This window comes from Streptobacillus notomytis (genome assembly GCF_001902585.1).
Classification (GTDB): Bacteria; Fusobacteriota; Fusobacteriia; order Fusobacteriales; family Leptotrichiaceae; genus Streptobacillus; species Streptobacillus notomytis.
In genome coordinates this window covers 1-57671 of record NZ_LKKV01000082.1, presented here as the reverse complement: position 1 = coordinate 57671, position 57671 = coordinate 1, and the positions used below count along the sequence as shown (strand labels likewise).

Below are 57671 nucleotides of genomic sequence, written 5' to 3'. Positions count from 1 at the left end.
CGCCCTTTTTATTCTTTTGAAAAAATTTATTTATAAAAATTTAATTTTCAAAGATATCTACAAGATTTCTTATTTTTGTTAATACTATTTCTTTCTTTTTCCATCTTTCTCCACCTATTCTAGATATTGAAGTTATCATACTATCTAACTCATCTCCTGCATATTCTACAAATCCTTTTTTGAAAGATTTTTGTATAAATAATAATAACTTATCTTCTTTTAATTTCTCTTCTTCAGCTAATTTAGCAATTTGTTTATTTTTTTCTTCCTTTGCAAAGTTATAAAACAACTCAAGAACATCATCCATTTTTTTAAGATTAGATATTTCTGTATTATTTATAAAATCTATAATCAAAGCTTCTTTTGATCTTGTCCCAAGACTTGATCTAATAACTCTAAGAACCTCAGACTTTAAACTTTCTACATCATTATTTTCTTTTGATTTTTCAAATATCAAAGCTAAAATATAGTCTAAATTTATTTCATCTATTTTAAGTAAATCAATTTGTAATCCATCAACTTTATTTTCTTTATCTACCATACTTTCTTTAATATCAACATAGATACTTTTCATGTCTTGCATCAATCTTTCTGAAATTATATCTTCAAATTTTTCAAACTCATCAAAATTTTTTAAGATATTTTCTGCTTTTAATAATTCTCCAAAAAGCTCTACAAATTCTTTCTTCTCTTTGTCTAATTTAATCTCTGTTGGTTCAGGAAATTTAGATGATATTTCATTACAAATTTCTATATAACCTTTATAAACATCACCTGTTTCCTCATATTTAAATCCATTTATATAATCTTTATAACTCTTTTCTAAAATAATATTTACACTATTTTCATCTCCAAAAGTCTTTATAGCATCTTTTGTTGCTTTTTCTAAATCTCTTTTCAATTTATTTTTATCAAATTGTTCTCCAGAGTTTTTTCTCCAGATGCCTTCAAGTGGAAATACAGAAAAGTCTTTGTAAGAAGAATTATTTTTGTCTATATTCGTCTTTTTAAATAAAATTTTTATACCATCATGCTAATGTAAACAATGCCGAAACTCTATCTGAAAAATCAGTTAAATTGGGATTGCCTTCTCCATTTATCATAATGAATTTCTGATTAGGAACATCTATTATTTCCGCTTTTTGCTTCGCTCCATATAAATATTTTTCCTCTTTTTTCCATTCATATTTCATAGCAACATTCTCCTTTGTACTGATAAATATATTATATAAAAGTTAACTTGACATCATATGTCATATTTATATTTTTTATCCATAAAGTTTATTATGTTTTTAATTTTATCTCGAATTTCTTTCGGTTCTAACACCTCTGCCGCATCTCCATAGGAAAATATATAGTTATATAAATTGTAATCGTTGGAAAGTTCTACTGTAGCATATAAATTTCCATCTTCATCTTCTTAAATAGCACTGGAAACTTCATCATATACTCTAAAAACCATTTTTCTATCAAATTTTACTTTGACAAACACAATTTCAGCATACTCCATTTATTTTTTTAAAACGATATTATAAAAATCATCTTCAAAGGTATTTTGTGAAATTTCAAATTCTTTTATGCGTGATAGCTTAAAATATCTAAAATCATTTTTCGACAAACAAAATGCATACACATACCAATCCCATCCTTAAAAAAGGAGTCTTATTGGCTTTACTTCTCTGCTAGTTTCTTTTTTATTGATAGAAAAATATGTAAAACTAACAATATTTTTATTGATGATTGCTAATTTTATATCTTTAAATAATTCATCATAGGATTTACTTCGTTGCTAATTTGTAAAATCGACTTCTATACAGTTAGTATTTTTCGTTTTAAATAAAGTGGTCAATTTTGTTAACAGTTCATTTTTGTACTCTTTATTTGTCAGTTCCAAACCTTTTAAGGCCATCAAAATCTGTTCTTGATCGTTCTCAGAAAGAAATGAATTTTTCAACACAAAATCATCCGCTATTTCTTCCACCACCTTTCAATTGGGTAGCATAGATGGGAATTACGGCACTGCTAAGGACATCAATATCTCTATAGATTGTCTTTATTGATACTTCATATTTTTTCGCAAGTTCATTTGCAGTTACTTTTCCTTTTTCCAGTACATAATACAAAATTTTAAACAATCTATTCTTTTTCATTATTTAACCACTCCTAGTAATTACTATTATACCACAAATATGACATTTTTGGTCATGTTATAAATGTGTTTTAGATAAAATGCTGACATTAACTTCTATACTTGGTATAATTAAAATACAAACTCATATCTCGCTTAATGCTCGTTTTACAAATCATTCTTATGTAGCAAGCACAGTAAGTGTGTACACACTTACGAAAAATCGATGAAGCAGCCCCTCGTAGAGTTGCTTCTTTTTTTATCAATTTTAGTTTGTTAGGGAGTACCCTAAGACTCCAAAGTTTATTAAAGGAAGTAACAGACATGGCAAATAGAATTAGAAATGTTCAAATTAAAATAAACTTAACAGAAGAAGAAAAATCACTTTTTGAAAAGAAAATGAAGATTGAAAAGTGTAAAATGATGAACCATTTTCTAAGAAAAGTAGTATCTGAATCAGATATTTATGTTGTCGATTTATAGCCATTTATGGAAATAAAGGGATTACTTTTTAGGTATGCAAGTAGTGTCAACCAAATTGCTAAACGAGTTAATTCGACTGGTTTTATTTTATACAATTCCAAATTGAACATATATCAAAAAAAATATTGCAAATACATTCCATACTACTTGATAAAACTACCGATAAAAGAGATAAACTATAAGTGGTAATCACAAAAATACATCCTATAAAATCAACTCTTAATCTTGCTATTGCCTATATAACAAATGAAGAAAAGACAGATGAAAAAATATTGATAAGCACAAATAAGTGCTTTGCTTCTACTACCCATATAGATAAAGGTCATATCTATAATCATATCATCTTCAACAATATAAATATAATTAAAGACAAGTGATAACAAGCTATCATCAAATTAGGTATCAAAGCTATAAATTTTGCAAAGAAAATAATCTATCTGTTATTGATGAGTTCTACGAAACTTATAGAAAGAAATATAAAACTAATGGTAAGTCATGGTATGAAAATGATCAATTTAAAAAAGGAATTTATTGGAAAAGCAGGCTTCAATTCGATATAGATAGAGCTATTCAACAATCCAAAGATTGGTATAATTTTCTAAAGAAAATGGCTACCCTTGATTATGAAATCAAATATGAAAAGCACATTGCATTTAAGTACAAGGAAAAAGAAAGATTTACAAGAGCTAAGACTATCTGAGAAGATTATACTGAGGATAGATTAAAAAAACGTATCTTAAATAATGCTAATCAAAGAATCTATACTGTTAAAAAGTGTGTTGGAAATATTATAGATATTTCAAATAATGAAAAGGTAAAATCAAGCAAAGGCTATGAGTATTGGGCTACAAAACATAATTTGAAAACTGCAACCGATACTGTTCTTATGATGCAGTCTATATCCCAGCTTGATGAATACATTAAAGAAAGTGCATTAAAAAGACAAAATTTACAGAACAAAATCAAAGTTATTGATAACAAAATTTCAACTCTATCAAATACAATAGAACAAGTTCATACCGTAAAAATGTATCATCAAATCTATTTGGAATATAAAAAAGATCCATCAGATAAGACTTTTTTTGAAGAACATAAATCAGAAACAACACTCTATGAAAATGCTCTTTAAGACCTTAAAAAAATCTTACTCAAAACTTCCAAACTCCAAGGATATTTTGAAAGAGCTTGATTCATTGTATGAAAAAAAGAATACCCTAATGCAAGAGTATTCTTCTGTAAAATCTGACATGAAAGAACTGTATCAAATCAGAAAAAACTATGAAAAATATATGGGTAAGGAGATGGAGAGATAGCTTGACTATGACTGTATTGAATCATACCAGTTTGTATAAATTAGCTTTCTCCTTTCAAACGCCTCTTTTCCTCCTTCCATAATATCAACAATTTTTTGATGAGTGCTAATGCAATCAATATTTCCGCAATCTACATTTATTTTTTCATCATATTCTGTGGAAATAACACTTTCTGAATCTCCCAATACAGGAATATTAGCATTGTGTGTTGCGAATATAAATTGAATAGAGCTCTTCTTTTTCTTAATAGTACTTATCACTTCTTGATAGATAATCTGATTATCTAAATCGTCTTCTGGCTGATCAATAATAATTAAATCATTTTCTTCCTGAGTCAAAATAAACAATATCAGTGCGGATGCTCTTTGCCCAATCGAATGTTTCTCAAGTAATTTATCATGATAAATTATTTCCACTAAATCAGGACATTCTTCACGGATAAGATTACTATAATTTTCCTTAATTTTATTGTATACTTTGACAACTTCATTATCGGTCAAAATTCCACGAAGTCTTTTACTGTCCTCTAAAACGCAATCAATAATAATATCCGTAAAATCTGAATATTGCTTTGAAATCTCAGTAATTTTGTTATCAGTAAGACCTGTTCCTTTAAATTTAGTTTTAATATCTTGTTTGAATTTTTCTTTATCACCTCTAAAAAGAATTTTAATTTTAAGCTCTCCCTGGCTCTCATTTATCTTTCTTATTTCATTTTCATATTTATTAAAAACATAATTAAGCATTTCATTTCGCTTTCGAGCTAAGTCTCTTATTTCTGTAATTAAACTATTTCTCGAATTGTTTCGTTTAGTAAACTTGTCAATATCAGCCAAAATTTTTTCGAGCTCAGAATTATATTTAACATAGCTATCAGGGTCTAACTCTTCATCATTTATTTCACGCTTAATATTTGCAAATTCTTCTTTTAGAGAATCAATTTCATTTTCCAGTTCAATCCTCAGTTCTTTTAACTTCAATTCTTTTGTCGGAATATTTTCGATTTCACAATTAATTTTTTCAAAGGATTCAAAAATATCTTTTAAAATCAACTCAATCTTTTGAAATAACTCTGTATTATATTCACTTTTATAGTCAGATATACCGAATTCAGTCTTATCTATTTCTTTATATGTCGCTGATAACTTTTCATACATAGTTTTTACATTATCAAGTAATGTTTTAATCGTTGATGCATCTTTAGTATATGATGTTTGTTTTTTAAGTTTTTCAGCAATTCCTTTTTCTTCAAAAACCTTAAGTCTATGCTCCAAATCTTGTTGAGTGGTCTTAAGTTCTTTTATTTTTTCAGGTATAGTTTCCAGTTGCAAGAATTCTTTTATTGAATTTTCAAGACTATTTAAATTTTCCTCTTTTAAGTCTAGATCATATTTTATTTTTCCACCTACTAATTTCTGCAATAACTCAAAAGCATATCCACTTTTTGTAAAAGATAAATCCTTTTGACCAAAGTATAATGGATTATTTATTAAAGAATTTATTGATATTCCTACATGCTTTCTATAACTGTCTATAACATAAGGTTGTTCTCCCATAAGCCTTTTTACTTCATACTTTTCCCCATATTCGTCAATAACTTCTAAAGATATTTCTCCACCAGAACCTAATGTGTTTTTTACCAAATCGTTTTTATAATCACTATCTATATCTGCATTAAGATTCAATGCATATCTAATTGTCTCTAAAATCGATGATTTTCCACTCCCTCTAATCCCAATTAAAGAATTCAGTCCATTTGAAAATGGTATTTTAACGGAATCCAATCTACCACCCTTAAATGATGCCGACTTAATATATCCATGATTACAAATAGGCAAGTCCACCATTTTTCTCTCACTAGCGATATCATTTGACTTAATATATCCATGATTACAAATAGGCAAGTCCCTCAAAACTCTACTCTCATAATCTTGTAAAGCAAACTTTACCGCTGCGAATGAATATTCGCCAATCTTAATAAAAGAAGTTTCTCCTTTTCCTATCTCATCAATATTTTTAGGATCTGATCCTTCTACAAATGCAACTTCATAACCAAACCAATTTTTTATTTTGGATTTATTGTCAAAAGTTCTAAGTTTCTGTAATCCAAGCACTCTTTTTTTAAATTTATGATTTTTTGCTAAAGAACTTAATCTACCACCACCACATTCTTCAATGAGTCCACTTCTCTGTTCAATATGTGCAAATACAATAAAATAGTCTTTGTTAAGCTTTTCCAGTTCTACTAGTAGGGTATTTATATCAAAATTACAGCATGTGTTTTCATTTTCACGATTACTAATTCCTTGAAAAGCGGCAGTCAAAAAACTGTCAATATGGTTTTCTCCATTTTTAATCCAGTCTTCCGGATTAAATACTATAAGTGTATGAACACCATTTTTACCATCTTTAACTGATAACTCCACTCCTGGCAAAATGAAAATATCTTTTTTATTTGCTGCTTTTTTCAAAGCTTTATATTCTTGCAAGTCAAATTTATTATGATTAGTTATTACTCCAATCTTTATCTTTTCACTTTCCAGTTTATTTACATAATCGCTAATAAATGAGTTGTCTTTACCTGTATATTTAAATTCTTTGTCTTTCCTTGTATGCAGATGAAAATCACATCTTATCCATTCACAACCATTATCAAACATAATTCAAATCACCTCTTTTTCAAAAATAATAAATTCTAAATTTTAGGCACAACAGAATGGTTATCTATCACATCTTTAGTTATATTCCATCTGGCAACCTTAATTTTTTTAATTCTTTTTCCGCTTCCATAGTCAAGAAGATCTTCCCTATTTAAATTATTTAAAACTTTTTTCAAGCTACCTAAACCACCAGAAGATAATAAATACGCTTCCTCAGGATTGCAAAGTTTACAATATATCAATAATTGCTCTAAATTTTGAAGATTTAAAGCTGTCTTTTTCGCTTCAATAAGATAGATTTAAGCTCTATCTTTCCATCTTACAATTCCTAAAACATCAATTTCAATTTTCAATCCAACGACTTGCGGATAATATTGTACTACATCATATTTATCTAAAATTGAATCCAAATATACAGAATGACAATCTAACACAAATACTTCGCATCTTTTATTTTTAAACTTGTCTTTAAGGTATGTATCTAACCATCTGCACATACTAGGATATAGCTCAAATTCACTTCTTACACTATTTGCCATATCCCAACTCATTTGCTAATTGAGTCCATGAATCAAAATGCTTACCTCTTATTTTTTCAGGCAAGCTATCATCATTTTCCATAGGATGAATAGGCTTATTTCTTAATCTAACAGGTTTTTCCCAGTAAAATTGATAAGTTTTATTTTCGTCTAAATAGTCAAGCAGTTCTTCGGCATATCTTTCTAACGCCCTTTGCTTATGAACAATATTAAATCCAATAGGTAAAAATTCATTTGCCCATATCTTTACTTGATGTTCCTTTTTCCAATAATTAGGTTTTCCTTCGTTATATTTTTTTAAATTAGAATCTCTAAAATTCGGATGTCCAAAATCTATTATTTGCACTGGTATATATAATGTTTTCAACATATTAGCTCTATCTATAACAAATTGCCAATTACCTGGAATCTCAATATATACTCTATGGCAACCATCTTGTACAAATGCAATATTACTTTTCCTAATGTATTCTATTAAATCTGCCATTTCTCTAAGTAACTCTTTCTTTTCGTCAGTAGACATATTAAATAGTTCATCATTCATTGTCATTATTGAGTGATGAATTCCATTTCCAATAAATCTTAAAATTTCCCTCATTGTATAATCTTAATTAGGCTTTGTAAAAGACACACTTGTTACACTTTTTGTTTGTGAAATAGGCAAGGAATGTCCTAAAAGTGGTTCGATAACATTTCTAATATCAGCTAAACTACTTTTTACATATACCGAAACTTCTAGCCCTTCATCATCTCTTAAATTCTTGTGTGGTATTTCTATCGTAATCGTAGTACTATTCACATCTCTTTGCACTTCTCCGTTTCCTAATATCATACCTACTAAATAAGCCATTTGATTATTCATTTTCAATTACCTCACTCTCATTATTGACTAAATTTTCATATAGTATGATCAGCAATAGCTTTTGCAATACATAGTGGCACTGCATTACCAATTTGTGTTCTAATATCAACTCTATTACCATAGAAAATAAATCTATCATCAAATGACTGAATTCGGGCAGCTTCTCTAGATGTAATAGAACAATTTAAAAACGGATGATTATTCGTACCATTTGATGTAGCATCAAATCTTGTGTCTATAGTCGGAGATGGCTCATCCCAATTCAATCTCTCCCATGTTGAATTAAATTTTTGCTTTCCTAAAAGATTTTCGGGCAAATATTCTTTACCTTTTTCTGGTGGTATCATGCTAAGCTTATGAATTGCAATTTCAGAATGGTTAGAAGCCTTATGATTGTATAACTTAGCACTATCTTTTCTCATGAGCTTTTGATACTCTGTTTTTGCTTCAGTAATATAATTTTTTCAAAATCGCCTTCATTTGAATTTAAATATGATAAATCTTCGATAGCATCTCAAACTGTTGGCTCTGGCAAATAAATTACTTTATTTTTGCTACACAGAAATATAACTCTCTCCCTATTTTGTGGAACTCCATAGTCACTTGCTCTAACTATACCTACACTAACTTCATAACCTAATTTTTTTATCTCACTTATAATGATGTAGACATTAAACTCTTTACATTTTCTATTACAAAAACTAGAGGCTTAAGTTCCTGAACCAAATACAGATATTCTATAAACAAAAAATTTCTAGGCTCATCTAAACCCAATTTTTTGCCCTTTAAAGAAAATCTCTGGCATGGAGGTCCGCCAATGATAATATTTACTTTATTCTTCTTGGAGAAATTTATTATCTTTTACTTAATTTCCTTATCTTGTATATCTCCAATAATCAATTCTGACTCATGAATATTTTGTCCGAATGTCTGTGCTAACTTATCATTAATATCTAGTGCCACCTTTGTTATGAAATGACTATTTTTATGTATTCCATAAGACATTCCTCCTGCACCACAAAATAAGTATTCTAAATTCCATTTTTTCGTCTCGCTTTCGTCTTTTAATCAATATATGTAAGAGGTAACACCCATTATTCCATAATAATCCATTGGTATTTCTAAAACTCTACATACATAAACTGCATCAAAATTATCATACTTTGGATAGTTTTATTCTTTGAAGTTATGAGTTAAAACTAGTTTTTAGCCTCTATCATTGAAAACCTCTAAATTCGTCAGCCACATTGCATTTCCTAAGATTCTCCATTTTTATCCAAATTCATCTACCCAAAATCTTGTTTTCCTAGGTTCTGTATCATCTGAAACTCTAAATGCCATATCTCCAAAATGATATCCCGCACGAGCCTTATTATTCTTTATATAAGGAAAAATTTCTTTATATGTTATTGCGTTCTGATTAATAATCAGTAAATATTGTTTGTCATATTTTGTGATTAATGAAAATAATTCTGTAAACTTCGAAAAAGGTGGATTAGTTACAACGATATCAAATTCGATTAAATAATCTGTACATTCTTTACTTTTAAAATCACCATCTCCAATTAACTTTTTAATATTCCCATTACTATTTAAAGTTTCAAATATCTTGTCATTATTTAAATCACCATCAGTAAAATATGGCATTTTATCAAAAGCATTATCAAGTCTTGTCCTTCTCTAAAAATTTATTTGCTTCTTCATCTGTTATATTTGTATAGTCAAATTCTTTATTCCCTGCTTCATGTTCTGCTATATTAAAAAATTCTGTTATATTTTCAGATATAAATCTATAAAATAATATTCCTAGGATATATTGTTTAAAATCCCAGCCATCTACTGCCCCTCTTATCTCATCTGCTATTGACCATATCTTTCTATGTAGTTATACTCTTTGGATCGTTTCATTATTTATAGACATATATTTATCTCTCTTTTTTATGTTTTATTTATAATCTAAATAATTATATCACACAAATATTTCTAATAACAAGATTTAGTAGATTTGTTAATTAAAAATCAGAGGCATTTGCCTCTGGTATAAAAACTTATATTATTTAAATATCCTTTTCACTTCAAGTAATCCCTCAATCAATCTATCTATATCCTTTTCATCATTATATATTCCCAAACTAAGTCTACAACATGAATTTATTCCCATAAATGAAAGTAATGGTGCAGTGCAATGTTGCCCAGACCTAACTGCAACTCCTTTACTATCAAGTATAAAAGCTGTATCATGTGAATGAACACCTTTAACATTAAATGCAATTATCCCTACTTTTTCAACATTTTCTGCATAATATGTTTCTATAAAATCTAATGTACTAATAGCAAATGTAGCGTACATAGTAAGTTTTTCTTCTTCTTTTTGTATTCTTTCATATCCTATTTTTTCTATATATTCTATAGCTTTAGATAAACTTAAGATTGCTCCTATATTTTGAGTACCTCCTTCAAATTTATATGGACTATCTTTGTAACTTGAAGTATTTTCTGTTACATATTCAACCATATCTCCACCATAAATAAAAGGATTAGTATTCTTTAATAATTCAGTTTTACCATAAAGCACTCCAACACCTTGAGCTGAAAACATTTTATGACCTGAAAACACTGCAAAATCTACATTCCATTTTTCAAATTCATGTTTAAAATGAACTATAGATTGGGCACAATCAAGCACTACTTTCACATCATATCTATTAGCTATTTCTATAACTTCCTTAAATTTCTGTATAACACCCGTTGTATTTACAACACTTGAAATACTTATTATCCTAGTTTTAGGATTAAATAAATATATAAGCTGTTTAATATCTAAATTTCCAAATTCATCTAAATAAAGATACCTTATTTTTAATTTCTTAATTTTAGCAACTTCTTGCCAAGGTACTATATTAGAATGATGATTAGACACAGCAAGAACTATTTCATCACCTTCATTTAAATTATGCATTGCATAACCAAAAGCTATAATATTTAATCCCTCTGTACTACCTTTTGTAAAAATAATATTTTGTTCATTACTTACACCAACAAAAGTTGCTACTTTTTCTCTAGTAGATTCCATTATAGCCTGATTTATCATGGAAAGTTCATGCGAACCCCTACCAGCATTACCATTGGTTTCTAAATAATAATTATATATTTCATCTATAACTTCTTGTGGTTTTTGTACAGTTGAAGCATTATCTAAATATGCTATATCCCTTTTTTTTAATATAGGGAAATCTTTTTTTATTTCATCCATTATAATCTTCTTTCTAAAGTTTCCTTTAATTCTATTATTATATCTTCATTTTCTATAGCATTAAATATTGGACCAAAAGATGATTCTACCACAAGTTTTTTAGCACTTTTAGCATCAAATCCTCTACTCATTAAATAAAATAGTTTATCTTGGTCTATTTTACCTATATTTGCAGAATGTGCTCCTATTACATCATCTTCATCACAAAATAGGGTAGGTATAGAATGAGCATTGACTGTTTTATCTAAAAGTATAGAAAACTCAGACTCTGAACCAGCAGATTTTGAAGAAAATCTTTCAAAAACTAAATTACCCCTAAAAACTTTTATTGCCCTATCTTTAGTTACTCCTCTTGCATCTATGTCTGCAACACATTCTCTACCATAAAAATTTAATGTATATTCATAATCTGTTTTTCTTTCCATATCAGATAAATATACTGGTAAAAGAAGTGATTTTGCTCTATTTTCTAGTAGATTAGAAGATACTGAAACTACATTTGCTCTTCCACCGAATTCTACACTATAGTGTTTAACATCAGCATCTTCTTTAACATCTATATCTATTCCTAAAAAATTTTCAGAATTAGTATTTAATGTTTGTATAGTTATTAATTCCAAATTAGAGCCCTTATTAGCCTTAACATTAATGTAACCATTATGGTAAGTATAATTATCATCAATACCTTTATAAATAATATATATTTTAGCCTTAGAGTTTTCTTCAAGTTCTATATTAAAAACATCAACTAAGTGTGGATTTTCTTTACTTAATTCCATAGTTATATATATATCTTCTTTAATTTCTCCATTAATCAGTATTCTTTTCTTTAAATTTGCCTTATTTTCTGATTCATGTTTAAAATAATTTGCTATTCTTAATTTTGTGAATACATTATCACTTATTTCTATATTTACATTATCTAAATTTTTTGTCTTTAAACCATTAAAATCTTTTATTTTTTCTACACCTTCAACAGAATATTTCATTCTATTCCATACAGGCTTATTAAGTGACATATCCACTTCTTTTTTACTTGCTTTCTTAGATTCTTCTGCAACAGCTGACTTTAGTAGATCTATAGTTTCTTGTAATCTTGCTGAATATTTTTTTTCTTTCATTTATATCACCTACCCTATAGTTCCTTCTAATTCTAATTCTATTAACTTATTAAGTTCAACTGCATATTCAAGAGGTAATTCCTTAGATATTGGTTCAACAAACCCTCTTATTATCATTAATTTAGCTTCATCTTCTGAAAGTCCTCTACTCATTAAATAAAATATTGCCTCATCACTTATTCTCCCTATACTTGCCTCATGTCCTATATCTATATCATCAGTATTTACCTCTATTATTGGCATAGTGTGAGATGCTGAACCATTATTATCAAGCATTAATGATTCACATTCTGCAGTTGCCTTACAATGATGAGCTCCGGGAACTACTTTAAGAAGTGATCTATAAAAGGCTCCTCCACCATTTTTTGAAATAGATTTTGATGAAACATTTGAGGTAGTATAAGGTGCTGCATGTATTATTTTACATCCTGTATCTAAAAATTGACCCGCAGCAGCAAAGGTAACTCCTGTAAATTCACAAGCTGCCCCAATACCATTTAATATACTCATAGGGTATAAATTAGTAACACGTGAACCAAAAGAACCTGATATCCATTCTATAGTTCCATATTCTTCTACTATAGCTCTTTTTGTATTTAAGTTGTATAAATTTTTTGACCAATTTTCTATAGTTGAATAACGTAATTTAGCATTTTTAGCAACAAATAGCTCTACTGCCCCTGCATGTAATGCATTTTTATAATACTTAGGTGCTGAACAACCCTCTATAAAATGAAGTTGTGCTCCTTCTTCAACTATAATTAAAGTATGTTCAAATTGTCCTGATTCTGAAGCATTTAATCTAAAATATGATTGTAATGGTTTTTCAACTTTTACACCTTTAGGTACATAAACAAACGATCCTCCTGACCAAACAGCACCATGTAATGCAGCAAATTTATGATCTTCTGGTTTAATTAAAGTCATAAAATATTTTTTTATTAACTGCTCATGTTCTACCAACGCAGTTTCTATATCTGTATATATAACTCCTTTCGATTTTAGTTCCTCATTTAAACTATGATAAACTACATTTGAATCATATTGTGCTCCAACTCCTGCAAGAGATTTTTTTTCTGCTTCAGGTATACCTAATCTATCAAAAGTTTTCTTAATATATTCTGGAACATCATCCCAAGAAGAATTCATATTTTCTGATTCAGTTTCCAAATAGTGAACTATTTCATTTATATCTAAATCTGAAAGGTCAGTACTCCAATTTGGCATAGGTTTTTCAAAGAATATTTTTAAAGCATGTAATCTTTTTTCAAGCATCCATTCAGGCTCATTTTTCTTTTCAGATATTCTTTTAACTACAGCCTCATCTAATCCTTTTCCTGTAGTGAATTTATGCTTCATTTCATCTTTTATATCATATACTCCACGTTCAATATCAGCAATATATGTTTTCTTTGTAGTTTCCATTAATTATCCCCCAAAAACTCTTTTCTTAATTTTTCATAACCATGAGTTTCTATAAGTTCAACTAACTCTTTTCCACCAGTTTTAACTATTTTACCATCCATTAATATATGAACAAAATCAGGCTCTAAATATTCTAATACCTTGTTATAGTGTGTAATTATCAACATAGATCTCTCAGTGGATTTTAATGTTTTTACGCCTTCAAATACAATTTTTGTAGCGTCTCTATCAAGTCCTGAATCAGTTTCATCAAGTATAGCAAGTTTGGGTTCTAATATTGCCATTTGTAATATTTCATTTTTTTTCTTTTCTCCACCTGAAAACCCTACATTTAAATATCTGTTTGCATAACTTTCATCCATTTTTAATTGTGCCATTTTTTCTTTTAATAACTTATTAAATCTTAATATATATTGTTTTTCTCCACTTACAGCCTCTTTAGCAGATCTTAAAAAATCCTCAACTGTAAGTCCTGGTATTTCTTCAGGATATTGAAATGATAAAAACATTCCTTTTCTTGCTCTTTCATCAACTGCGTCTTCTTGTATTTCTTCACCTTCTAATATTATTTTACCATTTTCAACTTCATATTTAGGATGACCTATTAATATAGAGGCAAGTGTTGATTTACCTGCACCATTAGGTCCCATAATAACATGTATTTCTCCTTTATTAATTACTAAGTCTAATCCTTTTATTATTTTTTTATCTTCTATTCCAGCATGTAGATTTTCTATTTTTAATAATTCCACATTTCCTCCCTACTTTTCTTATCAAATATTTTGATAATACAAATTAATATATCACCAATATTATATATTATTTTAGCTTTAAAATCAAAAAAAAGTAATACTCTTAATGTTTATTTTTTTATCAATTTATGTTAATATATTTGGAGAAATTAAGGAGGTATTTATATGAAAAAATTAGGAATTATCATGGCATTTGTTGCTGCTTTTTTATGGGGAATATCAGGAAGTTTGGCTGAGTATATATTTAGCAACTCAAATTTCAATATAAATACCTATACTTCTTTAAGGATGTTTTTAACTGGAATCATTTTAATTAGTTATGGAATTTATACTAAAGGTTATAAAGAGATAAATAAAATACTTTTTTCAAAAACTTATTTAAAAAGAATTATAATTTATGGAATTTTTGCAATTGCATTATTACAATACTCTTTTGCTCAAACTATTAATTATTCTAATGCTGCATTTGCGACATTAATGCAATATGTAACTCCTACTATAGTATTAATTTATTTAAGTTATGTAACTAGAACTTTCCCTAGTTTTAAGAAAATAGCTTTAGTTGCCGTTGCACTATATGGAATGTTTTTAATGATAACTAATGGAAGCATTACTAATCTAAATGTTAGTCTAATTTCGCTTATTTATGGTTTAATTGCAGCATTTACTTTTGCTTTTTATATACTATATATTAATAAATTTAAAAAAATAGATAATACTGTAGTTATAGGTTGCGGTATGATAATAGGATCATTAATATTTATTCCTTTTATGGATTATAGTAATTTTAAAGAACTTTTAAAATTAGATATATTCATTACTTTTTTATCTAATGTTGTTTTAGGTAATGCTATACCATTTTATCTTTTCCTAGAAAGCACTAGATATATTCACCCTACAACTACTTCTTTACTAGGAGCTGTAGAACCTATAGTAGCAATACTTATAGGGATAATATTTTTAGGAACACACTTAACTTTAATACAATTAATTGGTGCTATTTTATTAATAAGTTCTATAACTATTATTTCTATATTTGAAAATTAAAAATAGAGGTTAAAAATAGTAATAACTATTTTAAACCTCTTTTATATTTAAATATTATCTTTTATAGCTTTATAAATATCATCTGGTGTTAATTCATATTCTTTTTCTAAAAATTCAAGCGTTCCAACCTGACCATATCTTTCTTTAATACCTATTCTAACAAGTTTAGTAGGACAATTTTCTGAAAGAACTTCTGCAACAGCTGATCCAAGACCATTAGTTATACTATGATTTTCAGCAGTTACTACAAGCTTTACATCTTTACAATATTTAATAATAGCATCCTTATCTATAGGCTTTAATGTAAACATATCAAGTATATTTACATATATTCCTTCTTTTTCTAATTTTTTAGCTGCAATTCTTGCATTATGAACCATCATACCATTAGCTATAATAGTAATGTCTTTTCCACTTTGTATTAAATTTGCTTTTCCTATCTCAATTTTAGCATTTTCTTCATATACCTTAAATACATTTTTTCTTGTAAGTCTTATCCAATAAAATTTATCATTTTTATTATATACTTCATCAAGCACTACTTTAAGAACTGTAGAATCTGTTGGTTCTATAATAGTAGTCCCAGCAAGTCCTCTTATTAATCCCATATCTTCAAATGACATATGTGTTCCACCATTATGAACAGCTTGAATCCCAGAATCTGAAGCTATAATTGTTATAGGATTATCTTGATAAAGAGAAGATATGAAAATTTGATCTAAACATCTTCTACTTGCAAATGCTGTAAATGTATGAACAAAAGGTTTTAATCCTACTCTTCTCATTCCAGCTGCGCAAGATATTTCTTGAGCTTCCATAATTCCACAGTTAATTATTCTATCTCCATATTCTTTTTGAAGTGAATAAGAACCTAAAGACCCCATTAAATCTGCATCTAAAATCACTACATCTTCATCTTTTTCTAGAAATTCATGAAATTTATCAATACAAACTTTTCTTAATTCTATTGTTTCTTTCATAGCTTCTCCATTATATACCTGTGTCATTATTTCACCCCACTTTGCAAGTCATTTATTGCTTTTTCTAATTCTTTTTTAACCTCTTCATTAGCTCTTATATGATGATTTCCCTTAAAGTTTTCTATATAATCAACTCCTTGACCTTTTATACTATCAAGAACTATAACTAAAGGTTTTTCTCTCTTTGAAAGTATCGCTACTTTAATAGCCTCTATATCATCGCCCTTAACTGTTAAAGAATCTAATCCAAATGATTTAACTTTTTCTTCAAATGAATATGGTTTACATATATCTTCTAAATATCCATCTAATTGTTGTTTATTATAGTCTATGAATGTTATAAGGTTATTAAGTTTGTTATGTGCTATAAATTGTATAGCTTCCCAAACCTGTCCTTCTTGTGCTTCTCCATCTCCAATTATAGTAAACACTCTATTTTCTTTTTTCTTTATTTTTAAAGCTTTTGCTATACCTGTAGCTATAGATATTCCTTGTCCTAAAGATCCCGTAGTTATATCCACTCCACTTGTTTTTAATCTATCTGGATGAGATGGTAATTTAGTTCCATTAATATTTAATGTCAATAAATCTTCAACTGGGAAAAATCCTTTAAGTGCCAATGCTGAATAAAGTGCAGGCCCTGCATGACCTTTTGATAATACAAAATAATCTCTTTCTTCCCAATTAGGATTTTTAGGATCATATTTCATTATATCGTTATATAATACTGCAAGTGTTTCAACAACTGATAATGAACCTCCATAATGACCAAATCCTAAATTATTTAACATTTTCAAAACATTTATTCTTATTTCTTTTGCAAACTCTTTTGTCGTAATCATAACTATCTCTCTATTTCTCATTTTCTTTAGTAAATAAATTATATCCAATTAACATTAATAAAATTAATAATATTAATGAGGTAATTACTGTAGGATTTAATACCTTAGATGCATACCCTAATATTATACCAAGAGTTGCAAAATCTGCATCAGAGAAAGTAGTCCCTACATAGCCTAAACTTCCTAATAATGGGTATAAAATAGCTGGTAAGAATGTTAATAATAATCCATTTGCAAAAGCTCCTATCATAGCTCCACGTCTTCCACCTGTTGAATTTCCAAATACTCCTGCTGTTGCTCCACAGAAGAAATGAGGTACTACTCCTGGTAATATTAATACTGCATTAAATACTCCTAGAATAAATAATCCTACTAATCCTCCTAAGAATGAGAATATAAATCCTATTAAAACTGCATTTGGTGCATAAGGAAATACTATTGGACAATCTAATGCTGGTTTAGCATTAGGAACTAATTTTTCAGAAATTCCTTTAAATGCTGGAATTATTTCATTTAATATTAATCTAACACCTTGAAGTATGATATATACTCCTCCTGCAAATCCTATACCTTTAAGTAATGCATAGATTATATAATTATCTCCTGATGAAAGATTTGTTGTAACAAAATCTTTACCTGCAAATATTGCTAAAATCACATAAATAACCATCATAGTTAATGAAATAGAAATTGATGAATCTCTTAAAAATGATAAATTTTTAGGTAATTTCATTTCTTCTGTTGATTTAGATCCTTTACCAACTAATTTACCTATATATCCTGATAAAATATATCCTAAAGTTGAAAAATGACCAAATGCAACTGAATCATCTCCAGTAATACCTTTCATAAAAGGCTGTGCAAATGCAGGGAATATAGCCATAGTTAAACCTAATAAAATAGAACCTACTATTACTAATAAAACACCATTAAATCCTGCAATGTGTAACATAATAGCTATCATAGCAGCCATATATAAAGTATGATGTCCTGTTAGGAAAATATATTTTAATCTAGTAAAACGTGCTATAAATATATTAGCTAACATTCCTAAAGCCATAATTAAAGCTGTTGTTGTTCCAAAATCTTTTGTAGCAACCGAAATTATTGCTTCATTATTTGGGATAACACCTTGAATAGAGAATGCTTTTTCAAACATTGAAGTCATAGGAGCTAACTGTTCTATTAAAAAACTTGCTCCAGCCCCTAATACCAAGAATCCTAAAATAGTTTTAATTGTACCTTTAACAACATCAGCTATAGGTTTTTTTTGTAATAATAGTCCTACTAACGCTATAAAACCAACTAATATTGCTGGTGTTTTTAAAATATCAACAATAAAATTTAATATTGATTTCATATTTACCTCCTAAATATTATTTTAATTTTTTTATCAATTTTTCTTCTAATTCTGAAATAGATATTATACTATCAAGTACCACAACTTTATCAAATGGTATAGATGAACTTTCAGCAATATCTGTTCCCATAACAAATAAATCTGCACTATTAATAGTAACTGATGCTAAATCAGAATGTTCTACTTCAGCTTCAAATCCAATTTTATTCAAAATCTTTTTTATATTCATTTCTAACATAAAACTTGAACCAAGACCTGAACCACAAACTGCCATAATTTTCATTTATTTACCTCCATTAATTATTTCTAATAATTCTTCTAATTTAATAGCTTCTTTAAGTTTTGATATTTTATCATTATCCTGAAATATCTCAAGTAATTCAGATATTACATCTATATGAACATTTTTATCCTTTGCTGCAAGTACAAAAATTAAATGTAATTTATTATTTCCAAATTCTACTGCTTCATTTACCTTTAAAAAAGATACTCCTGTTTCTAGCACTCCATCTTCTGGTCTTGCATGTGGCATAGCTATATCATCAGTAATTACAATATAGAAACCTAACTTTTTAACTGATTCTATCATTTTATTAATATATTCTTCTTCAATATTATTATTCTTTAACAAAGGTATTGCAGCAACTTTTATTGCTTCTTCCCAATTTTCTACTCTTTCTTTTATAACTACATTATTCTCGTTGAATAACATTTTTCCTCCTTTCTTATATTTTTTCTTTAAAGTATGATATTAATTTTTCATAAGTTTTTATCTTACTTATATCTTCTAAAAACTCTTTGTTTAATATTAATTTATAGAAATCACTTAAAAATCCTAGATGAGATTTATTATCCTTACTTGAAAAACATAATAAAACTTTAGCTTTTTTATCATCACCAAAATCTACTGGTTCTTCTAATATTAATAAACTTACATCTGTTTGCATTACTAAACTTTCAGCTTTAGCATGTGGCAAAGCTATTCCATAATCAATTACAACATAAGGTCCTAATTTTTTAACCATTTTTTTCATTTCATCTATATATTCACTAGTTACTGAGGATTTAGAAAATAAATTATTTCCTAATATTTCAATTGCTTCTTCCCAACTACTAATACTTTTTTTAAATATAACACTATCCTTATTTAAAATTTTAACCAGTTCACTTTCTCCTCTAAAACTATCAATTAATATATTTGAAAACTTATTTAAAAGAGAAGTTTTAAGTTTATTTCTATCAAAACTTATACCATTATCTTCTATTTCATCTAATAACTCATCTACTAAAATTTTGTCTTGTCTTCTTTTTATTCCTAATTTATCTAATTTTTCATAATCTTCAACTTTAAGCAACGGATTAATTTTAATAAACTCAAGATTTTCTAAATCTACAGTTGAAATTATATAATCTACTGAATTTAAATTAAAATTTATTTTATCTATCATATATGCAGGCAATACATCAACTATATCTATATCAAATTTTTCCTTTAAATTATATTCAAGTATTCTTGAAGTTCCATAACCTAATCCACAAACTAGTATAACTTTTTTTCTATTAAAAGTTTTCATTCTTTCTATAGAAGCCTTAAAATGATATACTATAAGTGAAATCTCAATTTCTGTAAATTTGATTTGAAATATTTCTTCCATTTCAGTTATAGAATCTTTAATAACGGTAAATAAAAAATCATTTTCTAAAACTAATTTTTGGTAAATAGAATTTTTTAATTTAATACCTTTTTTTAATCTATATATAGATACCTTTATATGACTTAATAAAAAATCATATAAGACATTATCTTCTGTAAGATCTATTCTTATTTTATCTCCTACATTCTTTATCATCTTCTTTATTAAAAATGATTCATCTAACCACGATTCAAGATTTGGGTTAATAGATAGTCCTATAAGCATCTCAGATATTTTTTCAAAACTTGTATGCTCTCCAAAATATTTAACAAATATCTCTTTTATATTATTCCCTTCTTCTTCTAACATAAATTTATTAACCAAATTATTTTTTTCAGGAAACTTTATCATAGTGTATATTGTTATCATTAATTTTTGATACACTTCTTCATTAATATTAAATTCTATATTCTCAGAAACTTTTTTAAAAAAATCTTCAACTTTTTTCATGATTTCAAAATCTATAACCTCTTTTATATGTCTTTGTAATGATTTTTTATCATATATTTGATCTAAAAATTCTATTTTTTTATTATTATTCCAATCTAAAAAATATCCTTTTGAATGAACATACTCAAATTTTTCACCATCAAGTAATTTCATATCTAATTTAAGTGTATTTCTTGAAATATCTATTTTCTTTGATAAACTTGAAATATTTAAACCCTTTTTATTATACAAAGCATAAAGATATATTAAACTAATTCTATCATCTCTATTAATATATTCCTTATCTTTAATATCATCTAAAAATTGTTGCAATTCAAGCTTTGAACTAAGTAATATATTCCCATTTTTTATCCCTATTTTTGAAAATCCTTTTTTGGATAAAAAATAATTAATATTATTGAGATTATACTGTATAGTTCTTTTAGATACTCTAAAATACTCACAAATAGTTTCAAGATTTAAAATATTCTCTTCTAAAAGTCTTTCAAGTATTCTTATTTCTCTTTCATTTATCATAGTTATCTCCTTGCATTATAAATATACCTTGATTTGTTTTAAATACCAAGATGTAAATAATTTCATAAAAATGAAAAAAAATGATACTTTTATTACTAAAATACCTCTCATTAATAGATGTAAATATATATCCAATCTTATTAATTGTCAATATGTTATATATTGCTTTTTTATATTTTCAAGGTATAATATATACACATAATTTACCAAAGGAAGTGAAAAAATGAAAAAAATATTATTATTAACTGCGTTAATGACTATAAGTACTTTTGCAGCAGGTCCTAAAGTTCCATATACTCATGAAGGTTTTTATTCAACTGAAAATGTTCAAAAAGCTGTTCATTTTGTTTCAGTAGAACAAATTGAAAAAAGTTTAGAAGGAAAAGGTCCTATAAATGTAAGTTTTGATATAGATGATACATTACTACATTCAAGTGGATATTTTAGATACGGTATGGATCATTTCCAAATACCGGGACATCCTAGAGGAAAATCAAGCTACCTTGATAATCAAAAATATTGGGATTATCTAGCAGAAATGGGAGATGAACATTCTATTCCTAAAATTTCAGCTCAAGCACTTATAGATATGCATATAAAAAGAGGAGATAAAATATTTTTCATAACTGGAAGAACTAAACATTCTAAAGATAAAAACTATAGTTCAACTAAAACTTCTAAAACTTTAAAAAGATTTTTTAATTTACCTTATGAAGTATATATAGAATATGCTGGAGAAAAACAAGTTGGTGGATATAAATATGATAAGTCATTTTACATAAAAAAACATAATGTTTCTATACATTATGGAGATAGTGATGATGATATACTAGCAGCTAGAGAATTAAATATTCGTGGAATAAGAGTTCAAAGAGCTTACAATTCTACTAATCCACAAAAATTAAATGGTGGATATGGAGAAGAAGTTTTAATTAATTCTGCATGGTAAAATATATAGGGCATTAGATACTTTAATGCCCTTTTTTAGTTTTTCATAAAACTAAAGTAACTAACTCCATTTTAACAAAAAAGACAAAAATTAATCTATCTTACTTTTAGTATTTATTTTCTATTAAAATAGGTGTTGCAAAATTATTGAAGTTAAATAAGTCTTAAATTCCATTTAGTCCCCATTCATTTTTTAATTTCAAACGTTATACCCTATTTTCATATTTTTTAAATGCTTTTCTTCTTTTTTAAATATTTCTAATGAAAATTTTAAATATTTACCTAAATAAAACCCTTTCGTTTTTTTCATGTATTGGTCTAATTTTAGAATTTCTATTAGGTTCTGATACACCCTTTTCTTTACACATCTCACAATAAATTTTAAACTCTTCTTCAGTTTTTCTTATATTGGGAATATGTCTTAAATAAAAAAATAATTCATTTTTTGTTATTTCTTGATTATTTATAACTCTATCAATTATTTCTTTAATTTTCATTATTTCTCCACTCCTAAATTTTATTCGATAATAATAATTTTCCTCTTTATAGTCTGTATTTTTAGATACCCTGATCTCTAATAAAACTCCTTTATTACCTTATCAATCATACAAAGTTATATCAATACTATTCATAATCTATACTTATAGAATAAAAAATATTACCTTTAAATACATCACCAACTTTATATTATGAATAATATTTTCATACTGAGTTTTTTCACCTCGACCTAACTTGCCATTTATATCTAAATATTCACTTAATGCGTTTCTTTCTTCTTCCTTGAATTTTTTATAAATATTATCACTTTATCTTTGTAATTCTTTCTCTAGTTTTTCATTTATAATTTTATATTCTATATTTATTTCTATTATACATCTTTTTACCTTTAAACGATACGTTTTTATCATTTTATATTCTTACAATTCTCTTAAAATTTTCACAGTTTTATTTTTTCCTGTATATAAAACATTCATAATTTCATTTACTGAATAAATTAAATATACTTCATTATTATCATCTATCCAATTATTTTTTATTGATATTTTAAGACGATCCATTAACAAAATATACATTATTTTTGCGTCAGAACTTAAATCATTAAACATTTCATTATAAATTAAAGCTTTAGGAAACATAAAAAATATTTGATATTCTATATCTTGTACACTAAAATTTCTAAATGCATCATTATTAAAATTTAAGTTCATTCTTTTCTCTTCATTTTTTCAACAAATTTCTTAAATATTACATTTACACTTTATCTCAATTTCTCCTCTTAAACAATTTTTATTTCACACAAATCTACACTCAATTTTTAAACTAAGTCTTTAATCTAATTAAATCACTACAATCTACTATAAACGATCTATACATTCTATTTATGTTCAATTTTATATAGCTTCACTCTATAAACCTTTTACACTCTATATACTATTCTATAAAATGTATATATAATATAATAATATATTTTTTTACTAATATTATAATTATTATTACTAGAGTTTACTTTTCAAACTTCAGGAAAATTTGCGATTTAAAGCCCATAGAGAGGTTTTTGTGTTTTAGATTATCAGAAAAACATTTTTGATTAATCTAGGGTCTTTAAAACGCAAATTAAGAGTGTTCTAAATTTAAATGTTTCATAAGAATCTTTTATTTTTAACTTCATTCAATTTTTCATTTCTTAATTTTTCTTCTTTATAATCATTTATATATTTCATAACTTTCAAAATATCATAATGATACTTCTTCTTCCCATTCTTTAAAATTTCTATTTTAACAAAATCATAAAGACCTAACTGAACTAAAGATAAAAATTTTTTAGCTGACATATTAAGTTCTTTAACAATTTTAGTACTAGAATATTTAAATTCAATTTTTTCTTCCATTTTAAACCTTTTCCTCTCTAGAAAAAATAAGACTAAAAAGAAAAGAATTTAAATACTCTTTTAAAGAATTATCAGAATTAACTAATATACCTATTTCTACTCTTAGTTCATATGAAAAGGGAACAATTAAAAACATTTCTCATGAGAATTTAAAAATTCTTGCTAATGTATTCTTTACTGATATAAATTATTTTTTATTAGATGATAGTACATTATCTTCTTTAGATAAACCAATAAAAGAAGAATTAGCTGATATTATTATTAATTCTCAAAAAGAAATTTTAAAAACTTTATATGTCTTAGATATTTTAGAAAAAGATAATTTAGATAAATTATTTATAATCATAAAAAATTTCATAAAAGAAAATAAAAAATAAAAAAATTGTCCATAATATATCAGACCAAAATATAGGAGGACAATTTATGAAAAAAAATTATAAAAAATTAGTAGTATGTAAAAAAAATAAAAGAAAGGAGATAAAAATGAATTTTTTACAGAAAATAGAAAAAATACATACTATTAAAAATCTTTATTACCCTGCAAAAACAACAAAAATTGCAAACAGCTATTTTATATTCATTTCTTCAAACAATACAATCGAAGAAAATAAATTTATTCTATACTACAGCATTTTTCATTTTTCAGATTATGAAAATGATGTAATAATATATTTTAAAATAACAAAAGAAAATGTTGAAACTTACAGAAAAACTATTAACTCATTTAAAAATAAGAACTTTACTTCTTATAATATTAAAAAGTTACTAGGTGATATAAATGAAAAATTCTAATGGAACTGGAAGTATATATAAATTACCAGGTAAAAGAAGATGTCCATATATCATAAGAAGTGGAGCTATTAAAATTGACAATAAATATAAAAGAAAAATTATAGGTTCGGCTTCAACATTAAAAAAAGCCCTTGAAATACTTCAAGAATATAATTCAAGATTAGGTAAACTATCAAATGAAAAAATAACTCTAAAAAATTTATTTGAAAAATGGAAAGATTCAAAACATGCTAAATCAATAAAAACTGAAGAAACATTAAATAGATATATTAATACATTTGAAAATACATTTAAAAGTCTTTTTAGCTTAAATTTTGCACAATTAAAATATAAAGATTATCAACCCTTATTGGATAATATTCCAAAAACAAATGGAAAAGTTTCATTAACAGTTTTAAAATCAATATATTTAAATGCAATGAAAAATGAAATAATCAAAACTGATATAACAGTACTTTTAGAAGCATCAAATATTTTAACAAGAAAAGTAAAAAGAGTTATTTTCAAAAATGAATTTGTACAATATTTATGGATTAAATATAATGAAACAAATGAAAGTAAATATGCAATAATTCTAATACTATTTTATACAGGAATGAGATCTATTGATTTAGTTAGAATTCAAAATAAAAATATAAATTTAGAAGAAAGATATTTAATTACAGGTTCAAAAACAAAAGCAGGTATGAATAGAAAAGTTCCCTTACATCATTTAATATTCCCTTTAGTAAAAAAATATAAAAATAAAAATATATATTTATTTAATATTACAAGTACTAATAATCTAAATAAAATTTTTAGTAAAATAATACAAGAGTATGATATTATATGAAAGGAAACTTACATTCAATAAGACACACATTCATAACAAAGATGCAGCAATTACAAATAAAAGTATCAATAATAAAAAATATAGTTGGTCATGAAGAAAAAAATGTTACTGATGGAGTGTATACCCATTGGAGCATAAAAGACCTAAGAGATGCAATTAATCAATTAAAATATTAATGTAGCCAACAAGTAGCCTTTTAGTAGCTTAAATGTAGCCACTAATTTGGAAAAGGTTGGAAACACTAGGGAAAATAACCGTGTTTTTGGAAAATGATAAAAATATTGGATAATAAAAAAAATCTGCAAAGCCTTTATTCATCATACTTGCAGACATTTAAAATATACTTTTTCACTTTTTAAAAATCATGGTGCCCAAACGCGGAATCGAACCACGGACACAGGGATTTTCAGTCCCTTGCTCTACCGACTGAGCTATCTGGGCATAATGTGGCGGGTGGACAGAGATTCGAACTCTGACAGCTTTCGCTTTCGCCGGTTTTCAAGACCGGTCCCTTAGCCATTCGGACATCCACCCAAACTCAGATTATTTTCAAAAAAAAATGGTAGGCCCTAGGAGAATCGAACTCCTGTTTTTAGGATGAAAACCTAATGTCCTGACCACTAGACGAAGGGCCCAAAATAACTGGTGGATCCAGCTGGACTTGAACCAGCGACCACACGGTTATGAGCCGTGTGCTCTAACCAACTGAGCTATGGATCCTTATGGTTATATTTATATGGCGTGCCTGAAGAGATTCGAACTCCTGGCCCACAGCTTAGAAGGCTGTTGCTCTATCCTACTGAGCTACAGGCACATATAAACCATAATTATTTTTAAAATGGTGAGTCATACTGGAATCGAACCAGTGACACCTTGATTAAAAGTCAAGTGCTCTACCGACTGAGCTAATGACTCACATGGAGCGGGAGACGAGAGTCGAACTCGCGACATTCAGCTTGGAAGGCTGACACTCTACCAACTGAGTTACTCCCGCATAATTGTGATTTTGGTTGCGGAGGCTGGATTTGAACCAACGACCTTCGGGTTATGAGCCCGACGAGCTACCAGGCTGCTCTACTCCGCGACAATACTAAATGTAAATGGTGCCTCGGGCCGGACTCGAACCGGCACGGGATTGCTCCCACAGGATTTTAAGTCCTGTGTGTCTACCATTTCACCACCAAGGCTAAACTCTTATTGACAAAAATTATTATATATCATTACTAATTTTTTGTCAATAATTTTTTTCAATTTATTTCAATTTTATATATTGGGTCCTCTTGAGACATTTTTTATTTTATATTATTTCAAAAAAAATGTCAATACTTTTTTATCATTTTTTTGCTTTTTTCTTTGCTTGTTTTAGTTTTAAAAAAATTGTATAATAATAAATAATAATATAAGCTAGGAGGTTACATGTTTAACAAAGATATATATAAGCAAATTATAAAAATTTCTACTGTCATTATATCACTATTAGTAATATTAACTTTAGGGCGTTCTGCCTTTTTGAATTCATTTTTTAATAAAAGAGAAACTATAGTTCCTAAAGTTACATCTTTACATATAGATGATGCAAAAAAACTACTTGAGAATTTTAATTTAAAATATTCTATTATAGAATACAAATCTTTTGAAGTTCCAGAAGATTATGTATTTATACAAGATCCCAAGCCAGAATCTGTAGTTAAAATAAATAGAACTGTAAGTATATGGGTAAATAAAATTAATAGTGTAGAAATTCCTGATTTGACTGGTAAAACATTAATAGAAGCTAGAAGAATATTAGATGAATTTAAAATACAAATAGTTAGAATAGATTATATGCCTATAGAAGATACGGAAGAAGAAATAGTTTTATCTGTATATCCTAAAGTAGGAAGTAAGATTGGAACTAATCAAAAAATTTCACTACTTGTTTCATCTAAACCATTAATAGAAAAAAAAGTTATGCCAAATATAATAGGGCTTGATAAAAATGATGCAGAAAGTGTTCTATCTCAAATAGGTCAAAGTATATCATTTATAACTGAAGCAAATGATCCAACTTTTGCACACAACGTTATTATAACTACTAATCCTTTGCCAGGTGAAAATATAGAAAAAGATACTAAAATAAGTGTAGTTTTAAATACTGGAGTAGAAGTTGATAAAAGTATTACAGAAGTTATAGAACAAAATACTAAAACAAAAAAATCAGATAATATAGAAGAAATTTTAAATCAGACTTTAAAAGAAGTTGAAAAAAAGGAAGCAAATAAAGAAAATAAGAAAAAAGGGGAATAAATGATAATAGAAGGGAAAGTAATACGTAAAATACAAGGTTTCTATTTTGTATATACCAATTATACATTTAAAGATATAGAAGATTTTGAAAACAAGTTAATCAAATGTAAGTTACGTGGTAATCTAAAAGTAAAAAATAATAAGGAAAATTGTATTATAGGAGACAATATTCTTATAGATACTGATCTTAATATAATAATTGAAGTATTAAAAAGAAGTAATTTTTTAAAAAGGCCTTTAATTTCTAATATAGATAATCTAGTTATTACTTTTTCAGCAAAAGACCCTAATTTTGATATTATACAATTTCAAAAATTATTATTAAATATACATAAAAATAATTTAGTTCCTTTATTACTAATAACAAAATTTGATTTAATGTCTAAAAATGAAAAAGATGAACTAAATAATATTTTAAAAGAAAATTTTCCATATTTAAAATTTTTCTTTATTTCCCATAATGAATTTTCTGAATTTAAAGAATACATTTCTGGTAAAAATGTAATAATTACTGGACCAAGTGGCGTTGGAAAATCAACATTAATTAACAATATACTTGAACAAGAAGTATTAATAACAGGGGATATTAGTAAAAAAACTAAAAAAGGTAAAAATACTACTGTTGATACAAGATTTTTCCCATATAACAATGGTTTCATTATAGATACTCCTGGATTTTCTAGTATAGAGTTTCCTAACTTTAAAAATGCTTTAGATATTAGAGAATACTTTCCAGAAATAAAAGAACTAGGTTCTAAATGCAAATTTTCAAATTGCGTTCATATACATGAACCAAATTGTAATGTAAAAGATAAATTAAATAAATTAAGATATGATTTCTATAAACTTATATTTCAAAATATACAAGAAGGAGAAAAATAATATGAATAAAGAAATTATTATTGCACCATCATTACTAGCAGCAGATTTTTCTAATTTAAGAGAAGAAGTAAAAAAAATAGGTGAAACAAAAGCTAAATGGTTACACTTAGATATTATGGATGGTAATTTTGTTCCAAATATTAGTTTTGGGGCTGACCTTATAAAAGCAATAAGACCTTATTCAAACCTACATTTTGATGCACATTTAATGGTAGAAAAACCTGAATGGTATATAGAAACTGTTGCAAAGGCTGGTGTTGATAGTATTACTATTCACGTTGAAGCAACTAAACATTTACATAGAGCTCTTCAATTAATAAAATCACATGGGGTAAAAGCTGGTGTTTCTATTAATCCAGCTACAAATATAGATTTTTTAGATAATGTTATTGAAGAATTAGATTTAATATTAGTTATGTCAGTTAACCCAGGATTTGGTGGACAGAAATTTATTAATACGATGTGTCAAAAGATTAGGAGAATAAGAGAAAAATTCCCTCATATCGATATACAAGTAGATGGTGGAATAAACGATAAAACTAGCGTACTTGTAAAAGAAGCTGGAGCTAATATATTAGTTGCTGGTTCATATGTATTTTCGGGTAATTATGACGAAAAAGTAAATTCACTACTATAGGGAGATAAAAATGTATAATAAAATGGAGCTTTTAATAGATGATTTCTACAAGACTTATTACAAAATGGAAGAAATAAATCTAAGTTTGGCAATTAAATGCCTTACAACTACTGAATTACATATTATAGAATGTATAGGTCTTGAAAAAATAACTATGAAAGAGCTTTCTACAAGACTTGGTATCACTATGGGTACTGCATCTATAGCTATTAATAAACTTGAAGAAAAAAAGTTCATAAATAGGACTAGATCAAAAGTAGATAAAAGAAAAGTTTATGTTAACTTAAACAAAAAAGGTCAAATAGCATATAACTATCACGGTAATTTTCATGCTACTACTTTAGAAAAAGTAACTAAAAATATTCCAGAAAATAGATTAAATATATTTCTTGAAACTTTTGAAGAATTACTTAATAATCTTAAATCATTAAAACTTAACCTTGAACCTGAGGATTTAACACATTTCAATATTGGAGATAAACTTGAAGTTAGCGAAGTAAAAGGTAATAGTGTAATTAGACTTTCTTTATCTGAAATGGGCATACAACTTAAAACATCTATAGAAATTTTAGATATACACAAAGATTCTATTAGAATAAAAATTAATAATAGTGAAAAATTAATTTCAAAAGATCATGCTTTATATGTATTTGCTTTAAAAAAGGAGAATTAATTGTGATATATTTAGATGCAATTGGAATAAGCTTTTTAGTAGAAGAATTAAAATCAAAACTACTTAATTTTAAAATAAATAAAATAGTTCAGTATGATAGTAATTCTTTTTCTCTGTTTTTTTCTAAAAAACAGCTATTTTTCCAAATAAAAGATAATGAATCAATTATATATATAAAAGAAAAGAAAGAAGATAGTGTTAATTTCTCTGCCTCTTTTCTTTTATCACTAAAAAAATATTTAGACCATGCTGAATTAACTAATATTTCTTTACTTAATAATGATAGAATAATTAAATTAGAATTTAAAAGAATAAATATATTAGGAAATCTAGACATTACATATATAGTATTTGAAATGATGGGGAGACATTCAAACATCTTCTTATTAAATAATGAAGAAAATATAATTAATATATTAAATAATAATACAAATATAGAAAATAAAAGATTTTATTCTATAAATTCCAAATATGAATGTTTCAATAATGATAAAAAAAAGTTGGATATAGAAAAAATATACGATAGTCCCGATGAAATGATAAAGGAAGTTTCAGGTATAGGAAAAATTTTTGCTAACGATACTTTTTCAAATATAGATTTAAGAAAAAAATATATAAATAAATATGTACCATATATATTTACAAGTAAAGAAAATTACTATATTACATACAATGAATTTAAAAAATTTGAAAATTATAAAAAAATCATATATCCTACATTAAATAAAGCATTGAATGAATATTTTACGACATTTATTAATACTTCATTTATTAGAGATAAGAAGTTTGATATAGAAAAATACATAAATAATAGAATAAATAAGAATAAAAAAATTCTTGCAAATATTAAAGATAATATTGAAAAGGATAAAAATTACGAAGAATACAAACATATAGGTGATTTATTAACTTCTTATCTTTATCTTATAAAACCTAGAATGGATAAAATAGAAGTTTATGATTATATAAATGATACTAATACATATATTACTTTAAATTCTAATAAAACTCCATCTGAGAATCTTAATATCTACTACAATAAATATAGAAAAGGTAAAAAATCTATACAAATTTCAAATGAAAGATTAATTTTAATAAAACAGGAACAAGAATATCTTGAATCTGTACTTGATTTCACTCAGAGAGAAAATGATTTTTTAGGTTTAATTGAAATTGAAAAAGAACTTGGTATACATAAAGAAAAAGGTAAAAAGAATAAAGAGAAAAAAAGAGAATTACTTAAATATGTAGTTGATGATTTTGAAATATTTGTAGGAAGAAATCATAGTGAAAATAATTTTCTTACTTTTGAAAAAGCAAAAAATCATGATATATGGCTACATGTAAGAGATATTCCAGGTTCACATGTAATTATTATAACAAACAAGAGAAAAGTACCTGAAAAAGTTCTTTTTGAAGCCGCAAAACTTGCAGCAATAAATTCAAAAGGTAATGGTAATAAAACCATAGATTATACAGAAAGAACTAATGTTAAAAGAATAAATAAATTTGGAAATGTAACATTTAGTAATTTTAATAGTTTAGATATAAAAGGATAGGTAATACCTATCCTTTTAAACTTAATAATTCTTTTTCTATTCTTTCAAAATCAAGATTTTCTGCTTCTATATCTTTAAAATATCTATATGTTTTTACTTTTAATTCTAATGCCGCATCTTCATCTATTACTATAATAGCTTTTCTATGTAATTGTAATGCTGAAATAGTCCATAAATGATTAACACCTTCTTCTATTCCTTTATGTATAGCATAAGCCTTTTTAGCTCCCGTTGCCATAATAAGTACTTCTCTAGAATCTGTTATAGTTCCAACACCTACTGTTAATGCTAATTTAGGAACTTTACTTATATCATTATCAAAAAATCTTGAATTTACAACTATAGTATCTTGTGTTAATTCCTTATCTCTAGTTCTTGAAGATAGAGATGATCCCGGCTCATTAAATGCAATATGCCCATCTTCTCCTACTCCACCTAAAAATAAATGTATTCCACCTACCGATTTTATTTTATTTTCATATCTTTGACATTCTGCTTGTAAATCTTCTGCTAACCCATTTAAAATATTAATATTTTCCTTTTTAATATCTATATGATCAAAAAAGTTTTTGTGCATGAAATAATGATAACTTTGATCATGATCAGGAGCAAGTCCTACATATTCATCCATATTAAAAGTGATAATATTTTCAAAAGAAATAATTTCTTTTTTATTTAATTCAATTAAATTCTTATATGTTTCTAGTGGTGTTGAACCTGTAGGTAATCCTAATACAAATGGTTTATCTTTAGTAGGATTAAATTTTAAAATTTCTTTAGCAATATGATAAGCACTCCATTTTCCAACATCTTTCGCATTTTTAACAATAAGTAATCTCATGTATATCTCCTTTTTTTCCATATGAATATATTTTATTATACTTTTTTTAATATTTCATGTCAAATATTTATTGTTTTTTGTAATATTTTTTCAAAAATAGTAAAATTCTTATATTATTCTATTACCATTTGTACATACTTCAATTCAAAAAAGCCCAGTTTTTTATATAATTTCTGTGCCATAACATTATTATTGTCAACTTCTAACCTATATCTTTTATACCCTTTATATCTTTCAAATAAAAAATTAAAAATCTTTTTTCCTATTCCTCTATTTCTATAATCTTCAAGTATTAATATCTCTTCTATCAATAAAACCATACCTCCAACTTCTTGAGAGTATGTTTTAGAAATTAAACAATATCCAATTATTTTTAAATTTTCTTCTATAATAAAACATTCAGTATAAATATCTCTATTAATTAATTCGTTAAAAGTATTCAAAAAATTATTTTCATCTACATTATGTAATACTGCATCACTAGAATAAAATTGCTTTGTCAAATTTAAGTATATACTTTTATCTTCTTTTCTAATTTTTCTAATTTCCATATTTTTCTCCTCTCTCCTTAAATTAAATATACCACATATTCCTTAAAATAAATAGATTAAAATATTTATTTCTATATTAAAAAAATATTAACTAAAGTTAGTTGTTTTTTTATTTAATTTATGCTATAATTAAATAAACGTAAGGAGAGTGGTTTTATGAACATATTATTTTACAGTTGGGACTTAAATTCTGAAAAAAAATATGAGGAAATGTTAAAATTATTAGATGCAACAGTAAACTTTACAAGCGATGAAGATTTTGTAGTAGAAAGTTTAAAAGAAGGGGCAGTAGACATTTTAATATTTGATACAACAAATATTTTAAACTACAAAAAGTTGTTTCAATACAAGGTAGATAAAATGGATAAAATTATATATGTTGCAATAACTAGTCCTACAAACAATTTCATTTTAGAGGAAGCTTTAAAATTTGGATTAAACGATTATATCTATGATGGAATTACCAAAGAAGCTTTTTTAGCAAAAATTAATGCTCTGTTATTCATGATAACTAGAAAAACTACTTTTACTTCTAATGCCATATTAAAAGTAAAAGATTTAACTTTAAACCCTTATACAAGAGAAGCAAGAAGAGGGGATGTAGAAGTTTCATTAACTAATAAAGAGTATAAATTATTAGAATTATTAATTAAGAACAAAAACAAGGTTGTCACAAGAGAAATGATATCTGAAAAAGTATGGGGCAAAGAAGAACATGATCATAAAAATATAGGAGATGTATATATTACTTTCCTAAGAAGAAAAATAGAATATGGATTCCCATCAAAAATAATTAAAACTATTAGAAATATTGGATACATAGTTAAAGATTAAAAATTTACTGCACTTCAATCTATCATGATTTGGAGTGCTTTTTTATTTAAAAAGGATTAACTAATAAAAGTTAATCCCTATAATTTAAATTAATTTTACACATCTTTCTAAAAACTTTACATCTTCTTCACTAAATCTATTAAATTTAGGTGAATCTATATCAAGTTCTGCTATCATATTACCGTTTTTATCAAATATTGGTATTACAACTTCTGAATTAGAAGCTAAATCACAGGCAATATGACCAGAAAATTTATGAACATCTTCTAATACAACTGTTTTTTTATTTTCCCAAGCATATCCACATACACCTTTACCCTTAGGTATATTTGAACATGCTGGTTTACCTTGAAAAGGTCCAACCTTCAATACATTTCCATGAACTACATAGAAACCTACCCAATTTAAGTCAGGCATTGATTGCATAATAAATGCAGACATATTTGCCATTCTAGATATTTGAAATTCTTCATCTGAAAGTATGGCTTCCAATTCTTTATATAATAAATTATAATTCATTTTTACCTTTCTACTCTACTATAGTTTTCATTACTTCTTCAGCAGAAATTCCAGCAAAATATCTTGAAATATCTATAGAATTTAATCTCTCTAATACTTCTTTTTGTTCATATTTTGAACCTTTTAATATATCTTCAACAGCTGATACATCCTCAATACCAAAGAAGTCTCCATATATCTTAATATTTTCAATTTTTGAATCTATTACATTAACAAATACTTCTATTTTACCTTTTTCAAATTTCATAGATCTTGTTAAATTGTATTCTGGAGATTTACCATAATTCCAATTCCAATTTCCAAATTTTTCTTCTTTAGCTTTATTTATTTCTGCAATTTCTTCTTCACTGAATACATATTCTGTCATTTCAGGATATTCTTTTTTCATGTAATCTAAAAGTAAATCTCTAAATTCTTTTACATTTATTTTATTAGGTAATTCATCAACTATATTTGTTACTCTAGCTCTTACAGATTTTACTCCTTTTGATTCTATTTTATCTTTAGAAACTTTAAGTGCTTTAGAAAGTACTGATAAATCTACATCAAATAATAAGCAACCATGATGCATAATTCTACCATTTATATATGCTTGTGCATTACCGCATATTTTTTTACCGTCTATTTCTAAATCATTTCTTCCAGTAAATTCTGCTTTTACTCCTAAACTTTCTAAAGTTTTAATTACTGGTACAGAAAAACTCTTAAAATCAAAGGCTCTGCTTTCATTTTCTTTAGATATTATAGTATAATTTAAGTTGTTATAATCATGATAAACAGCTCCACCGCCACTTATTCTTCTTACAACTTCTATATCATTTTCTCTTACATATTCTTTATTTATTTCTTCTATTGTATTTTGATGTCTACCAACTATAATTGATGGTTTATTTATCCATAAAATAAATATCATATCTTCATTTAGCAATTTTTTAAAAGCATATTCTTCTAGAGCTATATTATATGCTGTATCATTACTTTCATTAATAATATATTTCATAATTACCTCCTTGTTTATTTTAATTATATCCTATATATAGATATTTTTCAATAATTTTACATTAGAAAAATTAAAAGGATTAACTACTGATTTATACAGAGGTCAATCCTTTTCTAAATTACATATATTCTTTATAAGCTTCAAGTATATTTTCTAATATATTTTCCTTAACATCTTCATCTGCAAAAGAAAAATTAATAGCATTAATATTTAATTTTTTCATTTCTTCATAAGTAAGTCCAAAATATTTATTAAGTAACATATATTCATCAGTTAATGTAGTATTTGAAACAGTTCTATTATCTGTATTAATACAACATTTAACTCCATTTTCCATAAATATTCTAAATGGATATTCTTCTATAGTATCAATAGCATCTGTTTGTATATTACTAGTTGGACAAATTTCTAATAAAACATCTGAATTTACTACATATTTCATAGCTTCAACATCATCTTTTATAGCTACACCATGTCCTATTCTAGTTGCACCAAGATGTATAGCTTCAACTACACTTTGAGCACACCCACATTCTCCTGCATGTAATGTTAATTTTAAATTTTTTTCTTTTACTTTAATTGCTGTTTCTTTTATAACAGAATTTGAATAATTTTTTTCATCACCTGCAAAATCAAATCCAGCTATAATATTTAATTTATATACTTCTTCTAATAAATTATTATTTAACTCAGCCTTATGATGTCTAAGAGCACAAATTAAAATATTTACTTTAACATCTACTTCTTGTTGTGCCTTTCTTATACCTTCACTTACTGCTAAAACTACTTCTTTTATACTAAGACCCTTTCTTATATGAAGCAAAGGGGCAAACCTTATTTCTATATATTTTACATTTTCTTTATAAACTTCTTTAACTACTGAATATGCTGCTTCCGTTAAATTTTCTTTACTTTGTAATACTTCTAATACTACATCGAAGCAATTTAAATAATCCTTTAAATCTATACATTTCTTGGGAGCAAAAACCTTATCCATTTTTTTTGCTTCTATTCCTTCTTTTATAGCTAATTTATATAATGTATCTATAGGTATAGAACCATCTAAATGACAATGTAATTCCACTTTAGGTAATTTTTTAACTACTTCTCTTTTCATTAATTCTCCTTTTCATGACAATTGTTATTGGATTTCACAATAGTATATCATATAAAGTATAAAAAAACAATTAAAAAGCATTAATTTTAAATATTAATTCATAAAAAATCTTAATCATATATCAAAAGACCCTACTATCAAAGTAGGGTCTTACCTATATTAATTTTTCTTCAATGCATGTACTGCAAGTCCTAATACATCAGCAAATGCTTCATACATTACTTCTGAGTATGTTGGATGACCATGTATAGTCTTTAACATTTCTTCTACAGTTATTTCCATTTCCATAATAGAAGATGCTTCGTTAATTAATTCTGCCGCAGCTGGTCCAACTATATGAACTCCTAATATTTCTCCATATTTTTTATCAGCTATAACCTTAACGAATCCATAGTTTTCATCACTTGCAATTGCTCTACCATTTGCAGTGAAGCTAAATTTACCTACTGAAATATCATATCTTTCTCTTGCTTGTTCTTCTGTTAATCCACAAGCTGCAACTTCTGGTAAAGTATAGATAGCAGCTGGTGTTAAATCAAGCTTAGCTACATGATGATTTCCTTTTAACGCATTCTCTGCTGCAACTTCTCCCATTCTAAATGCTGCATGTGCTAACATCTTAGTTCCATTGATATCTCCTGGTGCATATATCCCTTTAACAGATGTTTCCATGTATTCATCAACTTTAATTCTTCCTCTTTCAAGTTCAAACTCAACTTCTCCTAATCCTTCTAAATCAGGTACACGTCCTATAGATAATAAAGCTTTGTCTACTATTAAGTCCTGTTTGCCTTCTAATTTAATAGTTAATTTACCATCTGTTTCTACTATTTCTTGTAATTTAGTTGAAGTCATAATTGTAACACCTTTTTTCTCTAATGCTGTTCTTAATGCATTAGATACTTCAGCATCCATACTTGGAACTATTCTATCCATCATTTCTATTATAGTAACCTTAGTTCCAAAAGTTGAGAATGCTTGTCCAAGTTCTACTCCAACAACTCCTCCACCTATTACAGCCATAGTTTTAGGCACTTCTTTCATTTCTAATATATCATCACTTGTCATAACAAGTTTTGAGTCCATTCCAGGAATGTTAATTTTAGAAACTTTTGATCCTCCCGCTAAGATAATCTTATCTGTAACTAATTCTTTTACTCCATCTACCATAACATTTTTATCTTTTGTTATTTTACCTACACCCTTAAATACTTCTACTCCATTGCTCTTTAAAAGTGCTCCTACTCCACCAACTAAAGTTTTAACAACTTTACCTTTCATAGCTAATACTTTTTCCATATCTACTGTGAATTTGGGATTTTCTATCATAATTCCACGTGCTGCTGCATGTGAAATTCCTTCAATTATTTCAGCATTGTGTAAGTATGCTTTTGTAGGAATACATCCTCTATTTAAACATGTTCCTCCAAGTTCTGATTTTTCAACTAAGGCAACTTTTGCTCCTAATTGACTAGCTTTAATAGCAGCAACATATCCAGCAGGTCCTCCACCTATTACTACTAAATTATATCCATTTTCTTTCTTAGTTATTACTGGTGATGAAGCTTCTTCTGCAACTACTTCTGCTGCTGGTGCAGCTGCCGCTCCTCCTGCAGTAGGTATTTCTTCTCCTTGTGCTCCTAAATATCCTATAATTTCTGTAACTGCAACAGTTTCTCCAGCTTGTCTTAATATTGCTAATAAATATCCATCTTCTTCTGCTTCAAGTTCCATATTAGTTTTATCTGTCATTATTTCTAATAGAATTTCACCTTGTTTAACATGTTCTCCAACTTTTTTATTCCATTTAACAATTTCCCCTTCAGTCATATCTATCCCAGCTTTGGGCATGATAACTTCTAACGCCATTTTTTTCTCCTTTATATTAACATTGTAATTGGATTTTCTAATAATTCTTTTAAATCCTTCATAAATTTAGCTCCAGCAAGACCATCTACAACTCTATGATCTATAGTTAATCCTAGAGACATTATAGGTCTAACTTTAATCTCTCCATTAATTACTACTGGTTTTTCTATTGTAGCACTAACACCTAATATTGCTGAATTAGGTTGGTTAATTATTGGACCAAATGATGATACACCAAACATTCCTAAATTACTTATAGTAAATGTTGATCCTTGTAATTCACTTGGTGCAAGTTTCATTTCAAGAGCACGAGATGTTACATCTTTTAATGCAACAACTAATTCTGATAAACTCATTTTTTCAGCATTATATACAACTGGTGTTAATAATCCACCGTCAAATCCTACTGCCATTGCTAAATTTACATAATTATGTGCAATAATTTTTTGTCCATCTTCAGTTAATGAAGAATTTAGGTATTTATGCTTCATTAAAGTTTTAATTACTGCAAGTGATATAATATCTGTAACAGTTACTTTTTTACCAGTTTGTGCTAAAATTGGTTCTAACACTTTCTTTCTTAAAGCAAGTGCTTCTGTCATATCAACATCATAATTTAATGTAAATGTTGGTGCAGTTAGATAGCTTTCAACCATACGCTTAGCAATAACTTTTCTCATTGCTGTCATAGGTATTACTTCTATTTCTCCATATTTATCTTTCTTATCGTCTAATTGTTGTTCTATATTTGTTTTTTCTTGATTTATATATTCTTTTTCCTTAGCAGGAGCAACATAACTTTCTTTTTTGTCAGGAGATAGCAAGGCTAAAATATCTGATTTCATTATTTTACCTCTTATTCCACTTCCTTTAAGTTCTTGCCAGTTTATACTATTATCTTCTGCAATTCTTCTTGCTACAGGAGATATTTTAATACTTGCCTCTACTTTATATGAAGCCACATCTTCTTTATGTATTCTTCCAAAAGCACCACTACCAGGTATTGCTGATAAATCTAAATTAAGTTGTGACGCTAATTTTCTTGCAGCAGGTGTAGCTCTAAATAATTTTTTTTCCATCTTTCCACCTCTACTGTTTATTTACTGTTTTACGTATTGCATCTTTTATTGTATCTACTGTAGGTATCATTGCAAATTCTAAATTTTGTGCATAAGGCATAGGTACATCTTCTCCAGCACATCTTCTAATAGGTGCATCTAAATAATCAAATGCATCTGATTCAGAAATTATAGCTGAAATTTCTCCAATGAATCCACTTGTTTTATGTGCATCATTTACAAGAACTACTTTACCAGTTTTCTTAACTGAATTTAATATTATTTCTTTATCTAAAGGTACTAATGTTCTTGGATCTACTACTTCAACTGAAATTCCTTCTTTCTCTAAATCTTCTGCTGCTTTCATAACTCTTGTTAACATTTTTCCATATGTAACAACTGTTACATCAGTTCCTTCTTTTTTAATTTCTCCTACTCCTAAAGGAATTACAAATTCAGGATCTAAAGGTACTTCTCCTTTTTGGTTAAATTCTGATTTGTACTCAAGTATTATTACAGGATTATTATCTCTAATTGAAGCTTTTAATAATCCTTTCATATCTCTTGGAGTTCCTGGTGCTACTACTTTTAATCCTGGAATATGTGTAAACCAACTCTCAAGTGATTGTGAATGTTGTGCAGCTGAACCTACTCCATTTCCTGCAGCACATCTAAATGTTACTGGTACTTTACCTTTTCCACCAAACATATATCTTGTTTTAGCAGCTTGGTTAACTATAGCATCCATTGCTATAACAACGAAATCCATGAAAGTTACATCAACTATAGGTCTTAATCCTGTCATTGCTGCTCCTGATGCTGCTCCTGCAATAGCTGCTTCAGATATAGGGCAGTCTCTAACTCTTTCTGGTCCAAATTCTTCTATCATCCCTACTGAAGTACCAAAATCTCCTCCAAATACTCCAACATCTTCTCCCATAAGTAAAACATCTGGGTCTCTTCTCATTTCTTCTGACATTGCTAAAATTATTGTATCTCTAAATGACATTAATTTTGTTTCCATATTTTTAAATCCTCTCCTTAAATTAGTCTGCATAAATATCTTCAAACGCTGATTCTAGTGGTGGTAATGGGCTGTTTTCAGCAAACACTACTGCTTCATCAACTGCTTTTTTAACTGAAGCATCTATATCTAATAATTCTTGTTCTGTTGCTATATTATTCTCAATTAAATATTTTCTTAAATTTTCAATAGGATCTTTTTTCTTCCAAGTTTCAACTTCTTCCTTAGTTCTATATTTACCAGGATCTGAAGAAGAATGTCCTAGCCATCTATATGTAATAGATTCTATTAAAACCGGTCCATTTCCTTCTCTTACATGCTTAACTGCTTTTTTAAATCCTTCATATACATCTAAAACATTATTTCCATCTGGAATAAACATTCCTGGTATTCCATATGAAGCACTTCTTAAATGTATATGTTCTATATTAGTCATTTTTTTAATATCTGCACTTATTCCATATCCATTATTTATACTGTAAAATATTACAGGTAACTTCCAAATTGAAGCCATATTTAATGCTTCATGGAAACTTCCTTCATTAGTTGCACCATCTCCAAAGAAACATACAACTATTTTACCCGTTTTTTTCATTTGTTGAGTTAGTGCAGCACCAACAGCTATACCATGTCCTCCACCAACTATTCCATTAGCTCCTAAGTTTCCATTATCAACATCGGCAATATGCATTGATCCACCTTTACCTTTACAGATTCCAGTGTATTTTCCTAAAATTTCTGCCATCATTGCATTTAGATCTATACCTTTTCCTATAACTTGAGCATGTCCTCTATGATTTGATGTAATAATATCATCAGCATTTAATGCTGCCATAGCCCCTATACTCGCAGCTTCTTCTCCTACTGAAAAGTGAGTCATTCCAGGTACTTTACCTTTTTTAACTAATTGTGCTACTTTAAGATCAAAAATTCTTGCTTCTTGCATCTTTTTAAACATATCTAGCAATTGTTCTTTTGTTAATTTTTCCATTATAAACCTCCGATTATATTTCTATATACATTAATAGTGTAAAACTAAAAATTATTAAAGTCAATCCATTGTTATTTAATTAACTAATTAATATACACTACTATAGTAGATTTTTTAAAAAATGCATATTAAAATTAAATGTTTCTCCTTATATTTCATAATACGAAACAAGAAAATGATCAAGAATTTTAAATTATTTTGTATAACAATCCTATTTCTCCACCATTAGATCCATATCCTATTTCATTAAAACGATGTATCGCATTAGCCCATATACTTAAATTATTATCAATATTTATATCTTTTAAGCCCCATTTTAATTCAAAGGTATTCTTATTTCCATTATAGTAATACTTTTCATTATCTACAAAAATACTAGATAATTTAACATCATAATTCCAATTAAATTCTAAATATGGATTTATATTTTTAATTTTTGTAAATAATGTTAAATCCGTTCCAAGTTTTGATTTTAAATTTGAGTTATTAGTATACCTTATATCATCAAATTTTTCCATATCAAGATTTTTAATATAGCTATATATCAGTTGACAGTAAAGATTAGCATGCAATCTATTTTCCCCTAAATACATGTCTCCACCTGTTCCAACTTCTATAGATGATTTAAAAGTATGTAATTCATAATTAACTCTATCCTTTACATTAACGATATTTTGTGAATACATATAGTTTAACCAAGCTTCTGCATACCAATTTTTATTCTTCCATGTTCCATATGAACCTATTCCAAATATGCCCGTATTTCCTATTTTTTTTTCATTACTAGAGATAACTTTATCAAAACCAATATTTCCAAATATTCCATATTTGTATATATTATCTTTAGCATGTGTTATACCCAAATCACGCCCTAACATTACAGTAGTAAAATTACTATCAACAAATATATTAAAGTTTTTATTATCTGATAATATATTCTTACTAGATGTATTTGATATTTTAGTCCATAATCTTTTAGCATTTATATTTTTAGTTCTATTATGATCATTATATTTTAAATTAAATTCATTCCTAACTTTATAATACGAATTAGAAATTATTCCTATTACATCTTTATTATATTCCTGTTCTAAATACCAATCATTATCATCTAAACTAAGCTTATACTTATATATCCCGTGCTCTGGATTTAATAAACTAAACGCATCTTTATTTGAATCCTTACTTTCTATTAATTTCAATCTCTTTTTTAACCTTTTTTCTAATGTTGAGTTAGGATTTGAAATCTCTATAGATGTATGTCCATATACTCTACCATTTACTAAGATTTTGTCTGATTTTGAGTTATCTCCATCTATATATGTTTTCATTAATATATTTGCATTCTTTTCTCCAACATAATCTCCTGTAATATCTAGAGTATTATAATTAGATCTATTTTCTAAAAAGCTTATTCTTCCTTTATTCAAAAATTTTTCTAATCCCATAAAATTTGAACTTTCTAATATATTAATAGTCGATGTTTCATCATTAAATATTTTTTTAAATATAAGGTTAGATGATTTTAAATTAATTATAGAATTTTTGTTAATAATTTCACCAGATCTAATAAACGCTTTTTCAAATGTTGCAATACTGTCCTCAACCAAAATTTCTTTATTTACCTTGTATTTAGATGAATTAGAACCTATAAATGTCCAATCAGATTTTTGTAAATGTATTTTTTCAAAATCTTTGAATTTATCTACACTAGTTACCTTACCACTTCCTAATAATCTTAATGTATCATTATCTCCATCACTTATTAAATTCCCTGTAACATTATCCATAGATTTAATTGTAACTATAGTTTCATTTAAATCTTTTCTTTTTAGTATTAAATTTCCTTCTAACCTACCATTTTGTAAATTAACATTTAAATATAAATTTCTCTTTGTTTTATCAGGTATATTTGAATCATCTATGGTTACATTACCAATAATTTTACCATTATTTTCTATACTCCCCTTTAAAGCACCAATTTCAATATTACTTGATTCTATATTACCAAAATTTTTAAAATTCATATTTCCTGCATGTGTTTTTAAATATTCACCCTTAATTATTCCTTTTTCTTTGTTTATAAACAACTTTTCTTCATACCTATAATAGTCACTAGAAATATCAGATATTTTATTAACAGTTCCAGAGTTTACAAATCTTGTTACACCACTAGAACTAATATCTAATTCTCCTTTTATTTCTCCATCATTTATATAATTTACATATGATCTAGAAGATACTTTCATATCACTTAATATTCCTGAATCTCTATTTATTACACTACCTCCTTTTTCAAAGTTCAACTCAGCTTTTTTCTCAAATTTACCAGAATTATCTAAAACTCCTAATTCATATGCAGAAAAATAAAGAGATTCATCATATTTAGTTTTAACTACAGCATCTTTTGAGTTTTTAAAATATACATATTTACCAATTAATGATAAGGGTGATACATTATTAGCTGTTCCAATTATATTCTTATTATTTGTTATGTGAATTAAATTAGCGAAATCATGATTATGTAGACTTGTAATTACTTCTGCTCCACTTGATAAATTTGCATTATTAACAACTTTAACACTATCAGGATTTCCATTTGAATATACTATATATGAACTTGGATTTGAAATATCTTTATTAAAAGTAAGATTAGCTTTTTCTCCATTACCTATGCGTACAGATTTACTTGCATCTTCAACTTTATCATATTTAATCTGTTTTTCAATTTCATCAATTTTTTTTATGTCTTTACTTATTTTTTCATCTATATATTCAGATTTAGAAACAATAGAAATTAAAAAAATAAATAAAAATATATATTTTTCCCTATACATTCTTCTCCTTAAAATTATATAATTCAAAGTCATTATACTTACGATTTAATGCACGTGTCAAATTCAAAGTTTAAAAATTATTTTCAAATAAAAAAAACTGTAGTTTCCTACAGTTATATCTATCATTTTATGTTTTATAAATTGGTGCCTAAGAAAGGATTCGAACCTTCGACCCTGCGGGTATGAACCGCATGCTCTAGCCAACTGAGCTACCTAGGCATATGTCCTGATGACAGTGTTAATTATACTATAATTATTTTTTATTGTCAATCCCTTTTTATATATTTTTATCTATTCCGTTTTTCAAATCATATAAATATATTTGATAATATAATTTCACGATATGAATTTTATTCTAAAATATTGAAAATTTAAATTAAACGTAAATACATATTTTATATATATTTTACTCAATTTATTATTTAAATTAATAAAAATAAAAAAAGAACTTTTTGACTTTAGAGAATTTACAGAACAAAATTAGTGTAGAAGAATAGATGAAGTTCTTCAAAAATAAATATAAAGGAGAGATTTTTATGAAAAAATTTTTAATTTTATCAGTTTTACTTATTTATTTAACATTTTTTGCTGGGGAATAATTTTTTAAATAACCGTCAAGAAGTATGGGATACTAAAAATTTTATATATGAAACTGGAAAAAATACAGCCATCGGAGCTATTGGTGGAGCTGCTAGTTACATTATAGATGAAGTATCTGGAAAACATGATGATAAAAAAAAATTAACAAGTATGTATAATTTTAAAATACTTATTTTTTAAATTCATATAAATTAATATGATATGTCTATACCTATATTTAATTGATTCTCTTAAATTATTATTATTGTTAAATTTTAGGACTAATAGTTTATATTAGTTTTCTTTTGAAAAATTTTAAATCAATAACATTATTCTTATATAGAATAATTGATAAAATAAAAAATTTTTAAGTAGAAAATCTCAAAAAATAATAGATTAAAATATCAACATATTATAATTTGAAAAATGAAAGGAAGATATATAAAATGAATAGTTCCTTTACAAAAGGCAACCTTATTTTACTAATGGTAGAAATTATAGTTGTATCAAGACTTCATAAAGTATTAGTTAGTGGTCATAGCACAGCTTATAGTGTAACTGTACTTATTGGACTTGCTTTAGTAATTGCTTTAATCAATTTATTCGTATCAAAATTAATTGATTCTTTAAAAAAATAAAAGGAGTATAAAATATGTGTGAAAATTTTAAAAAAGTATTGTCTTCTGTAGTATTAATTATAGAATTCGCTCTTCTTATTATAGTTGACAATTTATTAAGTTATAATTATAATATATACTACAATATAGCAGGCGTTATATCTCTTGGTTTATTGTTTTATATACTTAATTATTTCGGAGAAAAATTAATAAATCATTGTGAAAGATAAAAATAGAAGCTCTAAAACTAATGTTTTAGAGCTTATTTTATTTATTATAAATCATCATTAATTTCTTATCTAGGGTTGTCAAAGATTCAGCCCCATTTTCTGTAACTATTATATCATCTTCTATTCTAACTCCTGCATATCCAGAAATATACACTCCTGGTTCTACAGTAACAGTCATTCCAACTTCTAGTTTAGTTTCATCTCTAGAAGAAAGCATGGGTGATTCATGTACTTCTAAACCATAGCTATGACCTAATGAATGCCCAAAATATTTTGCATATTCTCCCATAGATTCTCTTACTGCTAAATCTATTTCTTTACCTGTTTTTCCTGCTTTAACCAACTCTATTCCAAGCTCATTTGCCTTTCTTACTGTTTCATAAATTTCAAGCATTCTAGGTTCTATATTTTCTCCAAAATAAATAGTTCTTGTGATATCACTTGCATAACCATCATAATAACAACCATAGTCTATAGTTATAAACTCTTCTTTTTGAATTTTTTTATTACTTGCTACTCCATGTGGCATAGCAGATCTATATCCACTTGCAACTATAGTATCAAAAGAAGTTCCACTTGCCCCTTTTTTTCTCTGATTGTATTCTAAAATAGCTGCAACTTCTATTTCTGTCATACCCTCTTTTATTTGAGGTATAGTTTCAAGTAAAGCTTCTTCACTTATTTTTATAGCTTTTCTAATTTTTTCTATTTCTTCTTCAGTTTTAACTCTTCTTGAAATTAATAACTCGCTTGAAGCTTTTACTAATTCTGCAAAGTCAAATTCATTTTTTATAGATTCATATTCAGAAAATGAAAGTGCTAAATTATCTATACCAAGTTTAGTAACTCCATCTTCTTTTGCAAGTTCTACAAGTTTATTGTAGTTTCTTGCATTATCTTCTATAAATGTAAAACCATATTTTTCTACTTGTTTAGTAGCCTGTTCTGTATACCTAAAATCAGAAATAAAATACTTATTTTTTTTAGTTACTAAAGCTATCCCTGTAGTTCCAGTAAATCCTGTAAAATATCTTTTATTATAGTAATCTGTTAAAAGCAGTCCATCTATTCCTAATTTTTCAAAAATTATTTCTAATTTACACATTATTATTCCCCTTCTATTTAGCAATATACCCTAATATAAATATAAGGTTATTGGTCATATGTGAAAGTATAGCAAGTTTTAAAGAACCTGTAACAAAATATGTTCCTGTAAACACTAAACCTAACATAAAATATACTAAAAATTCTAAAATATTTTTAGGTGCATGCACTAATGAAAATAAACATATAGATACCATTAATCCAACATATCTATTCTTAAATAAATTATATATTATTCTTCTAAAAACTATTTCTTCTACTATGGGTGCCATAATTCCAATTACTAGTATTATCAATATATAATTTTTATTACCTACTATTAATTCTAATTGTTTTTGATTATCAGGATTAATAGAAAAATAGATATTAATAATCCCTATAATTCTACTTAATATAACTGTAGAAACAAATACTGATATAAACTGGATTAATGAAACGTTTTCTTTTTCAAAAATACTTATTTTAAATCTTTTTAAACCAAAATAAATTATTAAAAAAGTAAATATATTAGACAAAAATAGTATATTATACAAATCAAGTGGTCTTTTTTGTATTGCAGAAGTAATTCCTTCAATAAAACCACCTAAAAATTGCGAAAACAGTATTCCTAAAATAGCTAGAACAAACAATTTGGCCCTATTTTTCAATTCAAAATCTTTTATCATCATATTTATTTTATCTCTCTAATACCTGCAAGTAATGAAGTCAAATTTTGTAATTCACTAGGTATAAATATTTTTGTGGCTTCTCCTTGTGATACTTTTTCTAAACTTTCAAGCGATCTTAGAGCAAGTATTTCTTTAGTTGGAGTTGAAGAATTTAATATTTTTATTCCATTTGCTTCTGCTTCTTTTAATGCAAGTATAGCTTTTGCCCTCCCTTCAGCTTCTTTAATACTTACTTCTTTTTTAGCTTCTGCTCTTAATATCGCTGCAGTCTTTTCCCCTTCTGCAACTAAGATAGCACTTTCTTTTTGTGCTTGTGCTTCAAGAATCTTAGCTCTTTTTTCACGTTCTGCTTTCATTTCTTTTTCCATAGCTATTCTAATTTCTGTTGGAGGTATTATACTTTTTAACTCAACACGATTAACCTTAATTCCCCATGGATCTGTTGCTTCATCAAGCTCCATTCTCATTTTAGAATTAATAACATCTCTACTTGTAAGAGTTTGATCAACTGTCATATCCCCTATAATATTTCTTAAAGTAGTTGCTGTTAAATTCTCTATAGCTGCTATAGGTCTTTCAACTCCATAAGTAAATAATTTAGGATCAGTAATTTGAAAATACACAACTGTATCAATTTGCATAGTAGCATTATCCTTAGTTATTACTCCTTGTGGATCAAAGTCTACCACTTGTTCTTTTAAAGTTACTTGTTTAGCAACTCTATCTATTAATGGATTAATAAAACTTAATCCAGATTCTAATGTTTGTGAATATTTTCCAAGTCTTTCTACTACATATACATAAGATTCTGGAACTATTCTAACTCCTGAAATTGCCACCATTGCTAATAATAATAAAATTATACCAAATAATACTATCATAACTTATACCTCTTTCTCTCTTTTTATTAATATTTTATTACCATCAAATCCATATATAATTGCTATATCTCCTATTTTAAATTCTTCACTTGATATAGCACTCCATTTACTTCCTTTAAATCTAACAACATATATTCCATTTTCTATATCAATTATACTTACTTTAGTCCCTTTAAAATCTGAATGAAAATTTTCTTTAACAAAATATTTATTAATTATAGGTCTTGTATATATTAAAAATATTACAACTAATAAAGAGAAAATAAATATCTCTAATGCAGTATTTTTAAATGCCATGCTAATTAATACCACTATTAATGAAGCGAAAGAAAACCATATAGTAACTAAATTATATGTTAAAATTTCAATTACAATAAATATCACGAATAATACTAACCAAAAATATACATTTTCCATAGAGTTATCCTCCTTTCTGCCTATTTTTAATTTTTATCATATCTTCATAACTAATAAATTGATAACCTTGATCTATTAATATTGGAACCATATATTTTATAGCTTCATATGATTCTAAATATAGGTCATGAAATAATACTACATCTCCATCTTTAACTACAGGAAGAACTCTTGAAATTATAGTTTCCACATTTCTACTTTTCCAATCTTCAGAATCAACATCCCATAATACTATATTTCTTTTTCCACCAACTATGTCTTTGACCTTTTTGTTAACAGCACCATAAGGTGGTCTTAAATATTTTACATCTAGTCCTATAACTTTAAAAATTGCATCATTACAACCTTGATATTCTTTCCAAATTTTTTCTGGACTTAACTTAGTTAAATCAGGATGAGTAAATGAATGACCCATAATTTCATGCCCATCTAAATATGTTCTTATAACCATATTAGAATTTTTCTTAACTACTTCTCCTAATAGAAAAAATGAGGCTGTTTGATCATATTCATTAAAAACTTCTCTTATTAATTCATGATACTTATTCCTAGGACCATCATCAAAAGAAAAAACTATATGTTTCTTTGACATATCTACTTCTCTTTTTTTAGGAACTAATACCTCTCCCTTATATAAAGAAGGAAGTCCTACGCCAGATTTAAATATTGCCTTAAACTTTTCTAAATTAAGTACTAATTCTTCATTATCTCCAAAATATATTTCATCATCACTAATTCTATATTTTTTTACATTTACACCCTCAAAACTAATACTTGGATCTATAGTTTTTGCAATCTTTTTATAATGGTATCTTAATATATCATCTGACCTTAAAACCTTTTTTTCTTCAATTTCTATTTTTTCTTCTATCTTTTCTTCTACTTTTTCTTCAACAGATTTTTCAACAGCTATATTTTCTGTTACTTTTTCATATGATTTATCATTCATACAATTTAACAAACCAAGAGTTAATATAAGCGTGACCAATCTTTTTATACTCCTTTTCATCACTTACTCCTATCAATTAATTTCTCTATATACTCCCTAGATATATTCTTAAACCAATAAGTTTTCTCCTCTATTTCTAATAAGATTTTTTTTATTCCATTATAATCAACATCTATATCTATGCTCTTACAAAAATGTAATATTATTTCTATAACATCAATAATATTTCCAACACTATATGTCTCTGTTAATACATCATTATTATGTGCTGACATATTTCTAACATCTTTAATAATTTCTAGATTACTTAAAAATTCATCGTATTCTAAATATATATTTATGTACATATTTTCAAACATTTTGGGATATGCAACATTAAGCATTTCTTTTACTTCTCCTAGGGTTAATGTTTCCATTATTACCCATATAGGTAAAACTTTCTTTTTATACTTCTCCACATAAAGACTTACTACCTTTTTATCAAAATATTCCATATTCACTATTTTATCATTCTTTTTAAGTATTTTTTGATGTATTCTTTTAATACTTTCAGGATCTGCTTCCCTATTTACCCACTTAGGTAAATCTAAATAAGTGTAAGCACCTTTTTTGCCAAGTATTTGTACAAGTTTAGTTTTAAGATATATTTCAATATTTTCAATTAATGATAATATTTCTAATCTTAACTTTTTATCAAGATAAAAATTATCAACAAAATTTTCAAAATAAGTATTATCAAAATATCTACCATTTTCATCCCTATAAATATATGAAAATTCTTTTAACTTGAAATATCCTAAATTAGATAAAGTTTCTTTTGCTTTTTCCTTATCATTAAACTTAACATTCTTTTTCTCTAAATGACTTATTAACTCATCTATTTCTAAAAGCATTTCCTGTTTTTCATTATTTTTTAAATCCTTGCTCATTCATAAATCCTGTTAAAAATTCTGTATTTACACCTTTTAAATATGATCTAACTACATCTAAATGTGATGGTAAATTAACATTTATGCTTTCCCAATATTTATTTAATTCTTCATTGTAATCTATTACACCCTCTATAGCTTTTTCCTTATCATATTCTTCAAAAAACACTACATTTTCAAACTTTGTTCTAGGTTTAAGGGGTGAATTTTTAACAAATTCTTCAGGAACACCTAAAGTTACCCCATAAATAGGGAAAGTATGTCTAGGTAAGTTTAATAATTTAACTATTTCTAATGGTTCAACACTAAATACTCCACCTATAATAGTTGAACCATATCCTAAAGAGTTCCCTAATAGATCTATAGTTGCAGCAGCTATACCTGCATCTCCAAACATGTCTGAGATTATAGAAGTTGAAAATATATTTTCTTCTACTTCTTCTTCTTTTACCTTTAATGATCCTATTAATTTACTATAATCCCCAACTATTATAACTACAGCATCTGCTGTAGCAACTTGTTTTTGTTTTCCACAATATTCTGAAAGTTTTTCTATTTTTTCTTTATCTTGCAGAACAACAAAAGATAATTTCTGTAAATTTCTTGAATTTGGCATTCTAAGTAATGTTCTTAATATTAATTCTAAATCTCTTTTATCTACTTTTTCTCCAGTAAAATTCCTTACTGATTTCCTATTTTCAATTAACTTAATTACTTCGTTCATTTTACACCTCTACTTAAAATTTTTTTTACTTACTAAAGTTTTACAAATTGGTTCCCTATCTTCCATATATCTTATTCTATCAACATCATAATAAAGTATATCTAAATCAAAACTATCATTTTCATATATTTTAAATACTAGTTTAGAACCTATAGGATATTTTTCAAACTCATTACCTAGATCCTCAGTATTAATATCTAAAGCCGCTAATATTGTAGCAATATTTGAATCATGTCCAACTATTACAGATAAATCTATGTCATTTTTAGCATGCTTTAACATTAATTTATATGCACTTTTTTCAGAATAATTTACATACTCCTTATCTGCAAATAAAAGGTCAAGTAGTGAGTCTTTTACCTTAGACATTTCTTTAAGTTCTTCCCTAAAATTATTGCTTTTAAATATTTCATCATATTTAAACCCTTCATAATATTTTAAAATATACATATCTACTATATCTGTCCCGTATTTAAAAGCACCATCTAAATATATAATCCCTCTATCATCTATAGTTATTTTAGATTTAAGATTATATATACTATCTTTTTCTAATCCTAAACTTGATTCTATTAAATTATATGAATTCTTTAATTTTTTATCAGATTTTTCTATTTTTTCTGTATTAATAATATCTGGAGTTAATAAAATATTGTAATTTAAATCAACTTTTTTCATATCATCAAACATATATTTTACCTCTATATTTTCAAAAGGAAACATAGATAAAGCTAATATTTTTGAAGTTAATACAGTTCTTTTCATGGAATTTGTATGAAATTCTTTAGTTGAGATATTAAAATCTAATTTATCTAAATATTTTTTTAAATATTTTCCAAACTCATACTCTAACATTTCTCCTTTTTTAGTAAGTATTCCGTCTTCAAAATCCCATTTAATTTTTTCAGGATTTACAATTTTACTTATTTCCTCTAAATTAAATAACGGATACCTTATTCCATGTCTACTATATATTAAAACTTTTTTTAATTTCATAATCAACTCCCTTACTTATCATACCTATATTATATACCAACTCATACCTTAAAATCAATAAAAATAGATTTTCCTAATTAAAAAGAAAAGGGCTTTAAAAATATCTTAAAGTCCCATTCTATCTATTTTTATTAAATTATCCATTCTTTCTGATATAGCTTCCTTAGCCAAAGTATATTTTGAAACATCCTCTATTTCTTTCAACCATATTATTTCACCCTTTTCCCTAGTTTTTTTCATATCAATTATTCTTTGATTACTAGAACCTCTAAATTTTAGTTTTAAATCAAGTAATGATAATTCAAATTTGCCATCTACTAAAACATCAATCAACTCTAATATTTTCCCTAACTTTGGAAAATATGATAACATATCTGAGATTAAATATTCATAAGTAAAACCTGAATATAGCCAAATATCTTTATCAGGAAATCTTTCTTTTACACTTTTAAGGATAAAATATACACCTTCCTGATTTTTAGGTTCTAATGGTTCTCCTCCTAAAAACGTTAACCCTTTAATATATGATTTATCTAAATATGTATATATATCATTAAGTATGCTATCGTCAAAATCTTCACCTTTTTCAAATGACCATATTTCTTTATTAAAACAACCTTGACAAGCATGTCTACAGCCAGATACAAAAATACTTACCCTTATACCAATACCATTAGAAATATCTGTAGGTTTAATTTTTGCTATTCTCATATATGTAACACTCTTTTACTTATCTCTCTAGTTTTCCCCTCATTCCAAAAATTTTCTCCTAAATATCCACAAGTTCTTCTTATAACATTCATTCTTGTTTTATCCCTATTATTACATTGTGGACATTCCCAATTATTCTCATTATTTACTATCATTTCTTCATCAAAACCACAAACATGACAATAATCTGTTTTAGTGTTAAATTCTGCATACTGTATATTATCATATATATATTTAACCATTTCCTCTAAAGCTTCAACATTTTTAGTCATATTAGGTATTTCAACATAAGATATTGCTCCACCACTAGATATTTTTTGAAATTCTGATTCAAAATTAAATTTATCAAATACAGAAATATTCTCTCTTACATCTACATGATATGAATTAGTGTAATATCCCTTGTCAGTAACATCTTCAATTACACCAAATTTTTTCTTATCTATTCTTGCAAATCTATAACAAAGACTTTCAGCAGGAGTTCCATAAAGACCAAAACCTATTCCTGTTTCTTTTTTCCATTTTATAGTTGCAGATTCTAATCTTTTCATTAATTTTAAAGCAAATATCTTTCCTTCTTTAGTAGTATGAGATTTACCTGTAATAAGTTTTGCAGCTTCATACACTCCTATATATCCAAGAGATATAGTTGAATATCCATCCATAAGATACTTATCTATTTTCTCTCCTTTTTTAAGTCTTGATATAGCCCCATATTGCCAATGTATAGGTGAAATATCAGATAATGTTCCTTTTAATCTATTATGTCTTAACATTAATGCTTCAAAGCATAAATTTAGTCTATCTTCTAATAATTCAAAATATTTTTCTTCTGTTTTTGCAATTAAAGCTATTTGTACTAAATTTAAACTTACTACTCCTTGATTAAATCTTCCCTCAAATCTATATTCTCCATTATTATCCTTGTATGGTGAAAGAAAAGATCTACATCCCATAGGTGAAAATACATTACCCTCATAATTATTTTTCATTATCTTAGCACTTATATAATCAGGATACATTCTCTTAGATGTACATTCTACAGCTAATCTAGTTAAATAATCATATTTCCCACCTTTTAATACATTGTTTTCATCTAATACATATACTAATTTTGGAAATGCAGACGTTACATAAACACCTTGATCATTTTTTATTCCCTGTATTCTTTGATTGAATATCTCCTCTATTATATCTGCAACCTCTTCTTTATACTCATCATCATCTCTTACATAAAGAAATAGGGTTACAAATGGTGATTGACCATTAGTTGTCATTAATGTATTAATTTGATATTGTATAGTTTGAACCCCACTTCTTAATTCATCTTTAACCCTATCTTTTACTAATGAATGTAAAATTTTTTCATCTAAATTACTATACTTTTCTCTGTATTTATTCATATATTTATCTCTACTTATACGTAAATATTTACCTAAGTGTCTAATATCTATACTTTGACCACCATATTGTCCACTTGCAACTGCTGCAATTATTTGAGTAAGTACTGTACATGCAACTTGAAAACTTTTAGGTGATTCTATTAATTTTGAGTTAATAACCGTACCATTATCTAACATATCTTTAATATTTACTAAACAGCAATTAAAAATATTTTGAATAAAATAATCTGCATCATGAAAATGTAACATTCCTTCTTCATGAGCCTTACTAATATGCTCTGGAAGTATTATCCGTCTTGTTAAATCCTTACTAACCTCACCTGCAATTAAATCTCTTTGAGTAGATGCTACTGATGAATTTTTATTTGAATTTTCTTCTCCAACTTCCTTATTAACATTTTGTATTAATGCAAGTATAGACTCATCTGTTGTATTAGCTTTTCTAACAAGAGATCTTGTATATCTATATACTATGTAGTTTTTTGCTAGTTTATATAACCCTTCATGTACTAAAGATTTTTCTATAAAGTCTTGAATCTCTTCAACTGTAGATATTTTTTTATCCTCTATATGTTGTATTATTTCTTCTATTTTTTTATCACATATTCTATCTTCTAACATCACAGTTTCATTTGCTCTGATTATAGCATTTCTAATTTTATTTGAATCGTATTTTTCTACTCTACCATCTCTTTTTAATATATTCATAACAACCTCTTTCAAATCATCTTATAACACAATATATTGTGTATTCAATTATATTCTTAACTCCATATATAGTGATTAAATTAAGTATAACATAATAATTATAAAAAGGGAAGATAGAAATAAAAAAAGTCCTCTTTCGAGGACAAAAATATTAATATCTATCGCTTACAATATCCCAGTTTACTACGTTAAACCATTCTTTTAGATAATCAGCTCTTCTATTTTGGTAATTTAAATAATAAGCATGTTCCCAAACATCATTACATAAAATTATTTTTTTTCCATCAGATAATGGAGTGTCTTGATTACTTGTAGACAATACTTCTAAATTTCCTTCTTCATCACTAACTAACCATACCCAACCCGAACCAAATTGAGTTAATCCCTTAGAATTAAATAAATTTTTGAATTCTTCAAAAGAACCAAAAGTTTTATCTATTGCTTCTTTTAATCTCCCCACTGGTTCTTTTGATCCACCTGGTATCATTGTTTCCCAGAATATATCATGATTGTATGTTCCTCCAGCGTTATTTCTAATCCCTGTTCTTTTAGCTTCAGGTATTTTATCTAGTGATGTTAATATTTCTTCTATCGTTGCATTTTCAAATCCTGTACCTTCTATAAGGTTATTTAAATTTGTAACGTAAGCATTATGATGTTTATCATGATGAAGATGCATAGTTTCTTTATCTATCACTGGTTCTAAAGCATCATAAGCATAAGGTAAATCTTTAAGTTTAAAACTCATTTTAATTCCTCCTGTCTAATATCTTAGTACAATTAAAGTATACCATATAGATTAAGTCTGCACAATTTTTTTTATTACAATCTAATCAATATCTTCATTTTACCTATAAAATCAAAATATATAACGTTATATTTATTTCATAATATGAAATAGGATGCATAGCATCCTATTTTAGTTTTTCTAATATTTGTTTTTCTACTTCTACTGCTCCTTCAACTTTTTTAGAAATAGCTTCTCTAACATTTTTTAAAGCTTCTTCTTTTTTATTTAAATTAGCATATATAACTGCAAGAACTAAATTACCTTCAGGGTTTTTATCTTCTGTTATAGTTTTTTTAGCATATTTTTCTGCTAATTCAAACATTTTATCTGATAAAAATAACTTAGCTAAAGTATCATTTAAATACATATTTTGTTTTTCATCTAACATAGTTCTAAATTCTTTAATAGTACTTTCTACCAATTCTTTTTTATTTAAAATTTCTGCTAAAGAAATTAATTCAAAATATACACTCTTTTCTTTAGTAAGATTTTTTAATATCATTAATTTTTTTAACGCCTTATCATGTTGCTTAGTTTCTATAGCTAATAAGTAACTAAAGTTTTCTATATCAGCATCTAATTCTTTTGATAACTTACTTGCCATATCTGAATATTTTACTGAGTTTTTAATATCTTTTTGTTCAAATTTACTTATAGCTGTATAATAATTTGCTAATGCTTTTAATTCATTATTTTTACTTGTAAAATATGGTTTAATAATTTTATCTGCATTTGAAAATTGTTTTTGAGCTAATAAGTCTTTAATTAAGTTAATATCAAAAGATGTTTTTACTTTTTCATCTTTAGATATATTTTTTACATATTCTTTATATAACTTATCGAATTTAACATTATCTTTTTTAACAGATAATTCTTTTAACATTTCAACTTGTAAAGATAGATCTTTTGGATCTGATGCTATTAATTCAGATAATAGTTTCATTTTTTTATCATAGTTTTCTTCAATAGAATAAAGTAAAGTCTTAGCCATTTTTATACCATCTGCACTAACTAACTTATCAGCTAAAATTTCATTTATGTATTTTCTAGCTTCTGCATTCTTATTTTGAATAATTTTTATTTTCGCCAAATCAAATTTAGAACTTATTGTGTAATGATCTGTTTTTGATTTTACAATTTCTAATAAATCTTTTTCTAATTGTTCAACATTTTTTGTTGTTTCATAATTTTTATAAGCTTTTTCAAAATCTTCTTTAGTCCCTGCAAAATTTATTGTAGCTATAAGTAAAGTTGCAAGTATTAATAATTTCTTTTTCATATCATTTCTCCTCTATTTTTATTGACACCCTAATTATACAACATTAATAAACATATGTAAATGGTTCTAATGTTTATCTAAGTTATAAATAATATTGATTTAAAAAATTAAAATCCTAAAAT

At 26.4% G+C, this 57671-nt stretch carries 63 protein-coding genes, 10 tRNA genes and 4 pseudogenes; 18 read left to right on the top strand and 59 right to left on the bottom strand.

The features are described 5' to 3' along the window. Positions 1-40: 40 nt before the first annotated feature. The 5 genes and pseudogenes from BUE91_RS04190 to BUE91_RS07460 all read right to left on the bottom strand — a co-directional run bounded on the left by BUE91_RS04190 (position 41) and on the right by BUE91_RS07460 (position 2150). Entirely contained in the window at positions 41-901 is an 861-nt protein-coding gene (locus BUE91_RS04190) for a type I restriction endonuclease subunit R, EcoR124 family (RefSeq protein ID WP_073508058.1), read from the bottom strand. A gap of 127 nt (positions 902-1028) precedes the next feature. Then, on the bottom strand, positions 1029-1193 hold the full coding sequence (locus tag BUE91_RS07125; protein WP_180370693.1) for a hypothetical protein: 165 nt from the start codon (positions 1191-1193) through the stop codon (positions 1029-1031). Positions 1194-1246: 53 nt separating this feature from the next. After that, positions 1247-1360, bottom strand: a pseudogene (locus tag BUE91_RS07955) (WCX domain-containing protein); the annotation flags it as partial. Positions 1361-1510: 150 nt separating this feature from the next. Further along, a pseudogene (locus BUE91_RS07950) lies at positions 1511-1726 on the bottom strand (WYL domain-containing protein). 235 nt (positions 1727-1961) lie between these two features. Beyond that, the gene (locus BUE91_RS07460) at positions 1962-2150 is read right to left on the bottom strand and encodes a helix-turn-helix transcriptional regulator (protein WP_241497028.1); all 189 of its coding nucleotides are present in this window, start codon (positions 2148-2150) and stop codon (positions 1962-1964) included. A gap of 302 nt (positions 2151-2452) precedes the next feature. Between BUE91_RS07460 and BUE91_RS07765 the strand changes: the two genes are divergently transcribed. The 4 genes from BUE91_RS07765 (at position 2453) to BUE91_RS07750 (ending at position 3924) form a co-directional block, all read left to right on the top strand. Then, positions 2453-2611 carry a hypothetical protein gene (locus BUE91_RS07765; protein WP_425319021.1) on the top strand — a complete coding sequence of 53 codons (159 nt, stop codon included), beginning with the start codon at positions 2453-2455 and terminating at the stop codon, positions 2609-2611. 373 nt (positions 2612-2984) lie between these two features. After that, positions 2985-3311, top strand: a complete 327-nt coding sequence (locus BUE91_RS07760; protein ID WP_425319020.1) for a hypothetical protein — start codon at positions 2985-2987, stop codon at positions 3309-3311. A gap of 186 nt (positions 3312-3497) precedes the next feature. Continuing rightward, the gene (locus BUE91_RS07755; protein ID WP_425319019.1) at positions 3498-3740 is read left to right on the top strand and encodes a hypothetical protein; all 243 of its coding nucleotides are present in this window, start codon (positions 3498-3500) and stop codon (positions 3738-3740) included. Then, positions 3724-3924, top strand: coding sequence for a hypothetical protein (locus BUE91_RS07750; RefSeq protein ID WP_066899356.1), 201 nt, complete (start codon positions 3724-3726; stop codon positions 3922-3924). The genes BUE91_RS07755 and BUE91_RS07750 overlap by 17 nt, the downstream gene beginning before the upstream one ends. A gap of 5 nt (positions 3925-3929) precedes the next feature. On the opposite strand, the gene BUE91_RS04170 is transcribed toward BUE91_RS07750, so the two are convergent. From BUE91_RS04170 to sufC, 13 genes and pseudogenes are all read right to left on the bottom strand, one after another. Further along, positions 3930-6584, bottom strand: a complete 2655-nt coding sequence (locus BUE91_RS04170; protein ID WP_073508049.1) for a TrlF family AAA-like ATPase — start codon at positions 6582-6584, stop codon at positions 3930-3932. Between the two features lie 35 nt (positions 6585-6619). Then, positions 6620-6760: a hypothetical protein gene (locus tag BUE91_RS07345; protein ID WP_219335366.1), complete on the bottom strand. Its 141-nt coding sequence runs from the start codon at positions 6758-6760 to the stop codon at positions 6620-6622. A 123-nt stretch (positions 6761-6883) separates the two neighbouring features. After that, the gene (locus BUE91_RS07340) at positions 6884-7135 is read right to left on the bottom strand and encodes a hypothetical protein (RefSeq protein ID WP_219335365.1); all 252 of its coding nucleotides are present in this window, start codon (positions 7133-7135) and stop codon (positions 6884-6886) included. Next, entirely contained in the window at positions 7113-7721 is a 609-nt protein-coding gene (locus BUE91_RS04160; RefSeq protein WP_219335364.1) for a hypothetical protein, read from the bottom strand. Before BUE91_RS04160 ends, BUE91_RS07340 begins: the two co-directional genes overlap by 23 nt. A 9-nt stretch (positions 7722-7730) precedes the next feature. After that, on the bottom strand, positions 7731-7955 hold the full coding sequence (locus BUE91_RS07335) for a hypothetical protein (protein WP_219335363.1): 225 nt from the start codon (positions 7953-7955) through the stop codon (positions 7731-7733). Between the two features lie 65 nt (positions 7956-8020). Beyond that, positions 8021-8440, bottom strand: coding sequence for a DNA cytosine methyltransferase (locus tag BUE91_RS07520; protein WP_307877608.1), 420 nt, complete (start codon positions 8438-8440; stop codon positions 8021-8023). 59 nt (positions 8441-8499) lie between these two features. Then, positions 8500-8990 (bottom strand): annotated as a pseudogene (locus tag BUE91_RS07515) (DNA cytosine methyltransferase). Positions 8991-9053: 63 nt separating this feature from the next. Beyond that, a pseudogene (locus BUE91_RS07450) lies at positions 9054-9632 on the bottom strand (adenine-specific methyltransferase EcoRI family protein). Positions 9633-9648: 16 nt separating this feature from the next. Further along, on the bottom strand, positions 9649-9858 hold the full coding sequence (locus BUE91_RS04150) for a type I restriction-modification system subunit M N-terminal domain-containing protein (RefSeq protein WP_425319022.1): 210 nt from the start codon (positions 9856-9858) through the stop codon (positions 9649-9651). Positions 9859-10038: 180 nt separating this feature from the next. After that, entirely contained in the window at positions 10039-11238 is a 1200-nt protein-coding gene (locus BUE91_RS04145) for a SufS family cysteine desulfurase (protein ID WP_073508048.1), read from the bottom strand. After that, positions 11238-12359 (bottom strand): SufD family Fe-S cluster assembly protein, encoded by a 1122-nt coding sequence (locus BUE91_RS04140; protein WP_073508047.1) that lies wholly within the window; start codon positions 12357-12359, stop codon positions 11238-11240. The genes BUE91_RS04145 and BUE91_RS04140 overlap by 1 nt, the downstream gene beginning before the upstream one ends. Positions 12360-12368: 9 nt before the next feature. Beyond that, on the bottom strand, positions 12369-13784 hold the full coding sequence (sufB, locus tag BUE91_RS04135) for a Fe-S cluster assembly protein SufB (protein WP_073508046.1): 1416 nt from the start codon (positions 13782-13784) through the stop codon (positions 12369-12371). After that, positions 13784-14536 carry a Fe-S cluster assembly ATPase SufC gene (sufC, locus tag BUE91_RS04130; RefSeq protein ID WP_073508045.1) on the bottom strand — a complete coding sequence of 251 codons (753 nt, stop codon included), beginning with the start codon at positions 14534-14536 and terminating at the stop codon, positions 13784-13786. The genes sufB and sufC overlap by 1 nt, the downstream gene beginning before the upstream one ends. 165 nt (positions 14537-14701) lie before the next feature. Between sufC and BUE91_RS04125 the strand changes: the two genes are divergently transcribed. Continuing rightward, entirely contained in the window at positions 14702-15583 is an 882-nt protein-coding gene (locus BUE91_RS04125; protein ID WP_073508044.1) for an EamA family transporter, read from the top strand. A gap of 47 nt (positions 15584-15630) precedes the next feature. Here BUE91_RS04125 and BUE91_RS04120 read toward each other — a convergent pair whose 3' ends face one another. Genes BUE91_RS04120 through BUE91_RS04095 form a run of 6 tightly spaced genes read right to left on the bottom strand, consistent with a single transcriptional unit; the run spans position 15631 to position 21425 of the window. Next, positions 15631-16590 (bottom strand): transketolase family protein, encoded by a 960-nt coding sequence (locus BUE91_RS04120; RefSeq protein ID WP_073508043.1) that lies wholly within the window; start codon positions 16588-16590, stop codon positions 15631-15633. Further along, complete coding sequence (locus BUE91_RS04115; protein ID WP_180370692.1) at positions 16590-17405, bottom strand: transketolase; 816 nt, start codon at positions 17403-17405, stop codon at positions 16590-16592. The genes BUE91_RS04120 and BUE91_RS04115 overlap by 1 nt, the downstream gene beginning before the upstream one ends. Before the next feature lie 10 nt (positions 17406-17415). Further along, positions 17416-18765 carry a PTS ascorbate transporter subunit IIC gene (locus BUE91_RS04110; RefSeq protein WP_066899381.1) on the bottom strand — a complete coding sequence of 450 codons (1350 nt, stop codon included), beginning with the start codon at positions 18763-18765 and terminating at the stop codon, positions 17416-17418. Between the two features lie 16 nt (positions 18766-18781). After that, positions 18782-19048: a PTS sugar transporter subunit IIB gene (locus BUE91_RS04105; protein WP_066899383.1), complete on the bottom strand. Its 267-nt coding sequence runs from the start codon at positions 19046-19048 to the stop codon at positions 18782-18784. Next, positions 19049-19477, bottom strand: coding sequence for a PTS sugar transporter subunit IIA (locus BUE91_RS04100; RefSeq protein ID WP_066899385.1), 429 nt, complete (start codon positions 19475-19477; stop codon positions 19049-19051). It lies immediately after the preceding gene. A gap of 13 nt (positions 19478-19490) precedes the next feature. Further along, the gene (locus BUE91_RS04095; protein WP_073508041.1) at positions 19491-21425 is read right to left on the bottom strand and encodes a BglG family transcription antiterminator; all 1935 of its coding nucleotides are present in this window, start codon (positions 21423-21425) and stop codon (positions 19491-19493) included. 223 nt (positions 21426-21648) lie between these two features. Here BUE91_RS04095 and aphA point away from each other — a divergent pair, with 223 nt between their 5' ends. Next, entirely contained in the window at positions 21649-22374 is a 726-nt protein-coding gene (gene aphA / locus BUE91_RS04090; protein ID WP_066899391.1) for an acid phosphatase AphA, read from the top strand. Positions 22375-22651: 277 nt separating this feature from the next. Here the strand turns inward: aphA and BUE91_RS04085 are convergent, their stop codons facing one another. The 3 genes from BUE91_RS04085 to BUE91_RS04075 all read right to left on the bottom strand — a co-directional run bounded on the left by BUE91_RS04085 (position 22652) and on the right by BUE91_RS04075 (position 24262). Next, positions 22652-22870, bottom strand: a complete 219-nt coding sequence (locus BUE91_RS04085; RefSeq protein ID WP_073508040.1) for a hypothetical protein — start codon at positions 22868-22870, stop codon at positions 22652-22654. A gap of 420 nt (positions 22871-23290) precedes the next feature. Next, on the bottom strand, positions 23291-23581 hold the full coding sequence (locus BUE91_RS04080) for a replication initiator protein A (protein WP_073508039.1): 291 nt from the start codon (positions 23579-23581) through the stop codon (positions 23291-23293). Between the two features lie 432 nt (positions 23582-24013). Next, positions 24014-24262 carry a hypothetical protein gene (locus tag BUE91_RS04075; RefSeq protein ID WP_073508038.1) on the bottom strand — a complete coding sequence of 83 codons (249 nt, stop codon included), beginning with the start codon at positions 24260-24262 and terminating at the stop codon, positions 24014-24016. A 26-nt stretch (positions 24263-24288) separates the two neighbouring features. Between BUE91_RS04075 and BUE91_RS07745 the strand changes: the two genes are divergently transcribed. From BUE91_RS07745 to BUE91_RS07505, 4 genes are read left to right on the top strand one after another with little or no spacing between them, the layout of a single operon-like run. Continuing rightward, entirely contained in the window at positions 24289-24639 is a 351-nt protein-coding gene (locus tag BUE91_RS07745; RefSeq protein WP_083573769.1) for a helix-turn-helix domain-containing protein, read from the top strand. Positions 24640-24685: 46 nt separating this feature from the next. Continuing rightward, positions 24686-25054: a hypothetical protein gene (locus tag BUE91_RS04065; RefSeq protein ID WP_073508037.1), complete on the top strand. Its 369-nt coding sequence runs from the start codon at positions 24686-24688 to the stop codon at positions 25052-25054. Next, on the top strand, positions 25041-25886 hold the full coding sequence (locus BUE91_RS07510; RefSeq protein ID WP_073508036.1) for a site-specific integrase: 846 nt from the start codon (positions 25041-25043) through the stop codon (positions 25884-25886). The genes BUE91_RS04065 and BUE91_RS07510 overlap by 14 nt, the downstream gene beginning before the upstream one ends. Then, positions 25883-26062, top strand: a complete 180-nt coding sequence (locus BUE91_RS07505; RefSeq protein ID WP_064581260.1) for a tyrosine-type recombinase/integrase — start codon at positions 25883-25885, stop codon at positions 26060-26062. The genes BUE91_RS07510 and BUE91_RS07505 overlap by 4 nt, the downstream gene beginning before the upstream one ends. A gap of 189 nt (positions 26063-26251) precedes the next feature. Here BUE91_RS07505 and BUE91_RS04050 read toward each other — a convergent pair. The 9 genes from BUE91_RS04050 to BUE91_RS04010 form a co-directional block, all read right to left on the bottom strand. Next, positions 26252-26327 (bottom strand) — tRNA-Phe (locus BUE91_RS04050). 6 nt (positions 26328-26333) lie between these two features. Further along, positions 26334-26420 (bottom strand) — tRNA-Ser (locus BUE91_RS04045). Between the two features lie 26 nt (positions 26421-26446). Continuing rightward, a tRNA-Glu gene (locus BUE91_RS04040) sits at positions 26447-26521 on the bottom strand. An 8-nt stretch (positions 26522-26529) separates the two neighbouring features. Next, positions 26530-26606 (bottom strand) — tRNA-Ile (locus tag BUE91_RS04035). A 17-nt stretch (positions 26607-26623) separates the two neighbouring features. Continuing rightward, positions 26624-26700, bottom strand: a tRNA-Arg gene (locus BUE91_RS04030). A gap of 25 nt (positions 26701-26725) precedes the next feature. Then, positions 26726-26801 (bottom strand) — tRNA-Lys (locus tag BUE91_RS04025). A 3-nt stretch (positions 26802-26804) separates the two neighbouring features. After that, positions 26805-26880, bottom strand: a tRNA-Gly gene (locus BUE91_RS04020). Between the two features lie 13 nt (positions 26881-26893). Further along, positions 26894-26970: transfer RNA gene (locus tag BUE91_RS04015), tRNA-Met, on the bottom strand. 17 nt (positions 26971-26987) lie between these two features. Next, positions 26988-27073: transfer RNA gene (locus BUE91_RS04010), tRNA-Leu, on the bottom strand. Positions 27074-27302: 229 nt separating this feature from the next. Here BUE91_RS04010 and BUE91_RS04005 point away from each other — a divergent pair. Genes BUE91_RS04005 through BUE91_RS03985 form a run of 5 tightly spaced genes read left to right on the top strand, consistent with a single transcriptional unit; the run spans position 27303 to position 31923 of the window. Next, positions 27303-28172 carry a PASTA domain-containing protein gene (locus BUE91_RS04005; RefSeq protein WP_073508035.1) on the top strand — a complete coding sequence of 290 codons (870 nt, stop codon included), beginning with the start codon at positions 27303-27305 and terminating at the stop codon, positions 28170-28172. Continuing rightward, positions 28173-29054 carry a ribosome small subunit-dependent GTPase A gene (gene rsgA, locus BUE91_RS04000; RefSeq protein WP_073508034.1) on the top strand — a complete coding sequence of 294 codons (882 nt, stop codon included), beginning with the start codon at positions 28173-28175 and terminating at the stop codon, positions 29052-29054. Between the two features lies 1 nt (position 29055). Further along, positions 29056-29691, top strand: coding sequence for a ribulose-phosphate 3-epimerase (gene rpe, locus BUE91_RS03995; RefSeq protein WP_073508033.1), 636 nt, complete (start codon positions 29056-29058; stop codon positions 29689-29691). A 10-nt stretch (positions 29692-29701) separates the two neighbouring features. Continuing rightward, complete coding sequence (locus BUE91_RS03990; protein ID WP_066899422.1) at positions 29702-30364, top strand: MarR family transcriptional regulator; 663 nt, start codon at positions 29702-29704, stop codon at positions 30362-30364. Positions 30365-30366: 2 nt separating this feature from the next. Further along, positions 30367-31923: an Rqc2 family fibronectin-binding protein gene (locus tag BUE91_RS03985; protein ID WP_073508032.1), complete on the top strand. Its 1557-nt coding sequence runs from the start codon at positions 30367-30369 to the stop codon at positions 31921-31923. Positions 31924-31930: 7 nt separating this feature from the next. Here the strand turns inward: BUE91_RS03985 and nagB are convergent, their stop codons facing one another. Next, positions 31931-32764 (bottom strand): glucosamine-6-phosphate deaminase, encoded by an 834-nt coding sequence (gene nagB, locus BUE91_RS03980; RefSeq protein ID WP_073508031.1) that lies wholly within the window; start codon positions 32762-32764, stop codon positions 31931-31933. Positions 32765-32877: 113 nt separating this feature from the next. Next, a complete protein-coding gene (locus BUE91_RS03975; RefSeq protein ID WP_073508030.1) occupies positions 32878-33315 on the bottom strand; it encodes a GNAT family N-acetyltransferase in 438 nt (145 codons plus the stop codon). 156 nt (positions 33316-33471) lie between these two features. On the opposite strand from BUE91_RS03975, the gene BUE91_RS03970 reads away from it, so the two are divergent. Continuing rightward, positions 33472-34149: a response regulator transcription factor gene (locus BUE91_RS03970; protein WP_066899431.1), complete on the top strand. Its 678-nt coding sequence runs from the start codon at positions 33472-33474 to the stop codon at positions 34147-34149. An 84-nt stretch (positions 34150-34233) separates the two neighbouring features. Here the strand turns inward: BUE91_RS03970 and BUE91_RS03965 are convergent, their stop codons facing one another. From BUE91_RS03965 to BUE91_RS03925, 9 genes are all read right to left on the bottom strand, one after another. Next, positions 34234-34668, bottom strand: coding sequence for a GAF domain-containing protein (locus tag BUE91_RS03965; protein WP_073508029.1), 435 nt, complete (start codon positions 34666-34668; stop codon positions 34234-34236). Between the two features lie 10 nt (positions 34669-34678). After that, on the bottom strand, positions 34679-35668 hold the full coding sequence (gene lplA, locus BUE91_RS03960) for a lipoate--protein ligase (RefSeq protein WP_073508028.1): 990 nt from the start codon (positions 35666-35668) through the stop codon (positions 34679-34681). 118 nt (positions 35669-35786) lie between these two features. Continuing rightward, positions 35787-36785 carry an adenosine deaminase gene (gene add / locus BUE91_RS03955; RefSeq protein ID WP_066899437.1) on the bottom strand — a complete coding sequence of 333 codons (999 nt, stop codon included), beginning with the start codon at positions 36783-36785 and terminating at the stop codon, positions 35787-35789. A gap of 159 nt (positions 36786-36944) precedes the next feature. Continuing rightward, a complete protein-coding gene (gene lpdA, locus BUE91_RS03950) occupies positions 36945-38654 on the bottom strand; it encodes a dihydrolipoyl dehydrogenase (protein ID WP_073508027.1) in 1710 nt (569 codons plus the stop codon). Between the two features lie 11 nt (positions 38655-38665). After that, a complete protein-coding gene (locus tag BUE91_RS03945; protein WP_073508026.1) occupies positions 38666-39733 on the bottom strand; it encodes a dihydrolipoamide acetyltransferase in 1068 nt (355 codons plus the stop codon). Positions 39734-39743: 10 nt separating this feature from the next. Then, complete coding sequence (locus BUE91_RS03940) at positions 39744-40736, bottom strand: alpha-ketoacid dehydrogenase subunit beta (protein WP_073508025.1); 993 nt, start codon at positions 40734-40736, stop codon at positions 39744-39746. A gap of 22 nt (positions 40737-40758) precedes the next feature. Beyond that, on the bottom strand, positions 40759-41727 hold the full coding sequence (locus BUE91_RS03935; RefSeq protein ID WP_066899445.1) for a thiamine pyrophosphate-dependent dehydrogenase E1 component subunit alpha: 969 nt from the start codon (positions 41725-41727) through the stop codon (positions 40759-40761). Positions 41728-41915: 188 nt separating this feature from the next. Continuing rightward, entirely contained in the window at positions 41916-44564 is a 2649-nt protein-coding gene (locus BUE91_RS03930; RefSeq protein WP_073508024.1) for an autotransporter outer membrane beta-barrel domain-containing protein, read from the bottom strand. Positions 44565-44706: 142 nt separating this feature from the next. Next, positions 44707-44783, bottom strand: a tRNA-Met gene (locus BUE91_RS03925). Positions 44784-45149: 366 nt separating this feature from the next. On the opposite strand from BUE91_RS03925, the gene BUE91_RS03920 reads away from it, so the two are divergent. Both BUE91_RS03920 and BUE91_RS03915 read left to right on the top strand, forming a co-directional pair. Continuing rightward, positions 45150-45344: a hypothetical protein gene (locus tag BUE91_RS03920; RefSeq protein ID WP_073508023.1), complete on the top strand. Its 195-nt coding sequence runs from the start codon at positions 45150-45152 to the stop codon at positions 45342-45344. Between the two features lie 245 nt (positions 45345-45589). After that, on the top strand, positions 45590-45781 hold the full coding sequence (locus tag BUE91_RS03915; RefSeq protein ID WP_073508022.1) for a hypothetical protein: 192 nt from the start codon (positions 45590-45592) through the stop codon (positions 45779-45781). A gap of 246 nt (positions 45782-46027) precedes the next feature. On the opposite strand, the gene BUE91_RS03905 is transcribed toward BUE91_RS03915, so the two are convergent. From BUE91_RS03905 to BUE91_RS03850, 12 genes are all read right to left on the bottom strand, one after another. Beyond that, on the bottom strand, positions 46028-47095 hold the full coding sequence (locus BUE91_RS03905) for a M24 family metallopeptidase (protein WP_083573767.1): 1068 nt from the start codon (positions 47093-47095) through the stop codon (positions 46028-46030). 13 nt (positions 47096-47108) lie between these two features. Further along, positions 47109-47762, bottom strand: a complete 654-nt coding sequence (locus BUE91_RS03900) for a CPBP family intramembrane glutamic endopeptidase (protein ID WP_073508020.1) — start codon at positions 47760-47762, stop codon at positions 47109-47111. A 2-nt stretch (positions 47763-47764) separates the two neighbouring features. Continuing rightward, positions 47765-48643, bottom strand: coding sequence for an SPFH domain-containing protein (locus BUE91_RS03895; protein ID WP_066899458.1), 879 nt, complete (start codon positions 48641-48643; stop codon positions 47765-47767). A gap of 3 nt (positions 48644-48646) precedes the next feature. Beyond that, positions 48647-49060 carry an NfeD family protein gene (locus BUE91_RS03890; RefSeq protein WP_066899460.1) on the bottom strand — a complete coding sequence of 138 codons (414 nt, stop codon included), beginning with the start codon at positions 49058-49060 and terminating at the stop codon, positions 48647-48649. Positions 49061-49064: 4 nt separating this feature from the next. Then, the gene (locus BUE91_RS03885; protein WP_073508019.1) at positions 49065-50069 is read right to left on the bottom strand and encodes a polysaccharide deacetylase family protein; all 1005 of its coding nucleotides are present in this window, start codon (positions 50067-50069) and stop codon (positions 49065-49067) included. Then, positions 50069-50938: an Abi family protein gene (locus BUE91_RS03880; RefSeq protein WP_066899465.1), complete on the bottom strand. Its 870-nt coding sequence runs from the start codon at positions 50936-50938 to the stop codon at positions 50069-50071. Before BUE91_RS03880 ends, BUE91_RS03885 begins: the two co-directional genes overlap by 1 nt. Then, positions 50916-51662, bottom strand: a complete 747-nt coding sequence (locus tag BUE91_RS03875; protein ID WP_073508018.1) for a nitroreductase family protein — start codon at positions 51660-51662, stop codon at positions 50916-50918. Before BUE91_RS03875 ends, BUE91_RS03880 begins: the two co-directional genes overlap by 23 nt. Before the next feature lie 9 nt (positions 51663-51671). After that, positions 51672-52658: a histidine phosphatase family protein gene (locus BUE91_RS03870; RefSeq protein WP_073508017.1), complete on the bottom strand. Its 987-nt coding sequence runs from the start codon at positions 52656-52658 to the stop codon at positions 51672-51674. Between the two features lie 105 nt (positions 52659-52763). Next, positions 52764-53369 carry an anaerobic ribonucleoside-triphosphate reductase activating protein gene (gene nrdG / locus BUE91_RS03865; RefSeq protein WP_073508016.1) on the bottom strand — a complete coding sequence of 202 codons (606 nt, stop codon included), beginning with the start codon at positions 53367-53369 and terminating at the stop codon, positions 52764-52766. Continuing rightward, complete coding sequence (gene nrdD, locus BUE91_RS03860; protein WP_073508015.1) at positions 53366-55480, bottom strand: anaerobic ribonucleoside-triphosphate reductase; 2115 nt, start codon at positions 55478-55480, stop codon at positions 53366-53368. Before nrdD ends, nrdG begins: the two co-directional genes overlap by 4 nt. A 151-nt stretch (positions 55481-55631) precedes the next feature. Beyond that, positions 55632-56228 carry a superoxide dismutase gene (locus BUE91_RS03855; RefSeq protein ID WP_073508014.1) on the bottom strand — a complete coding sequence of 199 codons (597 nt, stop codon included), beginning with the start codon at positions 56226-56228 and terminating at the stop codon, positions 55632-55634. 166 nt (positions 56229-56394) lie between these two features. Next, positions 56395-57549 (bottom strand): tetratricopeptide repeat protein, encoded by a 1155-nt coding sequence (locus BUE91_RS03850; protein WP_066899477.1) that lies wholly within the window; start codon positions 57547-57549, stop codon positions 56395-56397. Positions 57550-57671: the final 122 nt, after the last annotated feature.

Bases quoted from the DNA above. Each gene is read 5' to 3' on its own strand.
- BUE91_RS07125 (WP_180370693.1), bottom strand. From the start codon at position 1,193: ATGAAATATGAATGGAAAAAAGAGGAAAAATATTTATATGGAGCGAAG.
- BUE91_RS07460 (WP_241497028.1), bottom strand. From the start codon at position 2,150: ATGAAAAAGAATAGATTGTTTAAAATTTTGTATTATGTACTGGAAAAA.
- BUE91_RS07765 (WP_425319021.1), top strand. From the start codon at position 2,453: ATGGCAAATAGAATTAGAAATGTTCAAATTAAAATAAACTTAACAGAA.
- BUE91_RS07755 (WP_425319019.1), top strand. From the start codon at position 3,498: ATGATGCAGTCTATATCCCAGCTTGATGAATACATTAAAGAAAGTGCA.
- BUE91_RS07750 (WP_066899356.1), top strand. From the start codon at position 3,724: ATGAAAATGCTCTTTAAGACCTTAAAAAAATCTTACTCAAAACTTCCA.
- BUE91_RS04170 (WP_073508049.1), bottom strand. From the start codon at position 6,584: ATGTTTGATAATGGTTGTGAATGGATAAGATGTGATTTTCATCTGCAT.
- BUE91_RS07340 (WP_219335365.1), bottom strand. From the start codon at position 7,135: ATGAGTTGGGATATGGCAAATAGTGTAAGAAGTGAATTTGAGCTATAT.
- BUE91_RS04160 (WP_219335364.1), bottom strand. From the start codon at position 7,721: ATGAGGGAAATTTTAAGATTTATTGGAAATGGAATTCATCACTCAATA.
- BUE91_RS07335 (WP_219335363.1), bottom strand. From the start codon at position 7,955: ATGATATTAGGAAACGGAGAAGTGCAAAGAGATGTGAATAGTACTACG.
- BUE91_RS04145 (WP_073508048.1), bottom strand. From the start codon at position 11,238: ATGGATGAAATAAAAAAAGATTTCCCTATATTAAAAAAAAGGGATATA.
- BUE91_RS04140 (WP_073508047.1), bottom strand. From the start codon at position 12,359: ATGAAAGAAAAAAAATATTCAGCAAGATTACAAGAAACTATAGATCTA.
- sufB (WP_073508046.1), bottom strand. From the start codon at position 13,784: ATGGAAACTACAAAGAAAACATATATTGCTGATATTGAACGTGGAGTA.
- BUE91_RS04125 (WP_073508044.1), top strand. From the start codon at position 14,702: ATGAAAAAATTAGGAATTATCATGGCATTTGTTGCTGCTTTTTTATGG.
- BUE91_RS04120 (WP_073508043.1), bottom strand. From the start codon at position 16,590: ATGACACAGGTATATAATGGAGAAGCTATGAAAGAAACAATAGAATTA.
- BUE91_RS04115 (WP_180370692.1), bottom strand. From the start codon at position 17,405: ATGATTACGACAAAAGAGTTTGCAAAAGAAATAAGAATAAATGTTTTG.
- BUE91_RS04110 (WP_066899381.1), bottom strand. From the start codon at position 18,765: ATGAAATCAATATTAAATTTTATTGTTGATATTTTAAAAACACCAGCA.
- BUE91_RS04105 (WP_066899383.1), bottom strand. From the start codon at position 19,048: ATGAAAATTATGGCAGTTTGTGGTTCAGGTCTTGGTTCAAGTTTTATG.
- BUE91_RS04100 (WP_066899385.1), bottom strand. From the start codon at position 19,477: ATGTTATTCAACGAGAATAATGTAGTTATAAAAGAAAGAGTAGAAAAT.
- BUE91_RS04095 (WP_073508041.1), bottom strand. From the start codon at position 21,425: ATGATAAATGAAAGAGAAATAAGAATACTTGAAAGACTTTTAGAAGAG.
- aphA (WP_066899391.1), top strand. From the start codon at position 21,649: ATGAAAAAAATATTATTATTAACTGCGTTAATGACTATAAGTACTTTT.
- BUE91_RS04085 (WP_073508040.1), bottom strand. From the start codon at position 22,870: ATGAAAATTAAAGAAATAATTGATAGAGTTATAAATAATCAAGAAATA.
- BUE91_RS04080 (WP_073508039.1), bottom strand. From the start codon at position 23,581: ATGAACTTAAATTTTAATAATGATGCATTTAGAAATTTTAGTGTACAA.
- BUE91_RS04075 (WP_073508038.1), bottom strand. From the start codon at position 24,262: ATGGAAGAAAAAATTGAATTTAAATATTCTAGTACTAAAATTGTTAAA.
- BUE91_RS04065 (WP_073508037.1), top strand. From the start codon at position 24,686: ATGAAAAAAAATTATAAAAAATTAGTAGTATGTAAAAAAAATAAAAGA.
- BUE91_RS07510 (WP_073508036.1), top strand. From the start codon at position 25,041: ATGAAAAATTCTAATGGAACTGGAAGTATATATAAATTACCAGGTAAA.
- BUE91_RS07505 (WP_064581260.1), top strand. From the start codon at position 25,883: ATGAAAGGAAACTTACATTCAATAAGACACACATTCATAACAAAGATG.
- BUE91_RS04005 (WP_073508035.1), top strand. From the start codon at position 27,303: ATGTTTAACAAAGATATATATAAGCAAATTATAAAAATTTCTACTGTC.
- rsgA (WP_073508034.1), top strand. From the start codon at position 28,173: ATGATAATAGAAGGGAAAGTAATACGTAAAATACAAGGTTTCTATTTT.
- rpe (WP_073508033.1), top strand. From the start codon at position 29,056: ATGAATAAAGAAATTATTATTGCACCATCATTACTAGCAGCAGATTTT.
- BUE91_RS03990 (WP_066899422.1), top strand. From the start codon at position 29,702: ATGTATAATAAAATGGAGCTTTTAATAGATGATTTCTACAAGACTTAT.
- nagB (WP_073508031.1), bottom strand. From the start codon at position 32,764: ATGAGATTACTTATTGTTAAAAATGCGAAAGATGTTGGAAAATGGAGT.
- BUE91_RS03975 (WP_073508030.1), bottom strand. From the start codon at position 33,315: ATGGAAATTAGAAAAATTAGAAAAGAAGATAAAAGTATATACTTAAAT.
- BUE91_RS03970 (WP_066899431.1), top strand. From the start codon at position 33,472: ATGAACATATTATTTTACAGTTGGGACTTAAATTCTGAAAAAAAATAT.
- BUE91_RS03965 (WP_073508029.1), bottom strand. From the start codon at position 34,668: ATGAATTATAATTTATTATATAAAGAATTGGAAGCCATACTTTCAGAT.
- lplA (WP_073508028.1), bottom strand. From the start codon at position 35,668: ATGAAATATATTATTAATGAAAGTAATGATACAGCATATAATATAGCT.
- add (WP_066899437.1), bottom strand. From the start codon at position 36,785: ATGAAAAGAGAAGTAGTTAAAAAATTACCTAAAGTGGAATTACATTGT.
- lpdA (WP_073508027.1), bottom strand. From the start codon at position 38,654: ATGGCGTTAGAAGTTATCATGCCCAAAGCTGGGATAGATATGACTGAA.
- BUE91_RS03945 (WP_073508026.1), bottom strand. From the start codon at position 39,733: ATGGAAAAAAAATTATTTAGAGCTACACCTGCTGCAAGAAAATTAGCG.
- BUE91_RS03940 (WP_073508025.1), bottom strand. From the start codon at position 40,736: ATGGAAACAAAATTAATGTCATTTAGAGATACAATAATTTTAGCAATG.
- BUE91_RS03935 (WP_066899445.1), bottom strand. From the start codon at position 41,727: ATGGAAAAATTAACAAAAGAACAATTGCTAGATATGTTTAAAAAGATG.
- BUE91_RS03930 (WP_073508024.1), bottom strand. From the start codon at position 44,564: ATGTATAGGGAAAAATATATATTTTTATTTATTTTTTTAATTTCTATT.
- BUE91_RS03915 (WP_073508022.1), top strand. From the start codon at position 45,590: ATGAATAGTTCCTTTACAAAAGGCAACCTTATTTTACTAATGGTAGAA.
- BUE91_RS03905 (WP_083573767.1), bottom strand. From the start codon at position 47,095: ATGTGTAAATTAGAAATAATTTTTGAAAAATTAGGAATAGATGGACTG.
- BUE91_RS03900 (WP_073508020.1), bottom strand. From the start codon at position 47,762: ATGATGATAAAAGATTTTGAATTGAAAAATAGGGCCAAATTGTTTGTT.
- BUE91_RS03895 (WP_066899458.1), bottom strand. From the start codon at position 48,643: ATGATAGTATTATTTGGTATAATTTTATTATTATTAGCAATGGTGGCA.
- BUE91_RS03890 (WP_066899460.1), bottom strand. From the start codon at position 49,060: ATGGAAAATGTATATTTTTGGTTAGTATTATTCGTGATATTTATTGTA.
- BUE91_RS03885 (WP_073508019.1), bottom strand. From the start codon at position 50,069: ATGAAAAGGAGTATAAAAAGATTGGTCACGCTTATATTAACTCTTGGT.
- BUE91_RS03880 (WP_066899465.1), bottom strand. From the start codon at position 50,938: ATGAGCAAGGATTTAAAAAATAATGAAAAACAGGAAATGCTTTTAGAA.
- BUE91_RS03875 (WP_073508018.1), bottom strand. From the start codon at position 51,662: ATGAACGAAGTAATTAAGTTAATTGAAAATAGGAAATCAGTAAGGAAT.
- BUE91_RS03870 (WP_073508017.1), bottom strand. From the start codon at position 52,658: ATGAAATTAAAAAAAGTTTTAATATATAGTAGACATGGAATAAGGTAT.
- nrdG (WP_073508016.1), bottom strand. From the start codon at position 53,369: ATGAGAATAGCAAAAATTAAACCTACAGATATTTCTAATGGTATTGGT.
- nrdD (WP_073508015.1), bottom strand. From the start codon at position 55,480: ATGAATATATTAAAAAGAGATGGTAGAGTAGAAAAATACGATTCAAAT.
- BUE91_RS03855 (WP_073508014.1), bottom strand. From the start codon at position 56,228: ATGAGTTTTAAACTTAAAGATTTACCTTATGCTTATGATGCTTTAGAA.
- BUE91_RS03850 (WP_066899477.1), bottom strand. From the start codon at position 57,549: ATGAAAAAGAAATTATTAATACTTGCAACTTTACTTATAGCTACAATA.